The sequence below is a fragment of the Serratia sp. NGAS9 genome, from assembly GCF_009905295.1.
Classification (GTDB): domain Bacteria; phylum Pseudomonadota; class Gammaproteobacteria; order Enterobacterales; family Enterobacteriaceae; genus Serratia; species Serratia bockelmannii.
This window is the reverse complement of sequence record NZ_CP047605.1, coordinates 344,067-400,764: the sequence shown is the minus strand read 5'-3', so window position 1 is coordinate 400,764 and position 56,698 is coordinate 344,067. Positions and strand designations below refer to the sequence as shown.

Here is a 56,698-nt window from a genome sequence, read left to right as displayed (position 1 = left end):
CTCGATGCCTTCCCAACCTTCAGCCGCCAGCGGAGTGGTGTCCACTTCGCGGCCGTCCGGCATGCGGTAGCCCACGCAGATCTTCACTTCTTTCAGGCCGTCCAGGACGTCCAGTTTGGTCAGGCAGAAGCCGGACAGGGAGTTGATCTGCACGGCACGACGCACCGCTACCGCGTCCAACCAGCCGGTACGACGACGACGGCCGGTGGTGGCGCCGAACTCGTTACCCTGCTTGCACAGGTACTCGCCGGTTTCATCGAACAGTTCGGTTGGGAACGGGCCGGCACCCACGCGAGTGGAGTAGGCTTTCACGATGCCCAGCACGTAGTCCACATAACGCGGGCCAATGCCGGAACCGGTAGCCACGCCGCCGGCGGTGGTGTTGGAAGAGGTCACGTACGGATAAGTACCGTGGTCGATATCCAGCAGGGTGCCCTGAGCGCCTTCGAACATGATCAGGTCGCCACGCTTGCGTGCGCCGTCCAGCAGTTCGGAAACGTCAACCACCATGGCGGTCAGGATGTCGGCGATAGACAGTACGTAGTCCAGCGTCGCCTGATAATCGACGGCTTCAACTTTGTAGTAGTTGACCAGCTGGAAGTTGTGGTAATCGACGATCTCTTTCAGCTTAACGGCGAAGGTTTCTTTATTGAACAGGTCGCTGACGCGCAGGCCGCGACGAGCCACTTTATCTTCGTAAGCCGGGCCAATGCCGCGACCGGTGGTGCCGATCGCTTTCGCGCCGCGCGCTTTCTCACGCGCGTTGTCCAACGCAACGTGGTAAGGCAGGATCAGCGGGCAAGCTTCAGAGAGTAACAGACGTTCGCGTACCGGGATGCCACGCGCTTCGAGTTCACCCATTTCTTTCATCAACGCGTCCGGCGCCAGAACAACACCGTTGCCGATGATGCTGGTGACGTTTTCACGCAGAATACCTGAAGGAATTAAATGAAGGACGGTTTTTTCACCGTTGATTACCAGAGTGTGGCCAGCGTTATGGCCACCTTGGTAGCGCACAACATATTGAGCCCGTTCAGTCAGCAGGTCTACAACCTTGCCTTTACCTTCGTCACCCCATTGGGTGCCCAGTACGACGACGTTCTTACCCATTTTTCAAAATCACCGATTGCTTAAAAATGGATTCTACCACCGTAATTTTCGATTTTCAGCACTTTTAGCATACGATTGCATAAATTTTGGGCTAGACTTTAAAGACCCGTGCGGCCGCTCAACATGTAGTAGATCACGCAGCCCGCAACCACTATTCCACCACCAAATCGCCGCAGCGTCGCGTCCGGCAGCTGCGACATCGCCACAATCATTTTGCGCCAGGCCTGCGGAAACAGCATCGGCCCTAACCCTTCCAGCACCAGGACCAGCCCGAGCGCCAGCCAAATCGTTGAGTTCATGCATCCCCCAAAAACGAGAAAGGGCCCGCGTAAACGGGCCCTCGGTCAGATTGCCTGCCGCGCTTATTTGCGCAGGGTATCAGGCGACTTCATGTAGCGGAAGAAATCGCTGTCCGGGCTCAGTACCAGCACGTCCTGGTTGTCCTTGAAGCTGGCTTCATAGGCACGCAGGCTGCGGATAAAGGCATAGAAGTCCGGATCCTGGCTGAACGCGTTGGCGAACAGTTTAGCCGCTTCGGCATCGCCTTCACCGCGGGTGATACGCGCCTGACGCTCGGCTTCCGCCAAGGTACGGGTCACTTCGTAGTCCGCGCTGGCGCGCAGTTTCTCAGCTTCTTCCTGGCCCTGCGAGCGCAGACGACGGGCTACCGCTTCACGCTCGGCGCGCATACGCTGGTAGATGGCGTCGGACACTTCGGCCGGCAGGTTGATCTGCTTGATACGTACGTCGATCACCTCGATGCCCAACGCCGCCATGCTGTTCGGGTTAACCTGCGGCTGTTTGCCGGTGGTTTCCCGTTCAACGCGCGCCGCCGCAGAGGCGATAGCGTCATCGGCTTCGGTGGTCGCCACTTCTTCGCCGTCACCCACGGTGCCGGTGTTCAGCGCGTCACGCACGTCAGACATCAGCTTGCCGCGCGAGTCGGTCACGATGTCTTTCACGTCCAGACGGCCGATTTCGGAACGCAGACGGTCGCTGAACTTGCGTTTCAGCAGCACTTCGGCCTGGGAGACGTCGCCGCCGCCGGTCGCCAGATAGTAGCGGCTGAAGTCGCTGATGCGCCACTTCAGATAGGAATCGACGATCAGGTCTTTCTTCTCGCTGGTCACGAAGCGATCGGCCTGGTTGTCCATGGTCTGAATACGCGCATCCAGGTTCTTCACGGTCTCGATGAACGGGATCTTGAGGTGCAGACCCGGCGCATACACCAGCGGCTTGTTTTCGCCGTCGCGCAGAACCTTGCCGAAGCGCAGCACGATGCCGCGCTGGCCTTCCTGCACCACGAACAGCGAAGCGTACAGCACCACCAGCACCGCGAGGACAATAACTACAAAAGACTTACGCATTGATTACTCTCTCCCTACGCGAGTGGTGTCGTCACGCTGCGCATTCGCCCGGCGCTGATCCATAATCGAACCGCCGCTGGTACGCGGAGCGCTGCTGTTGGCAGCCGGCGCAGGATTCGGATTGAGGCGAATCAGGCTGGTGTCTTTGTTGCCGCTCTCCGTTGCCGCACCTTGACCGCGCAGCATCTGATCCAGCGGCAGCACCATCAGGTTGTTGCCTTTGTCGCTCACCAACACCTTACGGGTATGGCCCAGCACTTTTTCCATGGTTTCGATATACAGACGCTCGCGAGTAATCTGCGGTGCGGACTTGTATTCCGGCAACAGCTTGGCAAAGCGCGCCACCTCACCCTGAGCTTCCAGGACGGTACGGTCTTTATAAGCCTTGGAGTCTTCCAGCAGACGCTGCGCCTGGCCGTTCGCACGCGGCTGAACTTCGTTGGCGTAAGCTTCCGCTTCACGGATGTATTGCTGCTCGTTCTCACGCGCAGCGATCGCATCGTCGAACGACGCCTTCACCTCTTCCGGTGGACGCGCCGCCTGGAAGTTGACGTCCAGCAACGTGATACCCATTTTGTAAGGACGAATAGTCTCTTCCAACATGCGCTGCGTATCGTTACGCACCACGGTACGGCCTTCGGTCAGGATGCGGTCCATCGAGTATTTGCCGATCACGCCGCGCAGGGCGCTGTCGGTCGCCTGGCTCAGGCTGTCGTCGGCATTGACGACGCTGAACAGGTACGCTTCCGGGTTGGTCACGCGGTACTGCACGTTCATTTCCACGCGCACCACGTTTTCATCGGAGGTCAGCATCACGCCGGACGCCGCCAGCTCGCGCACGGACTCCACGTTCACCGGACGCACGTCATCGATGAAGGTCGGCTTCCAGTTCAGGCCCGGCTGCACCAGGTGGCTGAACTTACCGAAACGCGTCACAACGCCACGTTCGGCTTCCTTGATGGTGTAGAAGCCGCTGGCGGCCCAGATCACCACCACGGCAACCGCCGCGATACCGATAATGCGGCCGCTGAAGCCCGGACCAGAGGTGCCGGTGCCGCCGCTATTGCTGTTGGAGCCTTTGCCCCCGCCGAAACCGCTCAATTTCTTGCTCAGTTTGCGGAAGATATCGTCCAAATCAGGTGGCCCTTGATCACGACCGCCTTTGTTGTTACCGCCAGAGTTGCCGCCATTATTATTGCTGCTCCCCCACGGGTCGCGGTCCTGTCCGTTATTACCGGGCTGATTCCACGCCATGTTTTAGCTCCATATTCTGTGATTGGGTACTTCAGGCTTTCGCGAAGCATAAATGTAACAGGATATGATCATACGATAAAGTCAATCAGGTCCTGTTCTTGCTTGCAGAGACGACGCCATTCGACGATCGGCATTCGCACCACCACGCCAATGCTGCCGTCCTCTTCGTTCCACTCTTTTTCAATCGCCTGAAGCTGGTAAAAACGGCTGCGAAGACGGCCTGCCCGTGGCGGTAAGCGCAATTCGTAATGCGCGATCTCCCCCGATAAGCGCTCCGTCAACGCCTGATACAGCAACGGAATACCCTCTCCGCTGGCGGCGGACAGCCACACCCGGATCGGCAGGTTTTCGTCGTTGCGGTCGATACGCGGCACAAAATCGTCCAGCATATCTATTTTGTTCATCACTAACAGTGTAGGAATTTCATCCGAGTCTATCTCCGCCAGCACGGTGTTCACCGCTTCGATGTTCTCATCGACGCGCGGATCTGCGGCATCGATGACGTGCAGTAGCAAAGACGCCTGGCGCGTTTCCTGCAGCGTCGCCTTGAAGGCGGCCACCAGATCGTGCGGCAGGTGCCGGATAAAGCCTACGGTATCCGCCAACACGGTATCCCCCACGTCCGGCACGTCAATGCGCCGCAACGTAGGATCCAGGGTGGCAAATAGCTGGTCCGCCGCATACACCTCGGCAGACGTTATTCGGTTAAACAGGGTGGATTTGCCGGCGTTGGTGTAGCCCACCAGCGATACGGTCGGCACATCGGCACGGGTCCGCGCGCGTCGGCCTTGTTCACGCTGCTTTTCTACCCGCTCCAGACGGCGCAGAATCAAGCTGATGCGATCGCGCAACAGGCGACGGTCGGTCTCAAGCTGGGTTTCCCCCGGCCCGCGCAGGCCAATCCCCCCTTTTTGCCGCTCCAGGTGCGTCCAACCGCGTACCAGACGCGTGGCGATGTGACGCAACTGCGCCAGCTCCACCTGCAGCTTACCTTCATGGGTGCGGGCACGCTGGGCGAAGATGTCTAAAATCAGCCCGGTGCGATCGATCACCCGGCATTCGCACAGGCGCTCGAGGTTTCTTTCCTGCGCCGGGGAAAGGGAATGATCAAACAGGACAACAGACGCGCCGCTGGCTTTCACCGCATCTGCAATTTCTTCGGCCTTTCCTTCGCCGACAAAGTACTTCGGATGCGGGGCTTTGCGGCTACCAGTCACCACTTGCAAAGCTTCGACACCGGCTGAGGAGACCAACGATTCGAACTCGTTGAGGTCTTCCGTATCTTTGTCTTGCGAGAAATAGATATGAACCAGTACGGCCTGCTCACCGGCTTCATAACGGTCAAACAAGCGTGCAACCTCTCAAACGGACACTCACCGTGAGTTTGGGGGACATAAACAGCCCGCGGCTGCTTATGCTCCCCGTCATGGTTGACTTGCAACGCGCTTTATTCAGCGTCATCGCTTTCCTGCTGCGGCTGTTGCTGCGCAGACGGATTGCTACCATGGTGATAGTTGCTTGAACCGCCGCTCGGGTTGTTGCTGTGATGCGAAACCGGGCGTGACGGGACAACGGTAGAGATAGCGTGCTTGTACACCATCTGGCTAACCGTGTTCTTCAACAGGATGACAAACTGGTCAAAAGACTCAATCTGGCCTTGCAGCTTAATACCATTCACCAAATAAATAGAAACCGGAACACGTTCACGACGCAATGCGTTCAGGAACGGATCTTGCAAAGATTGCCCCTTAGCCATTCTATCTTTTCCTTATTTGCTTGTTGTTTGTAACTAAGAACCTGTCGGCTCTAAAATAAACGACGTAAAAAATTTGCGCGCTGAATACTCAGCAATTGTACACAATCACCCAACCTATGCACTAACAACCTGTGTCACCGAGTCCAAAGCCTCTCCCGGCTTTTCACTGTCCAACCAATGGACCGACTCCCAACCCCGTAACCAGGTCATCTGACGTTTAGCCAACTGACGTGTTGCGCAAATACCACGATAAACCATCTCATCGTAACTAATTTCACCAGACAAGTATGACCACATCTGGCGGTAACCGACACAGCGAATGGAGGGCAAGTCCGTATGCAAATCACCCCGTGCGAAAAGTGCACGCGCTTCCGTCTCAAAACCCGCCGCCAACATTTGATGGTACCGCAGCTCGATGCGTTGATGGATCAACTCACGGCTGGTCGGCGCTATCGCAAATTGGTGAACTTGATACGGTAACGATTCACCCGAAATTTGAGTCAGTTCCGTTAAAGTTTTACCCGAAATAAAAAAAACTTCCAGTGCTCTGGACAGTCTCTGCGGATCATTCGGATGAATTCTCACTGCCGCGACCGGATCGATCGCCTGCAACTGACGGTGCAGCGCCTCCCAGCCCTGCTCCGCCGCTTGGCGTTCGATGCGCTCGCGCACCGCGGGATCGGCGGAGGGCAGCGGCGACAATCCTTCCAGCAACGCCTTGAAATACAACATGGTGCCGCCGACCAGCAGCGGAATGCGCCCGGCGGCGGTGATATCGGCCATCTCCTTCAGCGCGTCGGCGCGGAACTCCGCGGCCGAGTAAGCTTCGGCGGGATCGCGAATATCGATCAGCCGATGCGGCGCCTGCGCCAATTCTTCGGCGCTCGGCTTGGCGGTGCCGATATCCATGCCGCGGTAAATCAGCGCGGAATCGACGCTGATCAGTTCCACCGGCAGGCGTTCGCGCAGCGCGATCGCCAGCGCGGTCTTGCCTGAGGCGGTCGGCCCCATGATGAAAATAGCCGGGGGACGTGGTGTCATTTCAGTGTTAGTCATGCTTGAGGGCCGCCAGTGCGGCCTGTAAATCAACGGGTTGTAAAAGTCCGCTCGGTGGCGATTTGACCAGCTGCGGGCAAAGTCGTTCAACGTCGGTCAGCAATTGTATCGCTTGCGAGGTGTTCCACTGTTCATGTTCGCTGCCAAGACGGCGAGCGAGCCAGGTGGCCAGCACCGCGGGCGACATCTCCTGATGTTCGGCCAGATAGCCTAACAGTTCGGGTATCAGTTTTTGTAAATTTTGTTGGCGTAATGGTAAAGGCACTGCGCGCAGCGTCACACGGCCGTGATCCGTCTGCAGATCCAGCCCCATCATCGTCAGCAGCGCCTGATGCCGTGCAATGGCCGCTGCTTCGTTCTTATCCAACGTCAGCTTGATCGGTATCAGCAGCGGTTGCGGCCGCAGCCCTTCCGTCGGCGGATTGAGCTGCGCCTGGCGCAGCCAGCGTTCGGCCACCGTCAGATTGAGCAACGCAGGCTGCTGGCGCTGTTCAATCAGCGCGTAGCACGGCGGATGGATCATCAGCACCCGGCCAAAGCTGTGTTGTCCGCTCGCCAACGGCGTTTCCACGGCGGCTTTCGCCGGCGGGAACAGCGGCGGCTTGCTCGAAACTTCCGGCGCCGCATCGGCCGGTGGCTCGGTGGCGGGCTGCATCAGTTTGCCATACAGCTCGCCTTCGCGTTTCTGGTAACCGCCCGCCGTTTGCCAACCGGGCTGCGGCGCGCGCTCGCGGACGGCGCCGGCCGATGACGGCGTTTCGCGACGCGGCGCCGGCTGAGAAAAATGGTTGCCGCCGGCGGCGACGCGGTTTTCCTGCTGCCAGACCGGCGCGGGCGCTTCGTCGGGCGTTTCCGCCAGCGGCAGCGACGGTGTCTGACTGGCCTGTTGCAGCACGGTGGTCACCGCCTGGTAGATAAAATCGTGTACCAGCCGCGCCTGATGGAAACGCACCTCGTGCTTGGCGGGATGAACGTTGACGTCCACCTGGTGCGGGTCGACTTCCAGATACAGCACGTAAGCGGGCTGCTGATCGTCTTTTAACTGATCCTGATAGGCCTGACGAATCGCGTGATTGATCAAGCGATCGCGCATCATGCGGCAATTGACGTAGCAGTATTGCATCTCACCCAGCTGGCGCGCCCCCGCCGGATCCGCCACCCAGCCGCGGATACTCAGATCGCCGTGTTGCCAGTCGATGTTCAGCGCATGCTGTAAAAACGCCGGGCCGCAGATGCTGCCCAAACGGCGTTCGTGCTGGCTCTCTTCTTTCGCCGCCCGGTATTGGCGGATCAGTTTGCCGTTGTGGCTGAGGTTGATCGCCACATCGAAACGCGCCAGCGCGATGCGCCGCACCACTTCATCGATATGGCCGAATTCGGTTTTCTCGGTACGCATGAACTTGCGGCGCGCCGGCGTGTTGTAAAACAGATCCAGCACCTCCAGCGTGCTGCCGACCGGGTGCGCGGCGGGTTTGACCGTCACCGCCTGCTCGCGCCCTTCGGCATAGGCTTGCCACGCCTCGCTTTGTTCGGCGGTGCGCGACGTCAGGGTCAAACGGGAAACCGAGCTGATACTGGCCAGCGCTTCGCCGCGAAAACCGAGGCTGACGATCGCTTCCAGGTCATCGAGCGTGCTGATTTTACTGGTAGCGTGCCGCGCCAGCGCCAGCGCCAAATCGTCCTTGCCGATGCCGCAGCCGTTATCGCGAATGCGGATCAGCTTGGCACCGCCGCGTTCGATATCGATATCGATGCGCGTCGCACCGGCGTCCAGACTGTTTTCCACCAGCTCTTTGACGACCGACGCGGGGCGTTCAACCACCTCTCCGGCGGCGATCTGGTTGGCGAGCTGTGGCGGTAACACCTGGATAGGCATGCTGACTCCTGTAGCGGTGGCGCTAGGCCTGCGGAATGGTCAGCGTCCGGTCCAGCGGCGCGACGTCCGACTTCAGATTATTGACCCGTTTCAGATCGCCGACGCTGACCCCATAACGAGAGGCGATAGAGGACAGCGTGTCCCCGCGGGCCACTTTATGTTTAGACGGCTTCTTCGCCGGCGTTTTCGCCTTGGCGACGGCGGTGACGGCGGCGGTTTTCCCCGCCGGCACCTTCAGACGTTGCCCGACCCACACGCCGTCTTTTTTCAGTTTGTTCAGATCCCGCAGCGCCGCCATGGTCGTGCCGTAGCTGTCGGCGATGCCAGACAGCGTCTCCGCTCGTTTCACCACGTGGATCTGAGTCTTGCCGCTTTCGCTGCGGCTCGCGCCAGCCGAGCTCACGATAGGCTCAGGCTGGCGCACGTCTGGTGTTGAGGTGTTAACCGCCGCTGCGACGTCCAGCGGTCGGTTTTCCACCTTTGGGTCGGCTTGCAGCGGATGCGTCAGGAAGTAGCTGCGCAGGCCGTTATGAATGGCCTTGGCAATCTTCTCCTGATACGCGCTACTGCCCAGCAGCCGCTCCTCCGTGCTATTACTGATAAATCCGGTTTCCACCAGCAGCGAGGGAATATCCGGCGAACGCAGCACGCCCAGGCTGGCGTGTTCCGGCCGGCGTTTATGCAACGATCCGACGCTCTGCAGCTGCTGCAGCACCTTCACCGCCACATCGTAACCAACGCGCTGCGAGTGGCCGAACTGCAGATCCAGCACCGCCTGGCTCAGATAAGGGTCGGCCTGGCTGTTGGCCAGCAAGTCGCCGGCGCCGCCGAGCAGCTCGGACTGCTTCTCATGCTGTTCGAGCCAACCGGCCATTTCGCTGTTGGCGCGGCGATTGGACAGCACCCATACGGAAGCCCCGCTGGCGCTGCGGTTTGGCGCGGCGTCGGCGTGGATGGAGACCAGTACGTTGGCGCCCTGTTTACGCGCAACGTCGGAACGTCCCATCACCGAAATAAAATAGTCACCGTTACGCGTCAGCACCGGCTTGAACTGCGGGTCGGCGTCCAGCATCGCCTGCAGGCGACGCGCGATGGCGATGGTGACGTTCTTTTCTTTCAGTCCGCTCGGGCCAATGGCGCCCGGATCCTGGCCGCCGTGGCCGGCGTCGATCGCTACCACCACCCGATCGCCGGAACCGGCGGAAACGCGGCTACTGCGCGGCGTCACCTCGGTGGCGGTGCCTGCAACCACGGTCTGTTTATTGGTAAACGGATTCGATCCCGTCGGCGCTTTGCGCAGCGGCGGCTCCGGCGCTTCACGCACCGCCACCGGCGCCTGGCGCGGTGGCTGGCTGACCGTGACGGGCGCCTGACGCGGCGGTGGATTGACCGCAACCGGCGCTTTACGCACTACGGTATTGGCACTGCCTTCGGCCGTGATAGTGAACACTACGGTGTGCACGCCGCCGTTCTGGCGGGTGGCGACGCGGGTTTTGGCGCGCTGCGTCAGGTCAAACACCAAACGCACGCTCTGAGCGTCTTTCGGCGCGCTGGAGCGAATGCTCTTCACCAGGTTTTGGCCGCTGAAATTGAGCGGCAGGCCGCCGACCTTGCCTTTCTGGTTGACGTCAAGCACCACGCGCTCCGGGCCGTGAAGCGGGAAAAACGCGTAGTCCGGCGGACCATTGAAGCTCACCGACACCGTCGCTTCGCGTTGGGCGTTGGACACTTTGATATCGGACAGCGAGGACGCCGCCAGCGCGTTCAACGCGCCGAGCGGCCCCAGCACGGCGATCAGCATGATGACCGCAAATTTTTTCAACACATGCGTCATTGCAGCATCATCCCTGTGATCCATGAATGCGGTCTAACAGCTGGCTGCCGTATGCGGAAATCGCCTCGATCTTCGCCTCTCGCCCCTCGCCCTGATAGCTGAGGTACAGCGCCAGATCCGGCTCCGGCAGCACGCCAGTGCCCTGCTGCGGCCATTCGACCAGGCAGATGGCGTCTTGCGCGAAGTAATCGCGAATGCCCATAAATTCAAGCTCTTCCGGATCGGCCAGGCGATACAGATCGAAGTGATACACCGCCAGCGGCTGCAAGGCATAGGGTTCCACCAGCGTGTAGGTTGGGCTTTTGACGTTGCCCTGATGCCCCAACGCCTGCAGGAAACCACGGCTGAAGGTGGTTTTACCGGCGCCCAGGTCGCCGTAGAGATAGATGACGCTGGCGCGATCGCAGGCCTTGGCCAAAGTGGTGCCCAAAGCGACAGTCGCTGCCTCGTCCGGCAGAGGTAAAACGAGTTCTTTCATTCGATAAAGTCTATTTTGCCCACTCAGGGTTAACGAAATGAAGGATGTCCGGCAGTAAATCGGTCGCCAACATGCCTCTTGTTCCTTGTCTTTCCGCTACGCGATCGCCGGCCGCGCCGTGTACGACGCAGCCCGCACAGGCGGCATCATACAGCGAGAGCTTTTGCGCCAGCAAACCGCCGATGATGCCCGACAGCACATCGCCCATGCCGCCGGAGGCCATGCCGGCGTTGCCGACGTCGGCGATCGCCATCTGCCCCTGCTCATCGGCGATCAGCGTACCGGCGCCTTTTAGCACCGCCACGCCGCCGTAGCGTGCCGTCAGCTTGCGCACGGCAAGTAAGCGATCACTCTCGATGTCGACAGTGCTGCAGCTCAACAGCCGCGCAGCCTCTCCAGGATGCGGAGTCATCACGCGATTCTGCCGTTTCTCGGGATTTAATGCCAGCAAGTTCAGCGCATCGGCGTCCCACAAGGCCGGTTTATCGCTGGTTTGCAGCACGTTCAAGGCATTTTTGCCCCACTCAGCCTGGCCAAGCCCCGGACCGATCACCAGCACATCCGCCCATTGCATCGCCTGCCGAAGCGTCGCCTCGTCCAGCGCCTGCGCCATCAGCTCCGGCCGGGCCGCCAGCAGCGGCGCGACGTGCTCAATGTGAGTAAGCACTCGCACCAACCCAGCCCCGCTGCGCAGCGCCGCTTCCGCCGCCATGCGAATGGCGCCACCGAACCCGCGATCGCCGCCCACCAACAGCAGACGGCCATGCTCGCCTTTATGGGCACAGGGACGACGCGGATGCAGCCAGCGCGGTAACACCTCGGCGGTAAGCCGCTGAATCTGCTCCGGTTGCTTCGCCAGCCAATCCGATAAGCCTAGCGTATTCTGATGAAGTTGCCCGACCCAGTCGCGCGCTTGCCCGGTCAGCAAACCCGGCTTGAGGCCAATGAACGTGATGGTGTGCGCGGCACGCACGACCGGGCCCGGCGTCGCGCCACTTTCCGCCAGCAGGCCGGACGGGATATCGAGCGCCACCACCGGCGCCGAATGGCGGTTGACGGCCTCGATCAGCGCGTCGTAGGGCGCACGCGGCGCGCTGCCCAGGCCGGTGCCTAGCAGGCCATCAATGATGAGCGAAACAGACGCCGGCCAGCGGCTGTTCGCCGGCAGAATGTCGCCGCCGGCAGCCAGCCAGGCCTCGCGGGCCGCTGCGGCCTCCGGCGGCAAAGGCCGCGCGCCTTCGCAGGCGATCAGCGTCACCTGCACGCCCGCCGCCTTCGCCAGGCGCGCCACCACATAGCCGTCGCCGCCGTTGTTGCCGTGGCCACAGAGCACCAGCCAGTGGTTGCAGGAGGGATAAGTGTCGCGCGCCAGAACGTAGGCCGCCTGACCGGCGCGCAGCATTAAATCGTAAAGAGAAAGACCGAGCGAGGCCGCCGCCGCGGGTTCCGAGCGACGGATCCAATCCGCAGGCCAGACAGAGTGTGGTAAACTGTCAGCGTATGCTTTTTCACTGTGGCCCGTCATGACGCACCCCCTCGATCTCCATCAACTCGCCCAACATATCAAGCAATGGGGGCAATCGCTAGGATTCCAGCAGGTTGGCATCTGCGATACCGATCTGAGCCTGGAAGAGCCGAAGCTGCAGGCCTGGCTCGACAAACAGTACCACGGCGAGATGGAATGGATGGCGCGCCACGGCATGCTGCGCGCACGCCCTCACGAGCTGTTGCCGGGCACGCTGCGGGTGATCAGCGTGCGCATGAACTACCTGCCGGCCAAGGCGGCGTTCGCCAGCACCCTGCAGAACCCGCAATTGGGCTACGTCAGCCGCTATGCGCTGGGGCGCGATTATCACAAGCTGTTGCGCCAGCGTCTGAAAAAGCTGGGCGATCAGATCCAGGAATACTGCGGCGAGTTGAATTTTCGCCCCTTTGTCGATTCTGCGCCGGTGATGGAGCGCGCGCTGGCCGCCAAAGCGGGCATTGGCTGGGTTGGTAAACACTCACTAATTCTCAACCGTGAAGCCGGGTCGTGGTTTTTCCTCGGCGAACTGCTGATCGACCTGCCATTGCCGGTGGATCAGCCGCAGGAAGAGCAGTGCGGCCGCTGCGTTGCCTGCATCACCACCTGCCCGACCGGCGCCATCGTCGCGCCCTACACCGTCGATGCCCGGCGCTGCATCTCCTACCTAACCATCGAGCTGGAAGGCGCGATCCCGGAAGAATTCCGTCCGCTGCTCGGCAACCGCATCTACGGCTGCGACGACTGCCAGCTGATTTGCCCGTGGAACCGCTTTTCTCAGCTCACCGACGAAGACGATTTCAGCCCCCGCGCCGCGCTGCATGCGCCGCAGCTGCTCGATCTGTTCAACTGGACGGAAGAAAAATTCCTGCGCATCACCGAAGGCTCGGCGATACGCCGCATCGGCCACCTGCGCTGGCTGCGCAATATCGCCGTGGCGCTGGGCAATGCGCCCTACGAAGACAGCATCGTGCTCGCACTGCGCACGCGTTTGGGCCAAGACGCCATGCTGGATGAACATATCCACTGGGCGCTGGCGCAACAGCTCGCTCGCCGCGAAGCGCAGGGTATCGAGGTGCAGACGGCGCAGAAAAAGCGGCTGATACGGGCTGTGGAAAAAGGTTTGCCAAGGGATGCCTGACGGCGTACGCCATTCAGGCGTATCGCCGGAAGACTCACTCTGTGGATTTGTGCATAAAAATAAAAACACGTTGTCTTTCAACTGCAACAAAAAGAGCAAGTGATCGGCATAACGTTTTGGGATAAATAAATAAGCATATAAATCAAATAGATAAATATTTAATTTGTATGACGTTGATTTTTCAGACAGGCGAGTTTATGTACAGAGGCTGTGGATAACTCTGTTTACAACATTTTTACCAGGCGTGTAAAACGGGACAAAAACCCGCGCCGGATAAGGCGTTGGATTTGAGTTTGAAACGAAGAGAAAATTGGAGCGGGAAACGAGACTCGAACTCGCGACCCCGACCTTGGCAAGGTCGTGCTCTACCAACTGAGCTATTCCCGCATTGAGATGCTTTTGGCATCCGGCCACCAAACACTGGCGTGACCTTTGAATTTTTGGAGCGGGAAACGAGGCTCGAACTCGCGACCTCAACCTTGGCAAGGTTGCGCTCTACCAACTGAGCTATTCCCGCGTCGCATAGGTACTGCTTGATACTGCTTTATTTATTCATCATGCCGCATCGCGACATTGTTGAATTTGGAGCGGGAAACGAGACTCGAACTCGCGACCCCGACCTTGGCAAGGTCGTGCTCTACCAACTGAGCTATTCCCGCCCGGCGTATCGATGGTGGAACGTTACGAAATTCTTCATCGGTACGGGGTGCGCATTATACGAGAAATCCTTTTTGTCGCAAGCCCCTGAAAGCAAAAAAACGCGATTTTTGTTTGATTGCCGATTAAAGCGCCAGATTGGCGAATTAAGCGGCTAAAAACGGCGTTTTTTCCCCGCAGGGGCCGTCGTCGCCTTAAAGCTGAATGAAATGTTCGCGGTAATAAGCCAGTTCGGCCACCGATTCGCGGATGTCATCCAGCGCCTGATGGGTGCCCTGCTTCTTAAAGCCGCCGAGAATTTCAGGCTTCCAACGGCGCGCCAGCTCCTTCAGCGTGCTGACGTCCAGATAGCGGTAATGGAAGTAGGCCTCCAGCTCCGGCATATAACGGAACAAGAAACGGCGATCCTGGCCCACGCTGTTGCCGCAGATCGGCGATTTGCCGGCCGGTACCCACTGCTGCAGGAAGGCTATCGTTTCCAGCTCAGCGGCGCGATCGTCCTGGCGGCTGGCTTTCACCCGCTCCACCAGCCCGCTGCCGGTATGGGTGCGCACGTTCCACTCGTCCATCAAGGCCAGCTGCTCGTCGGATTGGTGCACGGCGATCACCGGCCCTTCCGCCAGGATGTTCAGGTTGGCGTCGGTGACCAGCGTGGCGATCTCAATAATGCGGTCACGCTCGGGATCCAGCCCGGTCATCTCCAAATCGATCCAAATCAGGTTATTTTCGTTTCCTGTCATGATGTTTCCTGCCTAAAAGCCGAGAGAAAAACGCTGTGCGGACGAGACGACGGGCGCCGCCGGTGGCAACGCGCCGCAGCCGGCGGCTAACAACGGTTATTTAATATAAAATAGCGTGTATCATAGTCTTTTTGGTCGCCATCGGCGACATATACCCTGACGGGTTCAAGGCTGCGCCCGGGGCTAGTCCCTCGCCGCAGCTGTGCGTATACGTAAAGGTATAAAACCGATTCAAGTGAGGCGCAGTGAGTAAGAACAAACTGTCCAAAGGTCAGCAACGCCGCGTGCAGGCGAACCATCAGCGCCGTCTGAAACGCGCTGATAACAAACCGGAACCGGATGATTCCCAGCTGGGCGAGCCGCAGGAAGGCGTCGTCATCAGCCGTTTCGGCATGCACGCCGACGTTGAGGCGCCGGATGGCACTCAGCACCGCTGCAATATCCGCCGCACGCTGCGTTCGCTGGTCACCGGCGATCGCGTGGTGTGGCGCCCCGGCCTGGGCACCCATGAAGGGGTAAAAGGCATTGTGGAAGCGGTGCACGAGCGCACCTCGGTGCTGACGCGCCCGGACTTCTACGACGGCGTGAAACCGATCGCCGCCAATATCAATCAGATCGTCATCGTGTCAGCGATCCTGCCCGAGCTGTCGCTGAACATCATCGACCGCTATCTGGTGGCCTGCGAAACGCTCGAAGTCGAGCCGCTGATCGTGCTCAACAAAATTGACCTGCTGGACGCCGAAGCGCGCAAGCTGGTCGACGGCATGATGGATATCTATCGCAAGATTGGCTACCGGGTGCTGGAAGTCTCCAGCCAGACGCGGGAAGGCATGGCGGAATTCGAACAGGCGCTCGCCGGGCGCATCAGCATCTTCGCCGGCCAGTCGGGAGTCGGCAAGTCCAGCCTGCTGAACGCGCTGCTGCCGCCGTCTGAAGAGCAAATTCTGGTAAATCAGGTTTCCGACGTCTCGGGCCTCGGGCAACATACCACCACCGCCGCGCGGCTGTACCATTTCCAGCACGGTGGCGACGTGATCGACTCCCCGGGGGTGCGCGAGTTTGGCCTGTGGCACCTGGAGCCGGAACAAATCACCCGCGGCTTTGTCGAATTCCGTGATTATTTAGGCGGTTGCAAATTCCGCGACTGCCGCCACGATACCGATCCCGGCTGCGCCATCCGCGCGGCGATGGAGAAAGGCGATATCGCGGAAGAGCGTTTCGACAACTATCACCGCATTCTGGAAAGCATGGCTCAGGTGAAGGTTCGCAAGAACTTCACGGACGCCGCAGACTGACACTGACGGGCGAGCATTGACGACGGCGAGGCCCTCGTTACAATGCGCGCCCTTTACCCTGATTCACGAGGTTAACGTGCTGGATAGCATCAAGATTAAACTGCAATATTGGCTACCGAAGCTGGCGCTGACCCGCCTGGCGGGCTGGGGCGCCGACAAACAGGCAGGCTGGCTGACCCAACTGGTGGTCAAAACCTTCGCCCGCTACTACCGCGTGGACATGCAGGAAGCGCAAAACCCGGACCTGACGTCTTACGCCACCTTCAACGACTTCTTCGTGCGCCCGCTGCGCGATGGTGCGCGCCCGATCATCGCCGACGCCAACTGGCTGGCGCTGCCTGCCGATGGCGCCATCAGCCAGCTCGGCCCGATCCGCGAGGATCAAATCTTCCAGGCCAAAGGCCACCACTACAGCCTGGAAGCACTGCTGGCCGGCAACTACCTGTTGGCCGAGCCGTTCCGCAACGGCCTGTTCGCCACTACCTACCTGGCACCGCGCGACTATCACCGCGTACACATGCCGTGCGCCGGCGTACTGCGCGAAATGATCTATGTGCCGGGCGATCTGTTCTCGGTCAACCCGCTCACCGCCGCCAACGTGCCTAACCTGTTCGCTCGCAACGAGCGCGTGATCTGCGTATTCGACACTGACATCGGGCCGATGGTGCAAATCCTGGTCGGCGCCACCATCGTCGGCAGCATCGAAACCATCTGGGCCGGCACCGTCACGCCGCCGCGCGAAGGCATCATCAAACGCTGGACCTACCCGGCCGCCGGCGAAGAAGGCGCCATCGCGCTGGAAAAAGGCGCCGAGATGGGCCGTTTCAAACTCGGCTCCACGGTGATCAACCTGTTTACCGCAGGCAGCGTGCAGTTTGCGCCGCAACTGCATAACGGCACCGTCACCCGCATGGGTGAGGCCTTCGCCGAAATCCCGGCCGCCGCTGAAACACCACAGACCCCGCTCTAAAGGAATCGACGCCGTGCGCCTGATCATCACGCTTTTGCTCGGTTGCCTGCTGTGGCAACCGGCGCTGGCCGCCCCCGTGCCGACCGAGAACCAGCTCAAACAGGAGCTGAAGCAGGCGGAAAGCAGCAAAAACGCGCCGAATCAGGCGGAAACCACCGAGGCGCTGCAAAGCGCCCTCAACTGGCTGACGGAGCGTAAAGAGTCGCAGACTCGCTCCGAGCAGTATCAGAGGGTGATCGACGATTTCCCGAAGATGACGCAGGAGCTGCGCCGTCAGTTGGTGCTGGAAAGCAACAAGATCCTGCCGAACGGCGACGATCTGCCGGCCGCCGAGCTGGAACAGCAGATTCTGCAAACCAGCAGCCTGCTGCTGGAACAGGCGCGCCTGCTGCAGCAAGAGCAGGATCGCACGCGGGAAATCAGCGATTCGCTCGGCCAGCTGCCGCAGCAGCAGACCGACGCCCGCCGCGCGCTGACCGAAGTGCAGCGCCGTCTGCAGGCGCAGCCCGCCAACCCGACCACCCCGTACGCGCAGGCCGCCCTGGCCCTGCTGCAGACCGAAGCCGCGGCGCGCAAAGCCAAAGTGGACGAGCTGGAGCTGGCGCAGCTGTCGGCCAACAACCGTCAGGAGCTGGCGCGCATGCGCGCCGAGGTCTATAAAAAGCGCCACGAGAAAATAGACGTTCAGCTGCAGGCGCTGCGCAACAACCTCAACGCCCAGCGCCAACGCGAAGCGGAACTGGCGCTGGAAAAAACCGAGCAGCTGGCCGAGCAGAACGGCGATTTGCCAAAAAGCCTCAGCCAACAGCTGCAGATCAACCGCGAACTGTCCGCCGCGCTGAACAGCCAGGCGCAGCGCATGGATCTGATTTCATCGCAGCAGCGGCAGGCGGCGGCGCAGACGCTGCAGGTGCGCCAGGCGCTGAGCACCATTATCGAACAGGCCCAGTGGCTCGGCTCGTCGTCGGCGTTAGGGGAAACCCTGCGCGCTCAGGTGGCGACGCTGCCGGAAATGCCCAAGCCACAACAGCTGGACGGCGACATGGCCCAGCTGCGCGTGCAGCGCCTGCAGTTTGAAAATCAACTGGAAAAACTGTCGCAGCGCGAATTCAAACGCGACGACGGCAGCGCGCTGACCAACCAGGAGCAGCGCATCGTCGATGCTCAGCTGCGCACCCAGCGCGAACTGCTCAACTCGTTGCTGTCCGGTTGCGACACCCAAATCCTCGAGCTGACCAAGCTGAAGGTGGCCAACACCCAGCTGATCGAAGCGTTGAACGAGATCCGCGACGCCACCCACCGCTATCTGTTCTGGGTGCCGGACGTTAATCCGATCAACTTTTCCTACCCGCTCAACGTGGCGCACGATCTGACCCGCGTCCTGTCGCTGGACACGCTGTCGCAGCTCGGCGGCGCCTTCATGATGATGGTGACCAGCCGCGAAACGCTGATCCCGATCTTCGGCGCCCTGCTGTTGGTGATTTTCAGCATCAGTTCGCGCAAGCACTATCACGCCTTCCTCGAGCGCGCCAGCAGCCGCGTCGGCAAGGTGACGCAGGACGAATTCTTCCTGACGGTGCGCACCGTATTCTGGTCGATTCTGGTGGCGATGCCGCTGCCAGTGCTATGGGCCGCGCTCGGTTACGGTCTGCAGAGCGCCTGGAACTACCCGGTGGCGGAAGCGATCGGCAAAGGGGTGACCGCCACGCTGCCGATCCTGTGGATCTGCATGATCTGCGCCGCCTTCGCCCACCCTCAGGGGCTGTTCATCGTGCACTTCCGCTGGCCGGCGAAGCAGGTTTCGCGCGCCATGCGCTACTACAAGATGTCGATCTGGCTGATCGTGCCGCTGATCATGGCGCTGATCACTTTCGATAGCCTGAAAGAACGCGAGTTCGCCAACACGCTGGGACGGCTGTGCTTCATCCTGCTGTGTCTGGCGCTGGCGCTGGTCACCCACAGCCTGAAGCGCGCCGGTATCCCGCTGTATCTGGATAAAAACGGCTCCGGCGACAACATGCTCAACAGCGCCTTCTGGGGGCTGCTGCTGTCGGCGCCGCTATTGGCGGCACTGGCCTCGACCGTCGGTTACCTCACCACCGCGCAGGCGCTGTTGGCGCGCCTGGAAACCTCGGTGGCGATCTGGTTCCTGCTGCTGGTCATCTACCACATCATCCGCCGCTGGATGCTGATCCAACGGCGGCGCATCGCCTTCGATCGCGCCAAACAGCGCCGCGCCGACATCCTGGCCCAGCGCGCCCGCGGCGAAGACGAAACCTCGCACACCCCGAACAGCACTGAAGGCGCCATCGATCCGGACGATTCGGACTTCGATCTGGACACCATCAGCGCCCAGTCGCTGCGGCTGGTGCGCTCGATCCTGACGCTGATCGCGCTGGTGTCGGTGATCGTGCTGTGGTCGGAGATCCACTCCGCGTTCGCCTTCCTGGAAAACATCTCGCTGTGGGACGTGACCTCGACGGTGAACGGCGTGGAAACCGCCCATCCAATCACTCTCGGCGCGGTTCTGATCGCCATTCTGGTGTTGATCATCACCATGCAGCTGGTGCGCAACCTGCCGGCGCTGCTGGAGTTGGCAGTGCTGCAGCACCTGGATCTGACGCCGGGCACCGGCTACGCCATTACCACCATCACCAAGTACCTGTTGCTGGTGTTCGGCGCGGTGCTCAGCTTCGCCTGGATCGGCATCGAATGGTCGAAACTGCAGTGGGTGGTTACCGCGCTCAGTCTGGGGTTGGGCTTCGGCATGCAGGAGATCTTCTCCAACTTCATCTCCGGCCTGATCATCCTGTTCGAGAAACCGATCCGCATCGGCGACACCGTGACGATCCGCAACCTGACCGGTACCGTCACCAAGATCAACACCCGCGCCACCACCATCTCGGACTGGGACCGCAAAGAGATCATCGTGCCGAACAAAGCCTTCATCACCGAACAGTTCGTCAACTGGTCGCTGTCCGACACCCTGACCCGTGTGGTGCTGACCGTACCGGCGCCGGGCGAAGCCAACAGCGAAGAAGTGACCAAGATCCTGATGAACGCCGCCGAGCGCTGCTCGCTGGTGCTGGATAACCCGGCGCCGGAGGTTTACCTGGTCGATCTGCAACAGGGCATCCAGATCTTCGAGATGCGTATTTACGCCGCCGAGATGGGCCACCGTATGCCGCTGCGTCACGAGATCCACCAGTTGATCTTGGCGGGCTACCGCGAGCACGGCATCACGCTGCCGTACCCGCCGTTCCAGGTGCGCACCGAGACGCTGTCGCGGTTGACCAACAACGGCCGTACGCCGCCGTCCACGCCGGCGCCGAACACCAAGCGCGACGCCGGGGGGCTGTAAGCGTTTCTCGCGATAAAAAAAGGGCCGGCAAATGCCGGCCTTTTTTGCTTTTCTTACCGCCTGAAACTCAGGCGATCCCGACTGGGAAGGCTAAAACTTCGCTCAGGCTCTCGGCGCCCAGCGCCAGCATCACCAGGCGATCCACGCCCAGCGCCACGCCGGAGCATTCCGGCATGCCGTGCTGCAACGCCGCCAACAGGTTGTAGTCGATCGGCTGCTGCGGCAGGCCGCGCTCCGCACGTTTGCGGTTGTCCTGCTCGAAGCGCTGCTGTTGTTCACGGCCGTCGGTCAGCTCGCGGAAACCGTTCGCCAGCTCAATGCCCTTGAAATACACCTCGAAACGCTCCGCCACGCGGTGGTCTTCGGTGCTGATCTCCGCCAGCGCCGCCTGGCTGGCCGGGAAGTGGTACACGAACGCCGGTTTTTCACGGCCGATATGCGGCTCCACGCCCACGGTGAACAGCAGCTGCAACAACGTATCACGGTCTTCTTCGGTATCGGCGATGTTGCTCAGATCGAGTTTGGCTGCCGCTTCACGCAGCTGCGCCTTCTCCGCCGACAGCGGATCGATGTCCAGATGGCGCAGGAACGCCTGCTGATAGGACAGGGTCTCCGCGCTCTCGCAGTCCAGCACCTGTTGCAGCAGATCGTCCACCTCGTTCATCAGGCGGTACATGTCGTAGTGCGGACGGTACCACTCCAGCATGGTGAATTCCGGGTTGTGATGCCGCCCGGCTTCTTCATTGCGGAAGCTGCGCCCCATTTGGTAGATCGGGCCGCTGCCCGCCGCCAACAGGCGCTTCATGTGATATTCCGGGCTGGTCATCATGTATAGCGTCAGGCCCTCTGCCGCCCCCGGCCCGACGAAACGCGTCTCGAACGGGAACAGGTGAACGTCGGTGACCGTCGCCTGGCTCATGGTGGGCGTCTCAACTTCCAGCACGCCACGATCGGCGAAGAAACGCCGGATCTCAGCCAGAATCGCTGCGCGTTTCAACAAATTGGCGATGGGTGCACTAGGCTGCCAGCTTGCCGTTTCGCTCATGGTAATTAACTCCGAAATCAAACAGGGGATGCAGTCTACTCGCATCCTTGCAGCCAAACAAATTCTTCACGATGCACAACCGTCCATAACGCCAATTTCCGATAAATGGGCGGCAAAAGCGCGTTAAAAAGGGTAAAGCAGGCCAAACGCGCAAAAAAACAGGCAAGCCTGTTGGTCGAGCGTTAATCGACAAAACAATCGATCACATCAAATTTCGACTACTTAACTTTAGGTATAGTTAATTCCCCATTATTGGTGGGAGATATCTATCCTTAACCTTTAAGCAACATTAATCGGTTCAATTAGTTAGCACCCGAAGAGTTCGCTAAATTTTAAGCATAGATATTTAACTTGCCGTTCTTAACAAGAACATTGGAGGAATGCAGTGCAAACCTTTAACGCCGATCTTGCCATTATTGGGGCCGGGGGCGCTGGTTTACGTGCAGCAATAGCCGCAGCGGAAGCCAATCCCCAACTGAAAATCGCGCTGATCTCTAAGGTCTATCCGATGCGCAGCCACACGGTCGCCGCCGAGGGGGGCTCCGCCGCCGTCACCCAGGATCACGATACCTTCGACTACCACTTCAACGACACCGTCGCCGGCGGCGACTGGTTGTGCGAGCAGGACGTGGTCGATCACTTCGTGCATCAGTGCCCGCGCGAGATGACCCAGCTCGAGCAGTGGGGCTGCCCGTGGAGCCGCAAACCGGACGGGTCGGTCAACGTGCGGCGCTTCGGCGGCATGAAGATCGAACGCACCTGGTTCGCCGCCGACAAGACCGGCTTCCACATGCTGCACACCCTGTTCCAGACCTCGCTGAAATATCCGCAGATCCAACGCTTCGACGAGCACTTCGTGCTGGATATCCTGGTGGATGACGGCCAGGCGCGTGGTCTGGTGGCGCTCAACATGATGGAAGGCACCCGCGTGCAGATCCGCGCCAACGCGGTGGTGATGGCCACCGGCGGCGCCGGGCGCGTCTACCGCTACAACACCAACGGCGGCATCGTTACCGGCGACGGTATGGGCATGGCGTTCCACCACGGCGTACCGCTGCGCGACATGGAGTTCGTGCAGTATCATCCGACCGGCCTGCCCGGTTCCGGCATCCTGATGACCGAGGGCTGTCGCGGCGAAGGTGGCATCCTGGTGAACAAAGACGGCTACCGTTACCTGCAAGACTACGGCATGGGCCCGGAAACCCCGCTGGGCGAGCCGAAGAACAAATACATGGAGCTGGGCCCGCGCGATAAAGTGTCCCAGGCCTTCTGGCATGAATGGCGCGCCGGCCGCACCATCGCCACCCCGCGCGGCGACGTGGTCTACCTCGATCTGCGCCACCTGGGCGAGAAAAAGCTGCTGGAGCGGCTGCCGTTCATCTGCGAACTGGCCAAGGCCTACGTCGGCGTCGATCCGGTGAAAGATCCGATCCCGGTGCGCCCTACCGCGCACTACACTATGGGCGGCATTGAAACCGACCAGAACTGTGAAACCCGCATCAAGGGGCTGTTCGCGGTCGGCGAGTGCTCCTCCGTCGGCCTGCACGGCGCCAACCGCCTCGGCTCCAACTCGCTGGCGGAACTGGTAGTGTTCGGCCGCGTCGCCGGTGAACACGCCGCGCGCCGCGCGCTCGAGACCGCGCCGGCCAACGGCAGCGCGCTGGATGCGCAAACCCGCGACGTCGAAACCCGCCTGAGCAACCTGATGAAGCAGGAAGGCAACGAAAACTGGGCGAAGATCCGCGACGAAATGGGGCTGTCGATGGAAGAAGGCTGCGGCATCTACCGCACGCCGGAGCTGATGCAAAAAACCATCGATAAGCTGGCCGAGCTGAAAGAGCGTTTCAAGCGCGTCAACATCACCGACAACACCAGCGTCTTCAATACCGATCTGCTGTACACCATCGAGCTGGGCTATGGCCTGGACGTCGCCGAATGCATGGCGCACTCCGCGTTTAACCGCAAAGAGTCGCGCGGCGCCCACCAGCGCCTGGACGAAGGCTGCACCGAGCGTGACGACGTCAACTTCCTCAAGCATACGCTGGCGTTCCATAACCCGCAGGGCGCGCCGCGTCTCGAATACAGCGACGTGAAAATCACCAAGCTGCCGCCGGCCAAACGCGTCTACGGCGCAGAAGCCGAAGCGCAGGAGAAAAAGAATAAGGAGCAGGCAAATGGCTGAGATGCAAACCCTGAAGATCGACGTCATGCGCTATAACCCGGAAAGCGACGCCGAGCCGCATTTCGTCACTTACGCCGTGCCTTACGACGAACAGACCTCGTTGCTCGATGCGCTGGGCTACATCAAGGATAACCTGGCGCCGGACCTCTCCTACCGCTGGTCTTGCCGCATGGCGATCTGCGGCTCCTGCGGCATGATGGTCAACCGCGTGCCGAAGTTGGCGTGCAAAACCTTCCTGCGCGACTACGTCGGCGGCATGAAGGTTGAAGCGCTGGGCAACTTCCCGATCGAGCGCGATCTGGTGGTCGACATGACCCACTTCATCGAAAGCCTGGAGGCGATCAAACCGTACATCATCGGCAACGATCGCAAACCGGAGGATGGCCCAAACGTGCAGACTCCGGCGCAGATGGCCAAATACCACCAGTTCTCCGGCTGCATCAACTGCGGCCTGTGCTACGCGGCATGCCCGCAGTTCGGCCTCAACCCCGAGTTTATCGGCCCGGCGGCGATCACGCTGGCGCACCGCTATAACCTGGACAACCGCGACCACGGCAAGAAACAGCGCATGCCGCAGCTCAACGGCCAAAACGGCGTCTGGAGCTGCACCTTCGTCGGCTATTGCTCCGAAGTCTGTCCGAAACACGTCGATCCCGCCGCCGCTATCCAGCAAGGCAAGGTGGAGAGCGCCAAAGACTTCATGATCGCCATGCTGAAGCCGCAATAAGGGAGAAAATTGCCATGACAACTCAACGTAAGCCCTATGTGCGCACCATGACGCCCACCTGGTGGCAAAAGCTCGGCTTTTACCGTTTCTACATGCTGCGCGAAGGCACCTCGGTGCTAGCGGTCTGGTTCAGCATCGTGCTGCTCTACGGCGTGTTCGCGTTGAAGGGCGGCGCCGAGAGCTGGGCCGGCTTCGTCGGTTTCTTGCAGAATCCGCTGGTGCTGTTAATCAACGTCGTCGCATTGCTGGCGGCGGCGCTGCACACCAAAACCTGGTTCGATCTGGCGCCGAAGGCCGCCAATATCGTGGTCAACAGCGAGAAAATGGGACCGGGCCCCATCGTGAAAGGGCTGTGGGCCGTCACGATCGTCGTCAGCGTGGTCATCCTGGCCGTGGCCCTGTTCTAATCCGGAGGAAACATGATAAATCAAGCACCTAAACGCTCCGACGAGCCGGTTTTCTGGGGATTGTTCGGCGCCGGCGGCATGTGGGGCGCGATCGTCGCGCCGGCTATCGTGCTGCTGGTCGGCATTCTGCTGCCGCTGGGGCTGTTCCCCGGTGAAGCGCTGGGTTACGAGCGCGTGCTGGCGTTCTGCCAGAGCCTGATCGGCCGCCTGTTCCTGCTGCTGATGATCATTCTGCCGCTGTGGTGCGGCCTGCACCGCATCCACCATGCGATGCACGATCTGAAGATCCACGTGCCGGCCGGCAAGTGGGTGTTCTACGGTCTGGCGGCAATCCTCAGCGTCGTCACCGTCATCGGCGTCGTCACTCTGTAAACCGCTCGGGTGGCCAACGCCCGTTGGCCGCCCTTTTCTCATCGGCTACACTGTCTACTCGCCCCCGGTAAACAGGAGTCACCGATGCGTTTATGGTCAAAGCTTAGCGTCATGCTTTCCGCCCTGCTCTCCGTCGCCTGCAGCGTCTCCCCGCCTAAAGACATCAAGGTCGTGACCCCCTTTGACAGCCAGCGCTATCTCGGTACCTGGTATGAGATCGCTCGTCTGGATCATCGTTTTGAACGCGGTTTGCAGCAGGTGACCGCCCATTACAGCCCGCGCGCCGACGGCGGGCTGAAAGTCATCAATCGCGGCTTCAATGCGCAAAAACAGCAATGGCAAGAAAGCGAAGGCAAAGCCTACTTTATCGGTTCACCCCAGGTCGCGGCGCTGAAAGTGTCGTTCTTCGGCCCCTTCTACGGCGGCTATAACGTGATTGCCCTGGACCCGGCGTATCGCTACGCGCTGGTTTGCGGCCCTAACCGCGACTATCTGTGGATCCTGTCGCGCACGCCGACGCTTGACGCCAGCGTACGCGACAGCTTATTGCAGACGGCCAAAGGCTACGGTTTCGCCATCGACAAGCTGATCTGGGTGCAACAGTCCGCCGATCAGTGACTGCTGAACTTCAGCCCGAGTATGCCGACCACGATCAGGCACAGGCTGATGATGCGCGCAATATTGGTCGATTCACCCAACAGCACCATGCCCATGATGGCTGCACCCACCGCGCCGATGCCGGTCCACACCGCATAGGCGGTGCCGGCGGGCAGCGTTTTCATGGCGTTGGCCAACAGCAACATGCTGACCACCATCGCAGCGATGGTGATGATGCTCGGCGTCAGCCGGGTAAAACCGTGGGTGTATTTCAGACCGATAGCCCAAACCACTTCGAGCAAACCGGCGATAAGCAGAATAATCCAGGCCATGAGACGGCCTCCCTACCACTGGGGTCGTCCCCGATAAAATGACGCGTAAACGGGTCGTCCCGTTTAGCGAGGTGACGCATGACGGGTAACCTCACCCGCACTGCGGCAGGATAGCAGCAGCGTTAACGCTCAGGCAAGGGATAGAAATGTGGCGGCTCTCCGCAGCCGGAACGCCGCCGGGTAGAGAACGGATTATTCCGCGCTGCGCTGAATAGCCTTGCCGCCGGCCTGAATGTCTTCACCCACACCGCGGGTGGTATTGCAGGCGGTCAGCGAGCTCAAAATCATCAAAGAGAAGATCGCGATAATACTTTTCTTCAGCATAAGAAAGTCCTTATTTGTCGTTGATGAAAAAGTACGGCTTTCTAAGCGTAGTCAAAATTGACGGAGGGTGTGGGATCGTGACCGGCTTTGTGGCGCAAATACATCGGGTTAAAGGCGGGATCAGCTGGCCGTGCGGGAGATGGCGCCGCCGAGATGCTGAACGTCTTCGCCGAAACCGCGAAACGTATTGCAACTGCTGAGGGAGAAAAGGAACAACAGGGAGAGCACGGCCAACAACGTTTTCTTGAACATGCGGATTTTCTGCCAACGAACGGGGATAGGATAAAACAGAGGAACCGCGTGGGTTCCTCTGTTTTGAAACTTATTTAACGCGAGAGACGTATTCGCCAGAGCGAGTGTCAACCTTGATCACTTCGCCGATCTGGACGAACAACGGCACTTTCACCACGGCGCCGGTGCTCAGGGTAGCCGGCTTGCCGCCAGTCCCTGCGGTATCGCCTTTCAGGCCAGGATCGGTATCGGTGATTTCCGCTTCGATGAAGTTCGGCGGCTGAACGGCGATTGGACGGCCATCCCACAGGGTGATGATGCACTCTGCGTTATCCTGCAGCCATTTGGCCGCGTCGCCGACGGTTTTGCCGTCAACCTGATGCTGTTCGAAAGACTCAGGGTGCATGAAGTGGTAGAACTCACCGTCGCTGTACAGGTAGTTCATGTTGGTGTCCATCACGTCTGCGCCTTCGCAAGAATCGGTAGACTTGAAGGTTTTTTCCACGCGGGTGCCGGTCAGCAGACGACGCATTTTCACGCGCGCGAACGCCTGGCCTTTGCCCGGCTTAACGAACTCACTGGCTTCGACGGCGTAAGGTTCGCCCTCGAACATGATTTTAAGACCCGGACGGAAATCGTTGCTAGAATAAGTCGCCATGATGGCCCTCTGAATATTTGAACTGGTAGCTTAGCCAAAAAAATGGCACACATTATAACCCAAAGTACGGCACATAGAGAAGATTGGTTGCATCAACTCGCCGATGTTATTACCGATCCCGATGAATTACTGCAGCTTTTGTCACTGAATACGCACCCGGAACTGCCGCAGGGGCGCGATGCCCGTCGGCTGTTTGCCCTGCGCGTGCCGCGCGCCTTCGCTGCGCGCATGCGCCCCGGCGATGCCAACGACCCGCTGCTGCGCCAGGTGCTGACCGCCAGAGAGGAGTTCATCAACGCCCCAGGGTTCACCACCGATCCGCTGGATGAACAGCGCAGCGTGGTGCCGGGCCTGCTGCACAAATACCGCAATCGCGCGCTGCTGCTGGTCAAAGGCGGCTGTGCGGTCAACTGCCGTTACTGTTTCCGCCGTCACTTCCCCTATCAGGATAATCAGGGCAACAAGAACAACTGGCGGCAGGCGCTGGATTATATCCGCCAACACCCGGAACTGGACGAGATCATTTTTTCCGGCGGCGATCCGCTGATGGCCAAAGACAGCGAGCTGGAGTGGCTGGTCGGCGAGCTGGAGGCCATTCCGCACCTGAAACGCCTGCGCATTCACACCCGTCTGCCGGTGGTGATCCCGGCGCGCATTACGCCAGCGCTGTGCCGCCTGCTGTCGGCCTCGCGCCTGCAGGTGCTGATGGTCACGCACATCAACCACGCCAACGAAATTGACCGCGACCTGCAAAGCGCCATGGCGCAGCTGCGCCTCGCCGGCGTCACGCTGCTCAACCAGAGCGTGCTGCTGCGCGACGTCAACGACAATGCCGATACGCTGGCGGCACTCAGCAACGCGCTGTTCGACGCCGGCATCCTGCCCTATTACATCCACGTGCTGGACAAGGTGCAGGGCGCGGCGCATTTCATGGTCAGCGACGATGAAGCGCGCGTCATCATGCAGGCGCTGCTGAGCAAGGTGTCCGGTTATCTGGTGCCGCGCCTGACGCGTGAAGTGGGCGGCGAACCGAGCAAAACGCCGATCGACCTGCGCCTGATGCCGGAGTGACGCGCGCCACATGGCCCGATGGAACGAAAAGAGGAATGCCGTGGCATTCCTCTTTTTTTATCTCTGTGCGGCGTTTGGCCTCAGCGCCTTACGGGCACTTGTAAACCTGGCCGACCATTTTGCTGTCCAGCGGCGCGAAGCTGGAGAGCAGGTTCTGGCTTGGGCTGTTGGCGCCGTAGATCACGTTGCCGCCCATCGCCGCTGCCTTGTTGCGCAGATCGTTGGCCGCACCGCGCATGGAGCTGCCTTCACCGCCGTTGCCGGACAGCCAGTTGCTCTGGGTGCCGGTCACTTCCCCCAGCAGCTGGCATTCCGCCGCCGGCTTGCTGTCGGTGAACTTGATCTGCTGACCCGCAGCGGTCAGTTCATGAGTGGTGCTGCAACCCGCCAGCAGCATCGCTGCCGAAAGACCCAGTAAGGCTTTAATCCGCATCTTGTTCCCCATTCGATGTTGAGAATTACGCAAAATCTTCTACCCGTCGCCTTTCAAGCTGTAGCGTTGTTGACTGCACTCGCTCACCCCAGTTACTTACTCAAGTAAGCGCCTGGGGACTCACGAGCTGGCCGCCTAGCTACAACTTGAAATTCATAGGGTATATCAGAAAGCGATGCCATCTCTTAAGCATCCGTTGCCGCGCGAGCGGGCCAACGTCTTGAGCGACAGCTGATGACTTACCAGTTTACCAGCTAAATCGCCCCGGGCGGCAAAAATATCATCAAATACAGTGCGGCGGCGTTATACCCAACCGGCAACGGCCGCCGATGCCTGCGCCTCCACGTCGCCCTGGCGCGGTTCCCCCTCCGCCAGTTTGAATACCGCCACCGCCTGCGCCAGCAGGGCCGCCTGTTCCTCCACGCCGACGGCGGTGGTCGCCACCTCCTCCACCAGCGCGGCGTTCTGCTGGGTCACCTGATCCATCTGGGTCACCGCCACCCCGACCTGCTCGACGCCTTTGCTTTGCTCTTCCGACGCATAGGAGATGTTATCCATCAGCGACGTCACCTGGTTCACCGAGCCGACGATGGCATTCATCGTCTCGCCCGCCTGTTCCACCAGCCGCACGCCGGCGGCGATATCGCCGGTTACGCCGTCGACCAGACCGCTGATCTCCTTGGCCGAAGTCGCGCAGCGCTGCGCCAGATTGCGCACTTCGCCGGCTACCACCGCAAAACCCCGCCCCTGCTCCCCGGCGCGGGCGGCCTCGACGGCGGCGTTCAGCGCCAGAATGTTGGTCTGGAAGGCGATGCCGTCGATCACGCTGGTAATATCCCCCACCTGACGCGCGCTGTCGTTGATCGCCCGCATCTTGTCGATCGCGCTGGCCATCAGCGTTTCGCCGTTGCGGGCAATGCCGGCGGTCTGATTGACCATGCCGGCGGCCTGAGTGGCGTTATCGGCGTTTTGCCGCACCGTGGCGGTAATCTGCTCCATGCTGGCGGCGGTTTCCGTCAGCGCGCTGGCTTGTTCTTCGGTGCGGCTGGAGAGATCGGCGTTGCCGACGGCGATCTCGTGCGTACCGTGGTTGATCGACTCCACACCGTCACGCACCTGCTGCACGGTCGCACTCAGCTCCTGCTGCATCGTCCGTAGGCTGGCGAACAGCATGCCGATCTCATTGTTGTTGCGTACCGCGATCTCGCTGCGTAGATCGCCGCGCCCAACCTTTTGCAAGTGTTCGGCGATCTGGCGCAGCGGCAGAATCAAGCGCCGGCGGAAATCACGCTGCACGGCGACCAGCAGCAACAGGATCGCTGCCAGGGTGCCGCTCAGCAGGCGGGCGAAGACTTTTTGGGTCTGCTCCGCCTCTTCCACTGCCAGACGGTGGGCGGCCACCGTGGCCCGCATGTAGTCGGCAAACTGGTTATCCAGCCGCTGGCGCACCTGGCGCTTCTCTGCCGCCATGGCGTGCAGCCGCTCGATCAGCGCCGTCTGTGGCGTGTCGGCCAACAGCGTCAGTTCTTGCTTCAGCACCGCCTGCTGCGCCAGGTAAACCTTTTTCATCGCCTCGCCCAGATCCGGGCGCGATACCGTCAGGCCCGGCGTCTCCCAAAACAGGTTGAACGCGACGTCAGCGCTGCGCAGCTCACCTCGCGCCTCATCGATACCCTGCTGAATATCGGCTCTGCTGGTCTGCGCCCAGCGCTCGAACGCCATGTTGTCGATCAGCGTCTGCGTTTGCAGCAAAGCACGCCAACTGCGGTTCAGCGCCGCTTCCTCGTCGGAGAAGGTGCTCATCCTGTCGATACTGTGGCCGTTTTGCTGCATGAAATAGAAGGCAATGGCGCCGGTTCCCATGGGCATCAAGCCCAGCAGCAACAGCATCATCATCAGCCAGGTGGCTATTTTCATATTTTTCAGCATAAGTCGTCTCCGTTGACAGTCACACCGGCGAGGGGAAATTCCCCGCCTGGTAGGGGCTATATCGGTACTAAACGACAACGGTTTAGGGTAAAAACAAAATAATGCAATTATTCATTCACCAAACTAATAACAAGCTAACAAAACATCCTTTTAATTGATTTTTAAGCTAAAAAAAACCCCGGTCAGTTGACCGGGGTTCTCAGCACACAAGCGTGTGGGGGATGATTACATCATGCCGCCCATGCCGCCCATGCCACCCATGCCGCCTGCTGCGCCCAGATCCGGTGCGTCAGCCTTCGGCAGGTCGGTGACCATGCATTCGGTGGTGATCATCAGGCCAGCCACGGAAGCCGCGTACTGCAGAGCAGAACGGGTCACTTTGGTTGGATCCAGGATACCCATCGCAATCATGTCGCCGTATTCTTCAGAGTAAGCGTTGTAGCCGTAGCTGCCTTCGCCCGCTTTCACCTGGTTGGCGATAACGGAAGCTTCTTCACCGGCGTTGACCACGATCTGACGCAGAGGGGCTTCCATTGCGCGCAGCGCAACTTTGATACCCACGTTCTGGTCTTCGTTGTCGCCTTTCAGCGAGGCGATTTTGCCTGCAACGCGGATCAGCGCGACGCCGCCGCCGGCAACCACGCCTTCTTCCACTGCGGCGCGGGTTGCGTGCAGGGCGTCTTCAACGCGGGCTTTCTTCTCTTTCATTTCAACTTCAGTGGCTGCGCCAACCTTGATAACGGCAACGCCGCCGGCCAGTTTCGCTACGCGCTCCTGCAGTTTTTCACGATCGTAGTCAGAGGTCGCTTCTTCGATCTGCTGACGAATTTGAGCAACGCGGCCCTGGATGGTCGCTTCGTCGCCCACGCCATCGATGATGATGGTGGTGTCTTTGTTGATGACAACGCGTTTCGCCTGACCCAGATCTTCCAGGGTGGCTTTTTCCAGTTCCAGACCGATCTCTTCAGAGATAACGGTACCGGCAGTCAGGGTAGCGATGTCCTGCAGCATGGCTTTACGACGGTCGCCGAAGCCAGGCGCCTTAACGGCAGCCACTTTCACGATGCCGCGCATGGTGTTGACCACCAGGGTCGCCAGCGCTTCGCCTTCTACGTCTTCAGCGATGATCAGCAGCGGTTTGCCTGCTTTGGCAACGGCTTCCAGCACCGGCAGCATTTCGCGGATGTTGGAGATCTTCTTGTCGGCCAGCAGGATGAACGGGCTTTCCAGCTCAACAGAACCGGTTTCCGGCTTGTTGATGAAGTATGGAGACAGGTAACCGCGGTCGAACTGCATACCTTCAACCACGTCCAGCTCGTCTTGCAGGCCGGTGCCTTCTTCAACGGTGATAACGCCTTCTTTGCCCACTTTCTCCATCGCTTCCGCGATCAGTTTACCCACGGTTTCGTCGGAGTTGGCGGAGATGGTGCCGACCTGAGCGATAGCTTTGGAATCGGAGCAAGGTACGGACAGTTTTTTCAGTTCTTCAACCGCAGCGACAACCGCTTTGTCGATGCCGCGCTTCAGATCCATCGGGTTCATGCCTGCAGCAACCGCTTTCAGGCCTTCGGTGATGATGGATTGAGCCAGTACGGTTGCAGTGGTGGTGCCGTCGCCCGCCGCGTCGTTCGCTTTGGAGGCCACTTCTTTCACCATCTGTGCGCCCATGTTCTCGAACTTGTCTTCCAGTTCGATTTCACGCGCAACGGAAACGCCGTCTTTGGTGATGGTCGGTGCGCCGAAAGATTTATCCAGCACTACGTTGCGGCCTTTCGGGCCCAGGGTCACTTTTACTGCATCAGCGAGAACATTCACGCCGCGGAGCATTTTCACGCGAGCGTCATTGCCGAATTTTACGTCTTTAGCTGCCATTGGTATTTCCCTTCAACTCGTTCAGTTCAGAAGATAAAGCGCAATTACGCTTCAACAATTGCCAGAATGTCGCTTTCGGACATGATCAACACTTCTTCATTGTCGATCTTCTCTGCTTTCACGCCGTAGCCGTCGTTGAAAATCACGATATCGCCAACTTTCACATCCAGCGGTTGGATGTTGCCGTTTTCCAGCACACGCCCTTTACCCACTGCAACCACTTCACCGCGAGTGGATTTACCCGCAGCAGAGCCAGTCAGGACGATGCCGCCAGCAGATTTTGATTCAACTTCTTTGCGCTTGACGATAACGCGGTCATGCAATGGACGAATACTCATTGAACGCTCTCCTGTAAGAAGGTCTCTATCAGATTTAGGGTTGTACACCGGATGGTTGTTATTACCGGCCTCGTGGCATTTGAGATGGGGGCGTTCCAGCCCCCTTCAAGGGGGCGAACAAAAAAAATTTCGCATTTTCGGTTCGGCGAGTGCCGCAGAGATGAAAAACGCGGCCTGAGCCGCGTTTGCTTAACGATCGTGAGGTTTGCGATCCTCGTCCGGGCGGTGTTCCAGCACCGGGCGTTCGTCGTCCTTGCGCTGGAATTCGCCGTCGAAGGTATTGCCGTTGGCGGCGTCACCGCCCGTCCAACCGCCGGGGCGATACACCGACAGGTGCGGCATCAGCTTCAGCGTCAGCGATTTTTGCACCGGCGGCAGCAGCAGCAATAGGCCGAGGAAATCGGTGAAGAAGCCCGGTATCAGCAGCAGGAAGCCCGCCAGCACCAGCGAAACGCTTTTCACCATTTCCGCCGCCGGGCTTTCGCCGGCCGCCAGTTTTTGCTGCATCTGCACGAAGGTTTTCATGCCCTGATTGCGCACCAGCGAAATGCCGACGCAGGAGCTGAACACCACCAACAGCAGGGTGACAGCCACGCCGAGCACGGCGGCGACTTTGATAAAGATGGATATTTCTATGTAAGCCAGCAGAAATATCAGCAGTAGCGGTAACCAGCGCACCTGGTTCTCCTATCGGTAGGTAAGGCACGGCCGCCACGGGGCGACGGCGCGAAAAAAGAGGCCGTAAACGGCCGACACCATTACAATGAGGGCATCCCCCCACCATTTCAACCGAGAGCCGGTTTTTATTGCTAAAGTTCACAAACGTGAAAGAAGTCACAGAACCGGAAAAGGGCATATCCTTAAACACCATAAGGTGATCTGGATTCAGTCATTTCTTATCAACCAGCATATGATCTGGGCAGCAACGGGCGATTTGGTTAATCGTTTCACGCCCCAAGCCTTCGGCAACATTAATTTAGGCTGTGCCCTTACTAGCCTTGACCTGACAAATTATTAATTCGGCAGCAACACATAGAGAAGGTTCTCATGTCAAACAACATTCGTATCGAAGAAGACCTGTTAGGAACACGTGAAGTCCCCGCAGACGCTTACTACGGAGTTCACACTCTGCGTGCGATTGAAAACTTCTACATCAGCAACAGCAAAATCAGCGATGTCCCCGAGTTCGTTCGCGGCATGGTGATGGTGAAAAAGGCCGCGGCGATGGCCAACAAAGAACTCAAAACCATCCCGCGCAAAATCGCCGACGTGATCATCCAGGCCTGCGACGAGGTGCTGGATAAAGGCAAGTGCATGGATCAGTTCCCGGTGGACGTGTTCCAGGGCGGCGCAGGCACCTCGCTGAACATGAACACCAACGAAGTGCTGGCGAACATCGGCCTGGAGCTGATGGGCCATCAAAAAGGCGAATACCAGTACCTGAACCCGAACGATCACCTCAATAAGTGCCAGTCCACCAACGACGCCTACCCGACCGGGTTCCGCATCGCGGTGTACGCCTCCAACCAGAAACTGATCGACGCCATCAACCAGCTGCGTGAAGGCTTCGATCGCAAGGCGAAAGAGTTCGAAACCATCCTGAAAATGGGCCGCACCCAGCTGCAGGACGCAGTGCCGATGACCCTCGGCCAGGAATTCCACGCCTTCAGCGTGCTGCTGAACGAAGAGACCCGCAACCTGCACCGCACCGCGGAGCTGCTGCTGGAAGTTAACCTGGGCGCCACCGCCATCGGCACCGCACTCAACACCCCGGAAGGCTATCAGCCGCTGGCGGTGCAAAAACTGGCGGAAGTCAGCGGCCTGCCGGTGGTACCGGCGGAAGACCTGATCGAAGCCACCTCCGACTGCGGCGCCTACGTGATGGTGCACAGCGCACTCAAACGCCTGGCGGTGAAACTGTCCAAAATCTGTAACGACCTGCGCCTGCTCTCCTCCGGCCCGCGCGCCGGCCTGAACGAAATCAACCTGCCGGAGCTGCAGGCGGGGTCGTCCATCATGCCGGCCAAAGTGAACCCGGTGGTGCCGGAAGTGGTCAATCAGGTGTGTTTCAAGGTGATTGGCAACGACACTTGCGTTACCATGGCGGCCGAAGCGGGCCAGCTGCAGCTGAACGTGATGGAGCCGGTGATCGGCCAGGCGATGTTCGAGTCGATCCACATCCTGACCAACGCCTGCTACAACCTGCTGGAAAAATGCATTAACGGCATCACCGCGAATAAAGAAGTCTGCGAACACTACGTCTTCAACTCGATCGGTATCGTCACCTATCTGAACCCGTTCATTGGCCACCACAACGGTGACATCGTCGGGAAGATCTGCGCCGAAACCGGCAAGAGCGTGCGCGAAGTGGTGCTGGAACGCGGCCTGCTGACCGAAGCCGAGCTGGATGACATCTTCTCCGTGGAGAACCTGATGCACCCGGCCTATAAAGCCAAACGCTATACGGATGAAAATGAACAATAACAGACCTACCCGGTAGCCCTGAAAGGCACGCTAAATCCTCTGGATAGCGTGCCTTTTTACTTTCCGGCGCCCACAAAATTTTAACGTTTGATTTTCAATTTCTCTCATTTTAAGGAGTAAACACTATGCTAGCCGTAGAATTGGTTATCGTTCTGCTGGCCATCTTTTTAGGGGCCAGGTTGGGCGGTATCGGTATCGGGTTCGCGGGGGGGTTGGGCGTTCTGGTCCTGGCGCTGATCGGCGTCAAGCCAGGCAGCATTCCCTTCGACGTGATTTCCATCATCATGGCGGTGATCGCGGCGATCTCCGCGATGCAGGTCGCCGGGGGGATGGACTATCTGGTGCAGCAGACCGAAAAACTGCTGCGCAAGAACCCCAAACACATCACCATTCTCGCCCCTATCGTCACTTACTTCCTGACCATCTTCGCCGGCACCGGCAACATCTCGCTCTCGGCGCTGCCGGTGATCGCCGAGGTGGCGAAAGAGCAGGGCATCAAGCCTTGCCGCCCGCTGTCGACCGCCGTCGTCTCCGCCCAGATCGCCATCACCGCCTCGCCGATCTCCGCCGCGGTGGTGTACATGTCTTCGGTGATGGAAGGCCACGGCGTCAGCTACCTGCACCTGTTGATGGTGGTGATCCCATCCACCTTCTGCGCCGTGCTGGTGATGTCGCTGCTGGTGACCTGGCTGTTCGACTCCAAGCTGTCTAACGATCCGGTGTACCTGAAACGCCTGGAAGAAGGCCTGATCACCCTGCGCGGCAACAACGCGCTGGCGATCAAACCGCGCGCCAAAACCTCGGTGCTGCTGTTCCTGCTGGGCGTGCTGTGCGTGGTCGCCTACGCCATCATCAACAGCCCGGGCCTGGGCCTGGTGGCCAAGCCGCTGATGAACACCACCAACGCCATCCTGATCATCATGCTGAGCGTCGCCACGCTGACCACCCTGCTGTGCCGCGTCGACACCGACATGGTGCTGAACTCCAGCACCTTCAAGGCCGGCATGAGCGCCTGTATCTGTATCCTCGGCGTCGCCTGGCTGGGCGACACCTTCGTGCAAGCCAACATCGACTGGATCAAAGAGACGGCCGGCAGCGTCATTCAGGCGCACCCGTGGCTGCTGGCGGTGATCTTCTTCTTCTGCTCGGCGCTGCTGTACTCGCAGGCCGCCACCGCCAAGGCGCTGATGCCGATGGCGCTGGCGCTGAACGTGTCGCCGCTGACCGCCGTCGCCTCCTTCGCCGCCGTTTCCGGCCTGTTCATCCTGCCGACCTACCCGACGCTGGTCGCCGCGGTGCAGATGGACGATACCGGCACCACGCGCATCGGCCGCTTCGTGTTCAACCATCCGTTCTTCATTCCCGGCACCATGGGCGTGATCTTCGCGGTGGTATTCGGCTTCCTGCTCGGCAGCGTCATGCTGTAAGGCATCGACCGGGGCTGCGGCCCCGGTTTTCTTTCTGGCGATAAACTCGCCTTCTAGCCAATCCGCCTTCAGGGTATAGTGCCCATTCAAACCGATGAGAGGGCTGAAGATGTCTGATTGCGAAGCTGTCGTCATACTCTGTACCGCACCCGATGAAGCCAGCGCCCAGGAACTGGCGGCGCGGGTCTTGGGCGATAAGCTGGCGGCCTGCGCCACGCTGCTGCCCGGCGCCACCTCGCTGTATTACTGGGAAGGGAAACTGGAACAGGAATACGAAGTGCAGATGCTGTTCAAAAGCGATCGCCGCCGTCAGCAAGCCCTGCTCGACACCCTGAAACAACATCACCCTTACCAGACGCCCGAGCTGCTGGTCTTGCCGGTGATGGCCGGAGATAAAGACTACCTGTTATGGATCAACGCTTCCTTAAATTGATTTTGCTGCTGTGCAGCCTGTGCTTCCTGCCGCAGGCGGCGCAGGCTTCGCTGTTCGCGCCGAAGGGCGGCAGCCAGTTCGTGCCTGTCGATCAGGCCTTCGCTTTCGATTTCAAACAGCAAGGCAACCAGGTAACGCTGAACTGGCAGATCCGCCCCGGCTACTACCTGTATCGTCAGCAGATCAAACTGGTGCCGCAGCAGGCGACGCTCGGCGCGTTTACCCTGCCCGAAGGGCTGAGCCACAAGGATGAATTCTTCGGCGAAGTGGCGATTTTCAAACAGCAGCTGAATCTGCAGGTGCCGCTGCAACAGGCGGCGGCCAACGCCAGCCTCAGCGTCACCTATCAGGGCTGCGCCGAGGCCGGCTTCTGCTATCCGCCGGAAACCCGAACCATCCCGCTGGACGCGGTCAGCGCAGCCGCGCCGCTCTCGGCCTCTGCGCCGGCTGAAGCCCCCGCCGCACCGGCCAGCCTGCCGTTCTCGCCGCTGTGGGCATTGCTGATCGGCATCGGTATCGCCTTCACCCCGTGCGTACTGCCGATGTACCCGCTGATCTCCGGCATCATCCTCGGCCGCGACCGGCCGCAAAGCAGCGGCCGCATTCTGGCGCTGGCGGTGGTTTACGTGCAGGGCATGGCGCTCACCTACACCCTGCTGGGCTTGGTGGTGGCCGCCGCCGGATTGCAGTTCCAGGCGGCGCTGCAGCATCCTTACGTCCTGATTGGCCTGTCGGTACTGTTCATCGCGCTGGCGCTGTCGATGTTCGGCCTCTATTCCCTGCAGTTGCCCTCGGCGCTGCAAACCCGGCTGGCAAACTGGAGCAACACCCAGCGCGGCGGCTCACTGACCGGCGTGTTCCTGATGGGCGCCCTGGCCGGGCTGATTTGTTCCCCCTGCACCACCGCGCCGCTCAGCGCCATCCTGCTGTATATCGCCCAGAGCGGTAATCTGTGGGCCGGCGGCGGTACGCTGTACCTGTACGCGCTGGGAATGGGTATTCCGCTGGTGATCGTCACCCTGTTCGGCAACCGCCTGCTGCCGCGCAGCGGCCCGTGGATGCAGTACGTGAAAGAGGCCTTCGGCTTCGTCATTCTGGCGCTGCCGGTGTTCCTGCTGGAGCGAGTGATCGGCGACCTGTGGGGCATGCGCTTGTGGAGCCTGCTCGGCCTGGCGTTCTTCGGCTGGGCCTTCGCCCTGAGCCTGAGAAGCACACGCGGCTGGACGCGCGCTCTGCAACTGCTGCTGCTGGCGGCGGCGGTGATCGCCGCGCGGCCGCTGCAGGACTGGGCTTTCGGCACCGACCAGGCGCAGCAGGCGGCTCAACCGCATCTGGCCTTTACCCGCATCAACAACGTCGAACAGCTCGATCTCGCGCTGCAACAGGCGCGGGGCAAACCGGTGATGCTGGACCTGTACGCCGACTGGTGTGTAGCTTGCAAAGAGTTCGAGAAATACACCTTCAGCGACGCCGCGGTACAGGCGAGCCTGGCCAACGCGGTGCTGCTGCAGGCGGATGTGACCGCTAACAGCGTGGAACAGGCGGCGCTGCTGAAGCACCTGCAGGTGCTGGGGCTGCCGACGATCCTGTTCTTCGATCCGGCGGGCCAGGAACTGACAGCACAGCGGGTCACCGGTTTTATGAAGGCGGAAGCCTTCAACGCGCATTTGCAGAAAGTGATGTGATAAATAACACTGAGGTTCTGAACCGAAGAGGAGGAAGCACAAGTGCAACGTGAACACGTCCTTGATACCGCGCTGGGCCTGTTGGAACAACAGGGCCTGGCGACCGCCACATTAGAGATGCTGGCGGAAAAACTCGACGTTCAGCCCGGCGATCTCAAGCGGTTCTGGCCAGATCGCGAAGCGCTGCTGTACGACTGCCTGCGCTACCACGGCCAACAGATCGACACCTGGCGCCGCCAGCTGCTGCTGGACGAGAGCCTGAGCCCGCAGCAAAAGCTGCTGGCGCGCTATGACGTGCTGGCGGAATACGTGCAGCAAGACCGCTACCCCGGCTGCCTGTTTATCGCCGCCTGCAGCTTCTTCCCGGAAACGGATCATCCGATCCACCAACTGGCGGAGCAGCAAAAGCTGACCTCGCTGGAGCTAACCCGCGAACTGCTGCGCGACATGGACGCCGACGACGCCGACATGGTGGCGCAGCAAATGGAATTGATTCAGGAAGGCTGCCTGAGCAAACTGCTGGTAAAACGCCAGCTCCAGGACGTATCGGTCGCCAAACGGCTGGCGGAAGACATCTTGCAGGTGGCGCAGTGCCGCCGCAACGGGGCGTTAAGCTGAATCGGCAGGGTTGGCGGCACAGCCAACCCAAGGTGATAGCCAGAACAGGCGCATTTTTTGCGCCCTTTGCCTGAAAAGCCAGCAACCGGAGGCATTTTAACGTCTTTCACGCATAAAGCCGTTGACGGCTTTCGGCCAATACGGTTTAATGCTGCCCGTTGCCCGGATAGCTCAGTCGGTAGAGCAGGGGATTGAAAATCCCCGTGTCCTTGGTTCGATTCCGAGTCCGGGCACCACTATTTAGAGAACCCAGCCTATGGCTGGGTTTTTGCTTTTCAGGAACAGGACTCTCCATCGAACTGCGTTCGATTATTCGGCCAAAGGAGCTTACACTGCGGGCCAGCGGCATAGGCGAATGCTCCCTTCTCTACTTGCATCCCCCAAAAACGTTGGCGCCAAGGGTAAGCGAATTGCCGCATTCTCGGCATTAGGTGTGAAAGTGGCGACGCTAGACGAGCAATGCCCAATTTCGTTGAGGCGGATACTTACTCTCTGGTAAAAAACGCTACGTCATACAATGCGTAGCAGCGTCAATGATGACGTCGCAATGCCAACCAACGGGAAGAATGGCCGAGTTCTTGAATAGATAGCTGCCTTTTTTTCATCCGCTGCGCATGTTTGTAGAATGAATAGATGCTTAAACACAACAAGAATATCGCGAAATAAAACAAATCCACTTAACCTTTCCCTTGGTGTAGATAATACCCCACGTAAATTACGTACAGCTACCATCACTGCCAACGATAATAATTCACCGAACTTATATTTTTAGTCGGAACAACAGGATATTTAATCAACAGTCACAAAAAAAGCAGGGAGGATAACCCTGCTTGTCATTTAAAAATCAATATTACTGGCATAGCGGCGAGTATTTTTTCATAAACGGCGATTCACAAATCGCATTCATGACTTCGCCTTTATCTTTTTCTTTAGGCTTGGCGCCTGTGTTGGTGTTGCCCGCACATTGCCCGCCATTTTTCCCTTGACCATTGATGCATTGGCCAAAATCGCTATTGCCGGCACCGCTGGCGTTGCCATTATTGCCCTGCACGTTATGATTGCCGTTAAAACCGGCATGTGCATAAGATGCCATCATGATGCAAGCGCCAATAAGTAAAGCCGCTGTCTTTTTCATATTTTTCCCTTTTTGTTATTTAATAAATGAATAAATCGAGAATTAACATTTCCCTGATGGATTTTAATCAGAATCAACTATCCTTTAGCGTTCTAAAGATAACAGACGAGAATAATTATAATCATTCCCCATCACGGTTAGGAATACTCTGCCTCTGGTGATAGTAACCAATACATAAAATCATGGCTGCGATTTAACATCAGCTTACCCATTACCGAACGTTTATGGCTGTGCACCGTTTTAACGCTCACCCCCATTATTCTGGCGGTTTGCGATTGATCCAACCCACGCCGCATATAGCCGATAACCTGCCGCTCACGAGGGGTCAGCATTAGACCGGAAAAATGGCATACCGGGCCGGGATTGGCCAGGGCATCGGTCAACAGCGTAAACAGCCGTTGTTGATCGTCGGTTCGGTAAAGCACTCGCTTCGCTCGCCTGGCTGCAACGGTCTGCCTTTCTTTAATGGTGACGACGTGTGCCCTTGAATAGGCAGTCCAACACCGGGCGCGCCGGATTTGTGAGGTCAACACGATGTCAGGCCGCTCATCGCTGCCTGGCGGCAGGAAATGCGCGACTTTATTATACTGCTGCGCATATTTCGCAATACTTAACCGCAAGCCGGTAGCGAAATAGCGATTTTCGTCATCAATCACAATATTGATCGATTTCATTCCCTGAGCCTCCTGTAGGCATAGTATTAATTCGCGCCAGCGATAACCGTTCGATGGATTTTTACTCAAGCTCTCACGATATATGTTTAAACAATAGCGAATCTTTCAGGCCCAACCCGTTACATCGCCAGGAAAACATCACATGCGTTCTTCCTACAAAATAAGCGGTTATGCTGCGATAAACTTACTGATAACGACTTAGTTAATACGCTCGATAGCAGATTATTTTATGCAACCTCCACAATGGCCACTACCGAAGTAGAAAAGGGTCCCGTGTGTGAGGTGTTCGCATTTTTGAGATCGCCGTCGATAAATATCTCTTGCGTACCAGCAACCACCGTAACAAAGCTCTCCAGAGCGTTAACGCCGGGCTTCGCGTTTCGCACTTTCAAGCTGACACTAAGCCTGCCATCTTGACTTAACTTCATATCCGTTACACTGGAGGCAAACTTAACTCGTATATCCGTATCATTCGAGCAATTAACTTTAAATGAACCGCTGGCCTGCCGGCTGGCAACATCGCTTCTGATTGGACCAAAATCGACTACGGCATCAGTGTCAAGAATATCGCAGCTTGCTGTCAGAGGAATAAGCTCGCTGCAGTCAAACAGGCTGCCACTGACATTCCCGACAGCAGAAGCTCGCCAATTATAGATACAGGTTTTAAACCCCGGCCTTTTCCCCTCGGCCCCCGGACGGTACAATGCCGACTTGGTTACTCCGAATCCGCCACGGAGCTTCATCAGCGGCACCAATTCCCCAATGGTTTGGGCAGTCCCTAAACTGGTATTACAGTTACTCGTATTACACTGGTTAGGGGGGGTTCGATCAACCAAAGGTATAGAGATCATGGCTCCACCGGGATAGACATTGCCATCCCAATGAGCAGAGTAGAGCCCAAAGACGTAGCCACATGAATATCCGGTATTAGATGTGGTGTAGTGACATATATTCCAACTGGGTATCGGTGCTATATCATTCAGCGTAGTGGTGATCAGATAAGTCCCCGGTTCCTCTCCTTTTCTGACGCTGGTGGGCGCGTCGTGATATGCCGCATTCGCCCAGTTGGTCCATCCCAGCAATATGCCCAGAAATAATAAAAACCCTTTCATCGTGTGCCCTTGACGTAGAAACATTATCCCTCCTTAGACATCATAAAAATTTCATACCGATTGCCACAATAAACAAACAATCTGCATGCCAGCCCCTAGTTAAATAGGTAAAACCGCCCTCAATCTTCTTATGCCTTATAAAAACGGCGCAATCGCACGCACTATAACCCGTAGCGTATTAAGCTAGATTCATCCTTCATATCGCTTCTAACACGCGATCTTTTACATTAACTCAACAATAGCCACCACAGGCACAGAAAACGGGCCGGTATGCGAGGTATTGTTATTCCTGAGATCACCATCGATAAAGATTTCTCTATTGCCGCCTGGCACTTTGACATAATTCTCGCCCTCGCCAGCGATCAGATCTCTAAACTTCAGGCTGGCGGTCATTCGCCCGTCCTGGCTTAACGGCATATTGGTGACATTGGAATTAAACTTAACGCGCAAGTAAGCCTCGCTGGCACAATTTATCTTGATGGTTCCCGTGGCCTGCCGGGCCGTGACATCGCTGCTGAATGTGCCAAAGTCAACGATGGCGTTAGTGTCAAGAATATCGCAACTGTTCGTCTTGGGTATTTCGGGGCCACAGCCGAAAGCGCCACTCCATCTACCGTTAATTGCCACACCGAAGCAGAGTCGAAGAGGCCAGCTGCCAACCTGGTTTATATCTCTCGTCGAGTTCGTCCCATTGCGCCCTAAATACCTGACTAACGGCGCGAGCTCCCCCATGGTTTTGGCCGTGCTCGTGCTGGTCTTGCAATCCGCCGTGTTACAGCTGCTGTTGGCCTCAGCCAACGCCACAGAGGCACGTGGGGAGCTCGATAAGGTCATCACCACAGATAACATGCAGTCTCTTTGTCCATAACATGGGTTGGGTTCCTGCGACTCCGGTAAAATACGGAGAAACGTAAAAGAGAGGAAAGCATAGGATCCACTTGTAGGCTCTATACGAGGAATGGCCTCAAAATTAGCGGCGCGGGCCGCATTCATGCCGCCGAAAAATACGATTAGCAATAATAAAAAAATCTTTTTCATCTGGTTACCCTGCCGGAAAAATAGCTTATCCGACCATCGCCAATGGCGAAAATATTCCGCCGGTTAAGTGCCGTCGGTGCGCCTCTTTCCACCGCGTTTATAACGCGGCGGCTTTAATTGCTGCCGCAGCCCGGCACCGGAGCAGTGCAGCTTCGGTGCCGGTCTAACGTTTTACTCATATATGGCGGTCATGGTTGCCGACGCGGTGAAACTTCCCACAGGTAAACCCGCGTTCTCTTTGCCGATCGGTACGGCGTAGAACTTAGGCGGATTATTCTGATCGGCAACCACCACCTTGGTGTTAGGCACATAGGTTTTATCCGCGTCCCCTTCGATGATACGCAACCCGAAATTAGCAAATTGCTGGAGGGGTTGGGCCTGGATCGAGCTGTAATCGCCCCATGGGACAGTCGTATAGCCCAGCATCACCTTAAGCTGGCCGCTGCCTGGTGAACCGCCGCTACAGCTGACGGTGTAGGGGATCTGCATTTTCTTGTAGGTTTTACCATCAACCTTGGTGCCCACCACTTCCTGAAAATCAACGCTGATATCTTTACCCGTGTTGAGGACGCAGTCGGGCGCCGCCACCAGCTTACCGGTAAAGTTCACATTTATCGCCTGCGCCGCGCCGCTGGCCAGCAACCCCATACAGGCCAAGGCGGCCAGCCCTGGAATATATTTCATCTTCATCTCCTTATTGAACCTCGACTAATAATGTGGCTGAACTGGAAAAGTTCCCGCCACTCAACTTGGCGCCGCCGCGCTTGACCGGTACGGCATAGAGCAGTGGATAATTGGGATAAAAAAAGTTATGCCACTCGTTCAGCTTTAGCTGCTGGCCATTTTCGAACAGCAGCTTGATCGCCAAATCTTCCTTCTCGCGGGTGCGCAGCAAACCGACGCCAAAATTTGAGTTCTCGCCCTGCAATGACACTTTCATATTTCCGTTCGAGCCGGAGGTATCGCCGCTGCAGCTCACGCTATAGGGGATCTTTTTCTTGCCGTAGTTGACGCCGTCAATGTCTGCGATATTCAGTTCGCCGAAGGGCACATCGATGTCATTGCCGCCGTTGATTTCACACTTTGGTTTCGCGAGCACTTCACCTTTCACCGTGACATTCACCGTGGCGGCCTGCGCCAGCTGGCCAAAACTCAGCACCGCCAGCAGGGTGAGCGCCGAAGCGGCAGCGGTGCTGGCCGCCAGCGCACAGCCCAGAAGGAGATATTCGCCGCCGATGGCCAGCGTGCGTCGCCCTGTATCGCCCATACCGTCCACCTCAGTCATAGTTCAGCCGGAAATCGATCGCCGCGCGGTAGGCGCCCGCCAACAGCGGCGCACGCGTGCGCTCCGCCATCACATAAAACTGCAGCCCGTTATCGCCCAGCGCCAGCAGCTGCGGCCGGCTGCGGCTGCCCAGCCGCACATCGCGGTTATCCGCATCCAACAGCCGCAGCCCCAGGCCTTCGGCGCCCTGCACCTGCACCAGCTGCGGGTTATCCGCATCGGCCGGGGCGGTGAAGCTCACCGTTACTGCCGGCTGGTAGGCATCCCACAGCCGGTAACCCAGGCGAGTGTCTCTGATGGCCGCCCCCATGCGCGTGCAGTCACGCAAGCGCAGTTGGAAGGCCACCGGCTGCGTGCGGTTGCCGGGCGCCGCCAGGCTGCTCGTGGTGGTTTCGCCCAGCCAGATATCCTGGTAGGCCGAAGACATCTCCAGCCGGCAGGCGCCTTCGGTCAGCGCGCCATGCACAAACAGCATGCCGTGGTTACCTGACTCTGCCCGATTCGTCAGCAAAACCAGCGCCAATAACGCCGCCTGGCCTGCCCGTCGCGTTAAAGCACCTCTCTCCTGGCTGTTGCAGCCGCTATCGATTATTTGCATTAGTTTCCCTGCCGCTTCAACTGATGGAACGCCGCTGCCGGCGCCGATTATCCTTGCTTCTCAGGCACCACCTGACAATCACCGGTGCCACACTTGAAGGTCAGATCCGGGCGGCCGCCATAGTCATTGACATAAGTCAGCACCGGTGCATTGCCCAGGCCAGTGGCGCCTAACGCCACGCTGCCTTTCGGCGGCACCATCAGCGGTTCAAAACCGGCGGCGGTTTTACCGCTCTTGCTGCTGCGGGCATCGACCAGCGTGATGTAATACGGGGTCGGGTTATTGGCCCTAAAGCCCGCGCCCTGGCGGGTCAGCGTCAACTGCTCTTGCCACGGGCTGTACGCGGCATTTTTGTTCGGCACGATCGCCGCCGGGCGGTAGAACAGCTTGATGCGGGTCTGCAGCGCGATCTGCAGCGTGTTGGCCTTGTTGCTCTTCGGCGGGATCTCGCGCAGGTTGAAGTAGAACAGGCTCTCGCGATCCTGCGGCAGCGCCTTGGCGGCCGGCAGCGCCTGCACCTTGACCTGGCTTTGCGCGCCCGGCTCCACCCGCTGCACCGGCGGCAACACGATCAGCGGGCTGTTGATTTTTTCACCCTGCTCATTCTCCAGCCAGCCCTGAGCCAGATAAGGCAGTTGGGTGTTTTTATTGGTGATGCTCATACTGGCCGAGTTATCGCCGCCGTTTAAAATCACGCGGGTGCGATCCAGCGCGATAGCGGCCTGCGCCTGGCCGCTCAGCAAGGTGGTGGTTAGCAGGCCGGCTACCGACAGCGTTTTTACAGTGTTGTTTCGCATAATAAGCTTCCATTTGGTCAAAAATTGCATTTACGGGTTTTCCGGGGCATCTGCCTGGCCTTCACTGCCTGCGGCCACGCGCCGGCACGGCAGCAGCAGATCGCTCAGAGCAACATCCGTGCGCAACGCCGGCAGATCGATTTCGCATTGCGCCTTCCCTTCCCAATGCACCGTCATTTGTTCACCGGCGCGGATACCGCTGAGGTAAACGCTGCCGCCGTCATTCACAATCCCGGTCTGCTGCCTGCGGCGGTTGAACACCTCGGCGCCAAACGGCGGCGTGCTGCCGTCCGCCAGGCGGATCACCGCCATCGCTTTCTGGCCGGAAATCACGTTGAAGCGCCGGTAGCCAATGGCCCCTTCGGTGAGCGTCGCCTGCACCACCGACTGCGTCGCTTCAGCCTCGTCCGATAAGTTGGTCAGATCGATGCTCGCCCGGCTGCGGTAAAAGTTGCCGACGTCCGTCACCACCGCTTTGCCAAACATGTTGGTGCGGCTCGTGGCGCCATAGCCACGTACCGGCACCCCGGCCACGCCATCGGTGTCCAGCATCAGGCGGGTACCACCGAAGCTTCCGCTACGGTGCAGCGCCGCCCCCTGGGCGGTAAGCGTGGCCCCGCCCAGCAGGCTCATGCCGAACGCGGAGTACTGGCCCCCCTGATAACTCGCGTTGGCGTCGATACGCGCCGCGTCGCCGTCGTGGCTGTAAAACGCGCTGGCGGAGCCGCCGTTGCGCGAGCTGCCGGCGGTCAGCTGATAGTTGTTGTGTTCATCCAACCGTTGGTAGTAGCCCACCCGCTGGTTGTTATTGTTACGGTTCCACGAACTGCTGTAGCTGAGGTTGGTATCTTCTCCCCACGGCACCGTCAGGCTCAGATACATGCCGTCGTCGTTGGTCCCTCTGGACTTGTTGCGATAAGCCGAGAGTGAGGCGCTCAGGTTTTTCCACGATCCCAGGTTGAAATAGCGCGACAGCGCCAGGCTGTAGCGTTCGTCGGTCGGCTTATCCCAGTAAGTCTGGTGGTCGTAGTTGAGATAGGTACTGACCCCCAGATCGCGGAACTGCTTGTTAAAGGTGATGGTGTACATTTCTCGGCTTTTGCCGTTCCGCAAGCCGTGATAACGCGCGTCCAGGTATTCGCTCATGGTCATAAAATTTTCTTCCGAGAAGCGATAACCGGCGAAGGTGATCTGACTGTCGTATTCATCAAAGCTTTTCGAATAGCTCAAACGGTACGAGCCGCCTTTTTTGGTGCCGTCGTCAATCGGCAATCTGGCCCGCGAATATGTGGTATCAAACGACAGCGCGCCGAGCACCAGCAGATCGCGCCCCAGCCCCAGCGACAGCGCGTTATAATCGCCACCGGCGATAGCCCCGCCGTACAGCGACCAACCGTTGCTGACCCCCCAGGAGAATTCACCGGTGGCAAAGGTTGGCCCCTGCACCTGGTGCTCCCAGTTCGACGGCCGACCACCGGCGAACTTGAAGCGCACCATGCCAGGGCGCGTCAGATAAGGAATGCTGGCTGTGTCCACCTGAAACTGCTGCACGCTGCCGTCTTGTTCCTCAACCTTGACGTCCAGCTTGCCCATCACCGAATCGCTCAGATCCTGGATGCGGAACGGCCCGGCGGCGACCTGCGCCTCATACAGCACGCGCCCCTGCTGGCTGATGGTGACTTTGGCGTTGGTTTTGGCGATGCCGGTCACCTCCGGCGCATAGCCGCGCAGGTTGGGCGGCAGCATGTTGTCGTCCGACATCAGGCTGAAGCCGGTAAAGCGGAAGCTGTCGAAGAGGTTGCTCTGCAGCGAATCCTCTCCCAACGCCAGGCGCGCGCCCCACTGCGGCAACGCGCGGAAAGCGTAATAGCGGCTCCAGTCAAACGTTCTCTGGCTCGATTCCCCCGAGCCGGTCTGGTGATTGAGACTGGTCTGCCAATCGGCCCGCAGCCGCCAGGCGCCCAGGTTGGCGCCCACCGCACCATTACCGCCCAGGCGCTGCGTCTGGCCGCCGCCGTTGCTATTCTGCTGCACCTGGCCGTTCAGGTTGTAGTCCAGCAGCAGGCCGGGAATGCCGTTATCCCAGCGCGCCGGCGGATCCCAATCCGGCGAGGAGTACTCTAAATAGGCCTGGGGAATGTTCAGATACAGCGCCGACACCGCCAGATCGCCCCTGGCCTCGATGCCCTTGAGGCTGCTCAGATCTAGGCACTGCTCGTTATGCCACCAGCGCAGCTGCTTGAGAAACTCGGTTTTAAGGCCCAGTTTTTCAACCAGCTCCGGCGAGACGCAGGCCGCACTGCCATCGGGATCGTTTTCCGGCGGATAGAAAACCACCGGCTGCTCATCCAATGGCTGCTTGTTCACCACTACCGTCATGCTGTACTTGCCCGGCATAATAAAGGCGCCTTTGGCAAAGCGGCCGAGATCGATATTTTTACGATCGTTGATATCCAGGATGTCAGTGTTGAACTGAATTGCATCATCCGCCCGTCCCGGCAACGCCAGGCCGCAGAGAGCCAGAGAAATACATATCCCTAATAAACTTAACGGGAGCGCCCCCGATTTAAATTTTCTCGCATCCATGATCCCGCCAACCTTTAACTTATTTATAATCAGTAGTAATCCAATTTAAAACGAATGGCGGAGCGGTAATCCCCTGCGCGCAATACCTGGCTGTTAGCCACCAGCTGCATTGAATAATTCAATCGATAATCTTTTGTTAGGGTATTTTCTATTGACATCGGCACCCCAGGGTAAATATCTGTGCCGATGCTATCGACAATGCGTAACGCCACGCCACGGGCATCGCCGATGACGCCGAAGTTTTTTCCTTCCGCATTACCGTCAAATATCATGCGGAAATGCTGGCGCCCGGTATTGGTACTGTTTTCCCCTGCCAGCCCGCAGTTCACCAGCTTCAGCGTAAAGGGGCGGGTCAGCCCGTGCCCATCACGGGTAATTTGTTCCACCGGCAAAATTTTCATATCGATGGTTTGATCACGGCTGGCCGCTTCAAGGGCGCAGGCCGCGTTGACAATAGCGCCTTCCATATTGACTCTTCCCCAGCCAATAACCGAAGCCGTTGCCGGCATCGTCTGGGCCGTAAAAATCGCGACCAATAGGGAAGGCGCCACTACATTTTTGCCAATAAGGGCCATAGAGATTATCCCTTGCAAACAGGAATCCATTCGGGGAAAAAGCATACGGGCTAGTCCCGCATGCTATAATTATTCAACCTGTCGTAAATCGATTAGTTATAATTTACAATGAAGTTAGCAGTACTGAAGAAGGTACCGGCTTGAATTGGTTTATTTTTATCGTCTCCATTACCACGCAGGTGAGAGGTGAAATTCAGAGTATATTCAGTATCTGCGCCCGCTTTCAGTACACCAATGTTAATTGGCGTACCCAGCTTAACAGTGTCCGCGCCATGAGAGATAACGACACCGGCGTTTTTAGCGGTGCTCATTGGACCGAATTGCAGCATATCGTCTTTAACACCTTTAAGACCGTTGAAAGTGATCGTCATCGCCGTCTCAGTAGGAGCGTCAGGCAAAATACAGTCTCTCAGCACAATATCGAACGGAGTCTTAACAGCGGAATCACGGCCATTCAGCAGGCTGGAGTCGCCGATTTGGCCCATTTTTACAGTTTGCTCAACGCTCTTCTGATCCATTGAACATGCAGCTTTCGCAATAGAACCTTCAAAGTGAACCTTACCGGTGTTAGCTGCCTGGGCCATCATAGAAGAAGCGCCGAAGGCCAATACCGCTGCAATCATAATTTTGTTCAGTTTCATAGAGATTCCTTACATTCCTTAGTAAGTAGTGGAGAAGAATTAAATCCTTAAAGTCACGCATGCAATGCAGCAGCTTTATTCCTGAGATTCCTGCGCATTGTCTCCGTGGCTAATACGCTGCGTTTCCGCGCCCCGTATCAGTGGAAACAAATTTACACTTAGCGCCTTCCATTTGAAACGTTATGTCGCAAAAATACAAAAACACAGGATTATTATCGATAAAATAATAATTAAATAGATTAAAATCACGATAAATAGGATTTAATTATCAGTATTTATATTAAAAAACTTGTAAGCAGATAAACATTTCATTTCAATTACACGAATAAAGAGAAAAATCCTATTGCCCTGCAACTCAAGGGATTGAAAAAAGTACACAGAGGTCTCAGAATAATCTCTCGACAGGAAAGTTGACGGGTAAATAAAATGATTTTCATTATAAATGAGAGCATCCTCTATAACGAGGAGGAAGGCACATTGATGCATGTCGATAATGCCAGCAATAAAATAGCTTTACTGAAGCCGACCAGCAGACTGCTTTCGTTGTTCATCAAGAATAATAACAAGCTGTTGTTGCGAGAGAGGTTGCTTAATGATGTTTGGGTCGATTATGGGCTGAAAGCCTCCAACAATAACTTAAACAATTACGTTTCCGGGTTACGTAAATCACTGGCGCAGTTTGGCGCCGAGGAGATTATCGTCACCTATCCACGTCAGGGGTTTAAATTTATTGCTCGAAACATTCATGAAGCGAATGAAAATAAGGTGGAAATATATAGAGAAGAAAAGCACCGTGAAACGGAAATAGCGTCTACGCCGCCCCCCGGGACTTCTCCCCCCGGCATCCGACGAGCATTACAACGCTTAATAATGATTGCCGCTGCCTGCCTGGTGCCTTTTGCCATCATTGTGCTGTATCAAAACAGCACGCGCATCAGCGTTTATCCCCTTGGGAATTACCAAAGCTGCCAGGTGTACAGCATGACTTTAGGTGGAGGCAGCCTGGAGAACATCAAGCAGGTGATACAACAGGCGGGCTTCAATTGCCGTACGCGGGCCGACGTCTATTATTACGCTAACATTCTTAATGAGAGCACTAACCAGGATGAACAGCAGGTCACCTACTGCCCGCGTACCGGCAACAGCCCTTGCATCAATATAACTATATAGCTGGCAATCCACCTTAATCTTTTCGCTCTTGACACCCAGGGTCAGAGACAACATCGGCCCCCCCAGTAATTCTGGGGGTGACCGTTATGCGCCAGTCACGCAGACAAAAAGCGGCGAATGGTTATCAGTAAACAGATAGTGATGCCGATCGATACGCTCGATGCGCATATGCAGCTGCTGCCCGGCGATAGGTAACCGGCGATTCATATCCTCGCGAATAACAGAGTCCTGCGGCTTGCGGGTATTTTTCGTTACCCACATGGTGTAGTTGCTGCCGCGACGCTGGTAACTCATTTCCACGGAGCGATCGACCACATAACGTGTATCACCATCAAAAAAACTGCCGCTCATCAACATAGTGAGCTGTCGCGCGCCCTCAGGCACGATGCTCACCAGCAGCACACGCTCCATCGCCGCATCTTTATCCTGATTATGCACCCGCATCGACGCCCGGCATTCCGGCACCTGCGGCATAGCGAACAGCACATAGGCGGCGGCGCAACAGCAGGCCAGCGCCGCAAAGGCTAACAGCGCGTAACGGTAATGCCATATCCGGTTATTTTTCCAGACTTTCATAGTAGTTCTCGCATTGCGCTTTGCCCGCTGCCATCGCCGTCTGCGGACAATAAAAGAAGTAAGAAGATCGCACGCGTTCTGCGCTGCCTGGTACCACCGACTGGCTGTCGTAATAGAGCAGCGTCGCCGGTTCACTACAGTGAATATGATTTCGTTTATCCAGCAACGTTTGTAAGTGCGCCAAATCCGCCTTGCCGGAACCGGTCTTATGATAAGAAGCGATAAACTTCACCTCACAGCTGCCGATGTTGCCTACACTTACCGTGCTGATCGGCGCATAGCCGGCGTCCTGCCAGGCCCACAGACCGCTCCCCGCCGCCAACAGCAGCAACGCGGCCAACCCGAGGCGCTTAAATCGCTGCGCTCGCAGCGGCTTGGTCGGCAAGGCGCTTTCTGCAGCCGCCGGGATCGGCGTCTCCGGCGAACTCTCCGCCAAGCTGTCTGTCGTCTTCAACGAAGTGGCGGTAAACATAAATCCCTGGCGCGGCAGCGTGACGATAATATCGTCCTCGCCCAGGGCGGCGAACATCTTGCGCAGGATGGAAATGGTGTTATTGAGGTTATTGCCGGAGGCCACCTGGCCGTGCGCTTCCCATACCTGCGTCAGCAGGGTATCGCGGGAGAGCACCAGTTTATTGTTTCTGACCAATGCGGACAGCAGGCGGTTCAGGGTGGCGGTGAGCGGTTGAGGCGGCAGCTCAGCATTGATATCCACCAACTCTGATCTATCTTCATGATATTTAATCTTATTATTAATTATGTATCTCATTATTCCCCGCTCAAAAAACTAATTAATAATAATTAGCCCTTGTTAAACATGAGAATAGTAGCACACGGCGCGAGTTAAGAAAATTCCTAGAAAAACGCATAAAAAGCTAAATAATCATAAATATAAGAAATAACATTGTGCTGTCTCACAGGGTGCCAAACATTTAACTGATGATTATCTATTTCTTATCATGTCGACATTAAAATGCCGCCCGGAAAATACTGGGCGGCACGAGAAGTCGCTATTTTCACTAGGCTTAACGCAACAAGGCTTACTCTTTTAAACGCCGCAGTTGCCTACCCTGCCAGCCACCGAACAGCCACTGGCCGGCTATCGCGCCGAGCAACGCGCAGAACATATCGGACTGCGTGTCCCACGGGTCGCCCTGGGTGCCGAGAAACTCGTCGGCGCCCTGGCCCAGCGCCAGTGCCGCCCACCACTCGATCAACTCATACACCGCGCTGATCGCCAGCGCGATGCAGCACACCACGAAGCCCAGCACCTTGCGGCCCTGCACATAACCGCCGCGCAGCAGGATCTCGCGCGCCGCCAGCGCCGGCACCAATCCCTGGAAGAAATGCCCCAGTTTGTCGTACGGGTTGCGGCCAAGATCCAGCCACTGCTGCACCTCAAAGCCCAGCGGCACGCGAGCATAGCTGTACATGCCGCCGAAAATCAGGATCAGCGCATGGAAGAAAATCAGCGTGTAGAGCAGCGGCGTCAGCGGATAACGGCGATGGGTCAGCCACAGCAACGGCAAAACAATCAATACCGGCGCCACCTCCATCAACCAGGTGGTGCGATCGTAGGGGCTGATGCCGCTGTGGATCAGCGCGGCCAGCAGCAGCAGGGTGATAACGGACAACAACAGCGGTGTGCGTGAGGCAGGCATAACCCACGTTCCTTCGGATCAATAAGGCAATCCACACTTTATACCGCAGATCGCACGGCGAAAAAAAACAGGCTGAGCGTCGCCGCTTCGCCTGTTCGAGGGGGTTTACCCTGCGCGGGATTATTTCAGCGCTACGCGGATCACGTCGTCCGGCGCGGTCGCTTCTTTCTCGCGGCTGGAAGCCTGCTTGACGCTAACGTACAGCGTCTGGCCGTCCGGCGACAGCGCCAGGCTGTTCGGGTGGGTCGGCGTCTTGATGGTGTTCAGCACCTTGTAGCTCTTGGCGTCGATCACGCTCACTTCACCCGCCTGGCGATGGGTCACGTAAACTTCATTGCGCGCCGGGTTGAACAGCACCGCCAGCGATTCCGGCACGTCGATCTTGCTCAGGATGTTGCCGCTGCGGGTATCCACCACCAGCACCTGTGGCTGCTTGGAATCGGTGATGAACGCGCGATGGGTGGCGGTATCCAGGCTGATGTTCAGGAAGAAGTGCTCTTTAGCCTCATCCAGCTTCTTGCGCGACAGCACCTTATTGCTCTGGGTATCGATGGTCACCAGCTCGCCGTCGGCGTTGGTGACGTACAGGCGCTTGGCGGCGGCGTCCAGCGCCAGGCCGGTGCCGTATTTGCCGGTGTCGGTCACGGTGGCACGCAGGGTCAGATCCTTGCCATCCACCACCCACACCACGCTGGATTCACCCAGCCCGGTAATGTACAGGGTATCGCTGTCGGCATCCGCCACCAGCTCGCGCGGCGCCAGCGGCTTGACGGTCTCAGAGCGCTGGCGCGCGTCCAGCACCAGGCGGCCTTTCACTTCGCCGGTCTTGGCGTCGATGGCGGTCACCGAGTTATTGACGGTGTTACCGAAGAACAGCGTGCCGGTTTTAGCGTTGACGGCGGCGCCAAACGGCTTGATGTCGTTATGAATAATCTGGGTCACGTCCAGCGTGGTCGGATCCAGACGGTAGACGATACCGCCCTTGTCCAGCTTGCGGCTCTGCGACGTCGCCAGGTAGAGCGCGTTCTCGCTCGGGCTGTAGGCCATTTCATAGGCGCCCTTGCCAACCGGCTTACGCAGCACTTCCGGCGCAGTCTGCGCCAGCAACGAGTTGGAGAACAGCAGCGTGGACAGCAGCATCAGCGGGAATGCCGCGCGTTTTCCCTTGGTGATCAAAGCATTCATCGAAATCTCCTTATAGAGCCAACGGGGCAGCCGAGCGGCCGCCCTCTCATCGTTATTAAAATCAGGCTTTCTCTTCGGAAAGCAGCGCCCACCAGCTGTCGATGGTCGGGTTGCGCGCCAGCGCGATAAAGTCGATGTCGCCGCGGATCTTGCGCCAGCGGGTCGCCAGCTCCATGATGCGCACCGAATCCAGGCCATAATCGATCAGGTTTTCATCGTTGCCCATGTCTTCGCTGTCTTCGTCCAGCAGCGGCAGGATCTGCTGACGCAGCGCATCGATGCTGGCAATGCCTGCCGCCGGCAACAGCGACGCGGTGGTCACCACCCGGCCGCAGCGGCCGGCGGTATAGCGCAGCGCCATCAGGTGTTCGTCGCGCGAGAAGTCCGCCAGGCCGTCGGCCACCATGAACGGCTGGATGTTGCGCATGAAGGCGTCAATGGCGGTGGTCAGGCAGCCGATGTGCGCATACACGCCGCAGATGATCAGCTGATCGCGGCCGGACTCCTGCAGGATCTCCTGCAGCGGCGAGCGGTGGAAGGCGCTGTAGCGCCATTTCACCAGCACCGTGTCGTCTTCGTCCGGCGCCAGCGCGGCGGTCACCGCCTGCTGCTCAGGGTGCTTGTTCAGGCCCGGCCCCCACATGTCGTTCAACAGCGCGCGGTCTTCATCGCTCTGCTGGTTCGGCTGTGCGGTATAGAACACCGGAATGCCCTGCTGTTTGCAGTAGCGGCGCAGGTTGGCGATGTTCTCCACCACCTGTTTGATCAGCGCGCTGTCTTCGCCCCAGAAATTGAGGAAATACTGCTGCATATCGTGGATCAGCAGCGCGGCGCGCTGCGGTTCTACCTGCCAGGTGACTTTATTTTGCGGCAGTTCGTCCGCCGTCGGCAACGCGTAGTCATTAAGTTTTGGAATGGCCATCGATTAATCTCCCTGAGCCTGAGTCTGTAGTTGCGCATCGAGCTGCTGGCGCAGCCGTTTTTTGTCCACTTTGCCGACCGGGGTCAGCGGCAGGCTGTCCACCTGAATAAAGCGATCCGGCAGTTTGAAGTCCGCCACGCCCTGTTCGCGCAGGTGGCGGCGCAGCACCACCGGCTTCAGCGGCGCGTTGGCGATGATATAAGCGCAGCTCTTCTCCCCCATCAGCGCGTCCGGCATCGACACCAGCGCGGCGTTGATCACGTCCGGATGACGCAGCAGCAGGTTCTCGATCTCCTCGGCGGCGATCTTCTCCCCGCCGCGGTTGATCTGGTCTTTTTGCCGCCCCTGCACGGTGATGTAACCGTCTTCGCTGATGCTGATCAGATCGCCGGAGCAGTAGAAACCGTCAGCGTCGAAGGCGTCGGCGTTGTGCGCCGGGCTCTGGTAGTAACCGCGGAAGGTATAAGGCCCGCGCGTCATCAACCGGCCGACCTCGCCCGCCGGCAACGGATTGCCGTCGTCATCCGCCACCCATACTTCGTCGTCCGGCGACATCGGCCGCCCTTGCGTCGTCAGAATGTGGCGTTCGTCGTCGTCCAGCCGGGTGTAGTTCACCAGCCCTTCCGCCATGCCGAACACCTGCTGCAGTTGGCAGCCGATTTCGTTCTGAATGCGCGCCGCCAGCGTTTCGCCTAGCTTGGCGCCCCCCACCTGCAGCAGTTTCAGGCTGGCGAGCTGGGCATTGCCGCCCCACTCTTCGATCGCCTGCAGCCACAGCGTGACCGCCGGCGGCACCAGCGCCGTCACGTTGATTTGGTGCTGTTCGATCAGGCGGAAGCACTGCGCGGCGTCCGGATCGGCGGCGAACACTACCCGCCCCGCGCCATAAAACACACCCAACACGCCCGGCGAGCTCATCGGGTAGTTGTGCGCCACCGGCAGCGCGCACAGATAGCGGGTCTGCGCGTCGAAACGGCAGATCTCCACGCTGCGGCGAATGCTGTAGTAGTAGTCATTGTGGGTACGCGGGATCAGCTTCGGCGTACCGGTGCTGCCGCCGGAAAGCTGGAAGAACGCCACCTGATCGGCCGCAGAAGGCTGCGCGACGAAACCGTCGCTGGCTTCGTCCAGCCAGGCGGCCAGCGCCAGCTCACCCTCAGG

55 protein-coding genes and 4 tRNA genes (2 of these 59 only partly in view) are annotated in these 56,698 nt (G+C 58.5%); 17 read left to right on the top strand and 42 right to left on the bottom strand.

Annotated elements, in window-relative coordinates; all coding sequences use genetic code 11:
* The 11 genes from GUC32_RS01805 to nnr all read right to left on the bottom strand — a co-directional run.
* Positions 1–1,110 carry the 5' portion of an adenylosuccinate synthase gene (locus GUC32_RS01805; protein ID WP_025305022.1) on the bottom strand. The gene continues 189 nt to the left of window position 1, outside the view, so only the first 1,110 of its 1,299 coding nucleotides appear in the window; the start codon lies at positions 1,108–1,110; its stop codon lies beyond the left edge, outside the window.
* A gap of 98 nt (positions 1,111–1,208) precedes the next feature.
* Positions 1,209–1,409: a DUF2065 domain-containing protein gene (locus GUC32_RS01800; RefSeq protein ID WP_004933666.1), complete on the bottom strand. Its 201-nt coding sequence runs from the start codon at positions 1,407–1,409 to the stop codon at positions 1,209–1,211.
* A 63-nt stretch (positions 1,410–1,472) separates the two neighbouring features.
* Positions 1,473–2,477, bottom strand: a complete 1,005-nt coding sequence (hflC, locus tag GUC32_RS01795; RefSeq protein WP_004933669.1) for a protease modulator HflC — start codon at positions 2,475–2,477, stop codon at positions 1,473–1,475.
* A gap of 3 nt (positions 2,478–2,480) precedes the next feature.
* Positions 2,481–3,731 carry an FtsH protease activity modulator HflK gene (hflK, locus tag GUC32_RS01790; RefSeq protein ID WP_369435518.1) on the bottom strand — a complete coding sequence of 417 codons (1,251 nt, stop codon included), beginning with the start codon at positions 3,729–3,731 and terminating at the stop codon, positions 2,481–2,483.
* A gap of 68 nt (positions 3,732–3,799) precedes the next feature.
* Entirely contained in the window at positions 3,800–5,080 is a 1,281-nt protein-coding gene (gene hflX, locus GUC32_RS01785; RefSeq protein ID WP_004933675.1) for a ribosome rescue GTPase HflX, read from the bottom strand.
* Between the two features lie 98 nt (positions 5,081–5,178).
* Entirely contained in the window at positions 5,179–5,487 is a 309-nt protein-coding gene (hfq, locus tag GUC32_RS01780; protein WP_089196439.1) for an RNA chaperone Hfq, read from the bottom strand.
* A gap of 114 nt (positions 5,488–5,601) precedes the next feature.
* Positions 5,602–6,543, bottom strand: a complete 942-nt coding sequence (gene miaA, locus GUC32_RS01775) for a tRNA (adenosine(37)-N6)-dimethylallyltransferase MiaA (protein ID WP_025305020.1) — start codon at positions 6,541–6,543, stop codon at positions 5,602–5,604.
* Positions 6,536–8,419 carry a DNA mismatch repair endonuclease MutL gene (gene mutL / locus GUC32_RS01770; protein WP_142591000.1) on the bottom strand — a complete coding sequence of 628 codons (1,884 nt, stop codon included), beginning with the start codon at positions 8,417–8,419 and terminating at the stop codon, positions 6,536–6,538. Before mutL ends, miaA begins: the two co-directional genes overlap by 8 nt.
* 22 nt (positions 8,420–8,441) lie before the next feature.
* Positions 8,442–10,253, bottom strand: coding sequence for an N-acetylmuramoyl-L-alanine amidase AmiB (gene amiB / locus GUC32_RS01765; RefSeq protein ID WP_369435517.1), 1,812 nt, complete (start codon positions 10,251–10,253; stop codon positions 8,442–8,444).
* Between the two features lie 7 nt (positions 10,254–10,260).
* A complete protein-coding gene (gene tsaE / locus GUC32_RS01760; RefSeq protein ID WP_028127566.1) occupies positions 10,261–10,731 on the bottom strand; it encodes a tRNA (adenosine(37)-N6)-threonylcarbamoyltransferase complex ATPase subunit type 1 TsaE in 471 nt (156 codons plus the stop codon).
* A 10-nt stretch (positions 10,732–10,741) separates the two neighbouring features.
* A complete protein-coding gene (nnr, locus tag GUC32_RS01755) occupies positions 10,742–12,256 on the bottom strand; it encodes a bifunctional ADP-dependent NAD(P)H-hydrate dehydratase/NAD(P)H-hydrate epimerase (RefSeq protein WP_049208611.1) in 1,515 nt (504 codons plus the stop codon).
* Between nnr and queG the strand changes: the two genes are divergently transcribed.
* Positions 12,255–13,394, top strand: coding sequence for a tRNA epoxyqueuosine(34) reductase QueG (queG, locus tag GUC32_RS01750; protein WP_025305015.1), 1,140 nt, complete (start codon positions 12,255–12,257; stop codon positions 13,392–13,394). The genes nnr and queG overlap by 2 nt on opposite strands.
* A 311-nt stretch (positions 13,395–13,705) precedes the next feature.
* On the opposite strand, the gene GUC32_RS01745 is transcribed toward queG, so the two are convergent.
* The 4 genes from GUC32_RS01745 to orn all read right to left on the bottom strand — a co-directional run bounded on the left by GUC32_RS01745 (position 13,706) and on the right by orn (position 14,791).
* A tRNA-Gly gene (locus GUC32_RS01745) sits at positions 13,706–13,781 on the bottom strand.
* Positions 13,782–13,835: 54 nt separating this feature from the next.
* A tRNA-Gly gene (locus GUC32_RS01740) sits at positions 13,836–13,911 on the bottom strand.
* Between the two features lie 66 nt (positions 13,912–13,977).
* Positions 13,978–14,053, bottom strand: a tRNA-Gly gene (locus GUC32_RS01735).
* A gap of 192 nt (positions 14,054–14,245) precedes the next feature.
* Complete coding sequence (gene orn, locus GUC32_RS01730; protein WP_004929689.1) at positions 14,246–14,791, bottom strand: oligoribonuclease; 546 nt, start codon at positions 14,789–14,791, stop codon at positions 14,246–14,248.
* Between the two features lie 245 nt (positions 14,792–15,036).
* Here orn and rsgA point away from each other — a divergent pair, with 245 nt between their 5' ends.
* The 3 genes from rsgA to mscM all read left to right on the top strand — a co-directional run bounded on the left by rsgA (position 15,037) and on the right by mscM (position 20,417).
* Positions 15,037–16,086 (top strand): small ribosomal subunit biogenesis GTPase RsgA, encoded by a 1,050-nt coding sequence (gene rsgA, locus GUC32_RS01725; protein WP_004929686.1) that lies wholly within the window; start codon positions 15,037–15,039, stop codon positions 16,084–16,086.
* Between the two features lie 76 nt (positions 16,087–16,162).
* Complete coding sequence (asd, locus tag GUC32_RS01720; protein ID WP_025305014.1) at positions 16,163–17,056, top strand: archaetidylserine decarboxylase; 894 nt, start codon at positions 16,163–16,165, stop codon at positions 17,054–17,056.
* A 13-nt stretch (positions 17,057–17,069) separates the two neighbouring features.
* Positions 17,070–20,417, top strand: coding sequence for a miniconductance mechanosensitive channel MscM (gene mscM, locus GUC32_RS01715; protein WP_049205242.1), 3,348 nt, complete (start codon positions 17,070–17,072; stop codon positions 20,415–20,417).
* A gap of 67 nt (positions 20,418–20,484) precedes the next feature.
* Here mscM and epmA read toward each other — a convergent pair whose 3' ends face one another.
* Complete coding sequence (gene epmA / locus GUC32_RS01710) at positions 20,485–21,462, bottom strand: elongation factor P--(R)-beta-lysine ligase (RefSeq protein ID WP_025305012.1); 978 nt, start codon at positions 21,460–21,462, stop codon at positions 20,485–20,487.
* A gap of 385 nt (positions 21,463–21,847) precedes the next feature.
* On the opposite strand from epmA, the gene frdA reads away from it, so the two are divergent.
* From frdA to blc, 5 genes are all read left to right on the top strand, one after another.
* The gene (gene frdA / locus GUC32_RS01705; RefSeq protein WP_049209616.1) at positions 21,848–23,644 is read left to right on the top strand and encodes a fumarate reductase (quinol) flavoprotein subunit; all 1,797 of its coding nucleotides are present in this window, start codon (positions 21,848–21,850) and stop codon (positions 23,642–23,644) included.
* Positions 23,637–24,371 (top strand): succinate dehydrogenase/fumarate reductase iron-sulfur subunit, encoded by a 735-nt coding sequence (locus tag GUC32_RS01700; protein WP_004929676.1) that lies wholly within the window; start codon positions 23,637–23,639, stop codon positions 24,369–24,371. Before frdA ends, GUC32_RS01700 begins: the two co-directional genes overlap by 8 nt.
* 14 nt (positions 24,372–24,385) lie before the next feature.
* Positions 24,386–24,778 carry a fumarate reductase subunit FrdC gene (frdC, locus tag GUC32_RS01695; protein WP_025305010.1) on the top strand — a complete coding sequence of 131 codons (393 nt, stop codon included), beginning with the start codon at positions 24,386–24,388 and terminating at the stop codon, positions 24,776–24,778.
* 12 nt (positions 24,779–24,790) lie between these two features.
* Positions 24,791–25,150, top strand: coding sequence for a fumarate reductase subunit FrdD (frdD, locus tag GUC32_RS01690; protein WP_004929672.1), 360 nt, complete (start codon positions 24,791–24,793; stop codon positions 25,148–25,150).
* 84 nt (positions 25,151–25,234) lie between these two features.
* Entirely contained in the window at positions 25,235–25,768 is a 534-nt protein-coding gene (gene blc, locus GUC32_RS01685) for an outer membrane lipoprotein Blc (RefSeq protein ID WP_369435516.1), read from the top strand.
* Here blc and sugE read toward each other — a convergent pair.
* The 4 genes from sugE to efp all read right to left on the bottom strand — a co-directional run bounded on the left by sugE (position 25,762) and on the right by efp (position 27,292).
* The gene (gene sugE / locus GUC32_RS01680) at positions 25,762–26,079 is read right to left on the bottom strand and encodes a quaternary ammonium compound efflux SMR transporter SugE (protein ID WP_004929669.1); all 318 of its coding nucleotides are present in this window, start codon (positions 26,077–26,079) and stop codon (positions 25,762–25,764) included. The two genes, blc and sugE, sit on opposite strands and share 7 nt — an antisense overlap.
* 192 nt (positions 26,080–26,271) lie before the next feature.
* Positions 26,272–26,403, bottom strand: coding sequence for an entericidin A/B family lipoprotein (locus GUC32_RS01675; protein WP_004929668.1), 132 nt, complete (start codon positions 26,401–26,403; stop codon positions 26,272–26,274).
* Positions 26,404–26,523: 120 nt separating this feature from the next.
* Positions 26,524–26,655, bottom strand: coding sequence for an entericidin A/B family lipoprotein (locus GUC32_RS01670; RefSeq protein ID WP_004929667.1), 132 nt, complete (start codon positions 26,653–26,655; stop codon positions 26,524–26,526).
* A gap of 70 nt (positions 26,656–26,725) precedes the next feature.
* The gene (gene efp / locus GUC32_RS01665; RefSeq protein ID WP_004929666.1) at positions 26,726–27,292 is read right to left on the bottom strand and encodes an elongation factor P; all 567 of its coding nucleotides are present in this window, start codon (positions 27,290–27,292) and stop codon (positions 26,726–26,728) included.
* 42 nt (positions 27,293–27,334) lie between these two features.
* Between efp and epmB the strand changes: the two genes are divergently transcribed.
* The gene (gene epmB / locus GUC32_RS01660) at positions 27,335–28,363 is read left to right on the top strand and encodes an EF-P beta-lysylation protein EpmB (RefSeq protein ID WP_060448256.1); all 1,029 of its coding nucleotides are present in this window, start codon (positions 27,335–27,337) and stop codon (positions 28,361–28,363) included.
* Between the two features lie 88 nt (positions 28,364–28,451).
* Here the strand turns inward: epmB and GUC32_RS01655 are convergent, their stop codons facing one another.
* The 5 genes from GUC32_RS01655 to GUC32_RS01635 all read right to left on the bottom strand — a co-directional run bounded on the left by GUC32_RS01655 (position 28,452) and on the right by GUC32_RS01635 (position 33,613).
* A complete protein-coding gene (locus tag GUC32_RS01655) occupies positions 28,452–28,796 on the bottom strand; it encodes a DUF4156 domain-containing protein (RefSeq protein ID WP_025305007.1) in 345 nt (114 codons plus the stop codon).
* A 303-nt stretch (positions 28,797–29,099) separates the two neighbouring features.
* Positions 29,100–30,725, bottom strand: coding sequence for a methyl-accepting chemotaxis protein (locus GUC32_RS01650; RefSeq protein WP_049295091.1), 1,626 nt, complete (start codon positions 30,723–30,725; stop codon positions 29,100–29,102).
* Between the two features lie 225 nt (positions 30,726–30,950).
* Positions 30,951–32,597: a chaperonin GroEL gene (groL, locus tag GUC32_RS01645; protein WP_025305005.1), complete on the bottom strand. Its 1,647-nt coding sequence runs from the start codon at positions 32,595–32,597 to the stop codon at positions 30,951–30,953.
* Between the two features lie 44 nt (positions 32,598–32,641).
* Positions 32,642–32,935, bottom strand: a complete 294-nt coding sequence (locus tag GUC32_RS01640; protein WP_004929661.1) for a co-chaperone GroES — start codon at positions 32,933–32,935, stop codon at positions 32,642–32,644.
* Positions 32,936–33,124: 189 nt separating this feature from the next.
* Entirely contained in the window at positions 33,125–33,613 is a 489-nt protein-coding gene (locus tag GUC32_RS01635; RefSeq protein ID WP_004929660.1) for an FxsA family protein, read from the bottom strand.
* 369 nt (positions 33,614–33,982) lie between these two features.
* On the opposite strand from GUC32_RS01635, the gene aspA reads away from it, so the two are divergent.
* The 6 genes from aspA to GUC32_RS01605 all read left to right on the top strand — a co-directional run bounded on the left by aspA (position 33,983) and on the right by GUC32_RS01605 (position 39,818).
* Positions 33,983–35,419, top strand: a complete 1,437-nt coding sequence (aspA, locus tag GUC32_RS01630) for an aspartate ammonia-lyase (protein ID WP_004929659.1) — start codon at positions 33,983–33,985, stop codon at positions 35,417–35,419.
* Positions 35,420–35,544: 125 nt separating this feature from the next.
* Positions 35,545–36,846, top strand: a complete 1,302-nt coding sequence (locus GUC32_RS01625; protein WP_016929379.1) for an anaerobic C4-dicarboxylate transporter — start codon at positions 35,545–35,547, stop codon at positions 36,844–36,846.
* 109 nt (positions 36,847–36,955) lie between these two features.
* Entirely contained in the window at positions 36,956–37,279 is a 324-nt protein-coding gene (gene cutA / locus GUC32_RS01620; protein ID WP_004929657.1) for a divalent cation tolerance protein CutA, read from the top strand.
* Positions 37,255–38,964 carry a protein-disulfide reductase DsbD gene (locus GUC32_RS01615; RefSeq protein WP_151428351.1) on the top strand — a complete coding sequence of 570 codons (1,710 nt, stop codon included), beginning with the start codon at positions 37,255–37,257 and terminating at the stop codon, positions 38,962–38,964. The genes cutA and GUC32_RS01615 overlap by 25 nt, the downstream gene beginning before the upstream one ends.
* A 42-nt stretch (positions 38,965–39,006) precedes the next feature.
* The gene (locus GUC32_RS01610) at positions 39,007–39,582 is read left to right on the top strand and encodes a transcriptional regulator (protein ID WP_004929655.1); all 576 of its coding nucleotides are present in this window, start codon (positions 39,007–39,009) and stop codon (positions 39,580–39,582) included.
* A 160-nt stretch (positions 39,583–39,742) separates the two neighbouring features.
* Positions 39,743–39,818 (top strand) — tRNA-Phe (locus tag GUC32_RS01605).
* Positions 39,819–40,432: 614 nt separating this feature from the next.
* Here the strand turns inward: GUC32_RS01605 and GUC32_RS01600 are convergent.
* From GUC32_RS01600 to GUC32_RS01550, 11 genes are all read right to left on the bottom strand, one after another.
* Complete coding sequence (locus GUC32_RS01600; protein WP_060433955.1) at positions 40,433–40,717, bottom strand: hypothetical protein; 285 nt, start codon at positions 40,715–40,717, stop codon at positions 40,433–40,435.
* Positions 40,718–40,854: 137 nt separating this feature from the next.
* Complete coding sequence (locus GUC32_RS01595) at positions 40,855–41,391, bottom strand: LuxR family transcriptional regulator (protein ID WP_043143787.1); 537 nt, start codon at positions 41,389–41,391, stop codon at positions 40,855–40,857.
* Positions 41,392–41,618: 227 nt separating this feature from the next.
* The gene (locus GUC32_RS01590; protein WP_369435515.1) at positions 41,619–42,527 is read right to left on the bottom strand and encodes a hypothetical protein; all 909 of its coding nucleotides are present in this window, start codon (positions 42,525–42,527) and stop codon (positions 41,619–41,621) included.
* A gap of 198 nt (positions 42,528–42,725) precedes the next feature.
* Entirely contained in the window at positions 42,726–43,541 is an 816-nt protein-coding gene (locus GUC32_RS01585; RefSeq protein ID WP_369435514.1) for a hypothetical protein, read from the bottom strand.
* 171 nt (positions 43,542–43,712) lie between these two features.
* Positions 43,713–44,225 carry a fimbrial protein gene (locus GUC32_RS01580; RefSeq protein ID WP_025304982.1) on the bottom strand — a complete coding sequence of 171 codons (513 nt, stop codon included), beginning with the start codon at positions 44,223–44,225 and terminating at the stop codon, positions 43,713–43,715.
* A 10-nt stretch (positions 44,226–44,235) separates the two neighbouring features.
* On the bottom strand, positions 44,236–44,808 hold the full coding sequence (locus GUC32_RS01575; RefSeq protein WP_197832095.1) for a fimbrial protein: 573 nt from the start codon (positions 44,806–44,808) through the stop codon (positions 44,236–44,238).
* Positions 44,809–44,818: 10 nt separating this feature from the next.
* On the bottom strand, positions 44,819–45,424 hold the full coding sequence (locus tag GUC32_RS01570) for a fimbrial protein (protein WP_025304980.1): 606 nt from the start codon (positions 45,422–45,424) through the stop codon (positions 44,819–44,821).
* Between the two features lie 47 nt (positions 45,425–45,471).
* Positions 45,472–46,221, bottom strand: a complete 750-nt coding sequence (locus GUC32_RS01565; RefSeq protein ID WP_025304979.1) for a fimbria/pilus periplasmic chaperone — start codon at positions 46,219–46,221, stop codon at positions 45,472–45,474.
* Between the two features lie 30 nt (positions 46,222–46,251).
* Positions 46,252–48,807: an outer membrane usher protein gene (locus tag GUC32_RS01560; RefSeq protein ID WP_025304978.1), complete on the bottom strand. Its 2,556-nt coding sequence runs from the start codon at positions 48,805–48,807 to the stop codon at positions 46,252–46,254.
* Positions 48,808–48,836: 29 nt separating this feature from the next.
* Positions 48,837–49,382, bottom strand: coding sequence for a fimbrial protein (locus GUC32_RS01555; RefSeq protein WP_025304977.1), 546 nt, complete (start codon positions 49,380–49,382; stop codon positions 48,837–48,839).
* A 92-nt stretch (positions 49,383–49,474) separates the two neighbouring features.
* Positions 49,475–50,023 (bottom strand): fimbrial protein, encoded by a 549-nt coding sequence (locus GUC32_RS01550; protein WP_025304976.1) that lies wholly within the window; start codon positions 50,021–50,023, stop codon positions 49,475–49,477.
* 426 nt (positions 50,024–50,449) lie between these two features.
* Here GUC32_RS01550 and GUC32_RS01545 point away from each other — a divergent pair, with 426 nt between their 5' ends.
* Positions 50,450–51,193, top strand: a complete 744-nt coding sequence (locus GUC32_RS01545) for a winged helix-turn-helix domain-containing protein (RefSeq protein ID WP_169540545.1) — start codon at positions 50,450–50,452, stop codon at positions 51,191–51,193.
* An 84-nt stretch (positions 51,194–51,277) separates the two neighbouring features.
* Here the strand turns inward: GUC32_RS01545 and GUC32_RS01540 are convergent, their stop codons facing one another.
* The 6 genes from GUC32_RS01540 to GUC32_RS01515 all read right to left on the bottom strand — a co-directional run.
* Entirely contained in the window at positions 51,278–51,769 is a 492-nt protein-coding gene (locus tag GUC32_RS01540) for a hypothetical protein (RefSeq protein WP_043142396.1), read from the bottom strand.
* On the bottom strand, positions 51,750–52,484 hold the full coding sequence (locus GUC32_RS01535; RefSeq protein WP_369435513.1) for a transcriptional regulator: 735 nt from the start codon (positions 52,482–52,484) through the stop codon (positions 51,750–51,752). Before GUC32_RS01535 ends, GUC32_RS01540 begins: the two co-directional genes overlap by 20 nt.
* 325 nt (positions 52,485–52,809) lie before the next feature.
* Complete coding sequence (locus tag GUC32_RS01530) at positions 52,810–53,430, bottom strand: DUF2238 domain-containing protein (RefSeq protein WP_142591013.1); 621 nt, start codon at positions 53,428–53,430, stop codon at positions 52,810–52,812.
* 120 nt (positions 53,431–53,550) lie between these two features.
* Positions 53,551–54,615, bottom strand: a complete 1,065-nt coding sequence (locus GUC32_RS01525; protein ID WP_043142387.1) for a YncE family protein — start codon at positions 54,613–54,615, stop codon at positions 53,551–53,553.
* Positions 54,616–54,676: 61 nt separating this feature from the next.
* Entirely contained in the window at positions 54,677–55,537 is an 861-nt protein-coding gene (locus GUC32_RS01520; RefSeq protein ID WP_004930014.1) for an isochorismatase, read from the bottom strand.
* A 3-nt stretch (positions 55,538–55,540) separates the two neighbouring features.
* Positions 55,541–56,698: the 3' portion of a (2,3-dihydroxybenzoyl)adenylate synthase gene (locus GUC32_RS01515; RefSeq protein ID WP_369435512.1), read on the bottom strand. It continues 471 nt past the right edge of the window; 1,158 of the gene's 1,629 nt are visible here — the last part of the coding sequence; its start codon lies off the right edge, out of view; it ends in the stop codon at positions 55,541–55,543.

What these genes read in the sequence shown, in the direction of transcription:
- GUC32_RS01800 (WP_004933666.1), bottom strand. Translation starts at nt 1,409, where the DNA reads ATGAACTCAACGATTTGGCTGGCGCTCGGGCTGGTCCTGGTGCTGGAA.
- hflC (WP_004933669.1), bottom strand. Translation starts at nt 2,477, where the DNA reads ATGCGTAAGTCTTTTGTAGTTATTGTCCTCGCGGTGCTGGTGGTGCTG.
- hflK (WP_369435518.1), bottom strand. Translation starts at nt 3,731, where the DNA reads ATGGCGTGGAATCAGCCCGGTAATAACGGACAGGACCGCGACCCGTGG.
- hfq (WP_089196439.1), bottom strand. Translation starts at nt 5,487, where the DNA reads ATGGCTAAGGGGCAATCTTTGCAAGATCCGTTCCTGAACGCATTGCGT.
- miaA (WP_025305020.1), bottom strand. Translation starts at nt 6,543, where the DNA reads ATGACTAACACTGAAATGACACCACGTCCCCCGGCTATTTTCATCATG.
- mutL (WP_142591000.1), bottom strand. Translation starts at nt 8,419, where the DNA reads ATGCCTATCCAGGTGTTACCGCCACAGCTCGCCAACCAGATCGCCGCC.
- amiB (WP_369435517.1), bottom strand. Translation starts at nt 10,253, where the DNA reads ATGACGCATGTGTTGAAAAAATTTGCGGTCATCATGCTGATCGCCGTG.
- tsaE (WP_028127566.1), bottom strand. Translation starts at nt 10,731, where the DNA reads ATGAAAGAACTCGTTTTACCTCTGCCGGACGAGGCAGCGACTGTCGCT.
- queG (WP_025305015.1), top strand. Translation starts at nt 12,255, where the DNA reads ATGACGCACCCCCTCGATCTCCATCAACTCGCCCAACATATCAAGCAA.
- nnr (WP_049208611.1), bottom strand. Translation starts at nt 12,256, where the DNA reads ATGACGGGCCACAGTGAAAAAGCATACGCTGACAGTTTACCACACTCT.
- orn (WP_004929689.1), bottom strand. Translation starts at nt 14,791, where the DNA reads ATGACAGGAAACGAAAATAACCTGATTTGGATCGATTTGGAGATGACC.
- epmA (WP_025305012.1), bottom strand. Translation starts at nt 21,462, where the DNA reads ATGAGCGAAACGGCAAGCTGGCAGCCTAGTGCACCCATCGCCAATTTG.
- GUC32_RS01700 (WP_004929676.1), top strand. Translation starts at nt 23,637, where the DNA reads ATGGCTGAGATGCAAACCCTGAAGATCGACGTCATGCGCTATAACCCG.
- frdC (WP_025305010.1), top strand. Translation starts at nt 24,386, where the DNA reads ATGACAACTCAACGTAAGCCCTATGTGCGCACCATGACGCCCACCTGG.
- frdD (WP_004929672.1), top strand. Translation starts at nt 24,791, where the DNA reads ATGATAAATCAAGCACCTAAACGCTCCGACGAGCCGGTTTTCTGGGGA.
- blc (WP_369435516.1), top strand. Translation starts at nt 25,235, where the DNA reads ATGCGTTTATGGTCAAAGCTTAGCGTCATGCTTTCCGCCCTGCTCTCC.
- sugE (WP_004929669.1), bottom strand. Translation starts at nt 26,079, where the DNA reads ATGGCCTGGATTATTCTGCTTATCGCCGGTTTGCTCGAAGTGGTTTGG.
- GUC32_RS01675 (WP_004929668.1), bottom strand. Translation starts at nt 26,403, where the DNA reads ATGCTGAAGAAAAGTATTATCGCGATCTTCTCTTTGATGATTTTGAGC.
- GUC32_RS01670 (WP_004929667.1), bottom strand. Translation starts at nt 26,655, where the DNA reads ATGTTCAAGAAAACGTTGTTGGCCGTGCTCTCCCTGTTGTTCCTTTTC.
- efp (WP_004929666.1), bottom strand. Translation starts at nt 27,292, where the DNA reads ATGGCGACTTATTCTAGCAACGATTTCCGTCCGGGTCTTAAAATCATG.
- epmB (WP_060448256.1), top strand. Translation starts at nt 27,335, where the DNA reads ATGGCACACATTATAACCCAAAGTACGGCACATAGAGAAGATTGGTTG.
- GUC32_RS01655 (WP_025305007.1), bottom strand. Translation starts at nt 28,796, where the DNA reads ATGCGGATTAAAGCCTTACTGGGTCTTTCGGCAGCGATGCTGCTGGCG.
- GUC32_RS01650 (WP_049295091.1), bottom strand. Translation starts at nt 30,725, where the DNA reads ATGCTGAAAAATATGAAAATAGCCACCTGGCTGATGATGATGCTGTTG.
- groL (WP_025305005.1), bottom strand. Translation starts at nt 32,597, where the DNA reads ATGGCAGCTAAAGACGTAAAATTCGGCAATGACGCTCGCGTGAAAATG.
- GUC32_RS01640 (WP_004929661.1), bottom strand. Translation starts at nt 32,935, where the DNA reads ATGAGTATTCGTCCATTGCATGACCGCGTTATCGTCAAGCGCAAAGAA.
- aspA (WP_004929659.1), top strand. Translation starts at nt 33,983, where the DNA reads ATGTCAAACAACATTCGTATCGAAGAAGACCTGTTAGGAACACGTGAA.
- GUC32_RS01625 (WP_016929379.1), top strand. Translation starts at nt 35,545, where the DNA reads ATGCTAGCCGTAGAATTGGTTATCGTTCTGCTGGCCATCTTTTTAGGG.
- cutA (WP_004929657.1), top strand. Translation starts at nt 36,956, where the DNA reads ATGTCTGATTGCGAAGCTGTCGTCATACTCTGTACCGCACCCGATGAA.
- GUC32_RS01615 (WP_151428351.1), top strand. Translation starts at nt 37,255, where the DNA reads ATGGATCAACGCTTCCTTAAATTGATTTTGCTGCTGTGCAGCCTGTGC.
- GUC32_RS01600 (WP_060433955.1), bottom strand. Translation starts at nt 40,717, where the DNA reads ATGAAAAAGACAGCGGCTTTACTTATTGGCGCTTGCATCATGATGGCA.
- GUC32_RS01595 (WP_043143787.1), bottom strand. Translation starts at nt 41,391, where the DNA reads ATGAAATCGATCAATATTGTGATTGATGACGAAAATCGCTATTTCGCT.
- GUC32_RS01590 (WP_369435515.1), bottom strand. Translation starts at nt 42,527, where the DNA reads ATGTTTCTACGTCAAGGGCACACGATGAAAGGGTTTTTATTATTTCTG.
- GUC32_RS01585 (WP_369435514.1), bottom strand. Translation starts at nt 43,541, where the DNA reads ATGAAAAAGATTTTTTTATTATTGCTAATCGTATTTTTCGGCGGCATG.
- GUC32_RS01580 (WP_025304982.1), bottom strand. Translation starts at nt 44,225, where the DNA reads ATGAAATATATTCCAGGGCTGGCCGCCTTGGCCTGTATGGGGTTGCTG.
- GUC32_RS01575 (WP_197832095.1), bottom strand. Translation starts at nt 44,808, where the DNA reads ATGGGCGATACAGGGCGACGCACGCTGGCCATCGGCGGCGAATATCTC.
- GUC32_RS01570 (WP_025304980.1), bottom strand. Translation starts at nt 45,424, where the DNA reads ATGCAAATAATCGATAGCGGCTGCAACAGCCAGGAGAGAGGTGCTTTA.
- GUC32_RS01565 (WP_025304979.1), bottom strand. Translation starts at nt 46,221, where the DNA reads ATGCGAAACAACACTGTAAAAACGCTGTCGGTAGCCGGCCTGCTAACC.
- GUC32_RS01560 (WP_025304978.1), bottom strand. Translation starts at nt 48,807, where the DNA reads ATGGATGCGAGAAAATTTAAATCGGGGGCGCTCCCGTTAAGTTTATTA.
- GUC32_RS01555 (WP_025304977.1), bottom strand. Translation starts at nt 49,382, where the DNA reads ATGGCCCTTATTGGCAAAAATGTAGTGGCGCCTTCCCTATTGGTCGCG.
- GUC32_RS01550 (WP_025304976.1), bottom strand. Translation starts at nt 50,023, where the DNA reads ATGAAACTGAACAAAATTATGATTGCAGCGGTATTGGCCTTCGGCGCT.
- GUC32_RS01545 (WP_169540545.1), top strand. Translation starts at nt 50,450, where the DNA reads ATGATTTTCATTATAAATGAGAGCATCCTCTATAACGAGGAGGAAGGC.
- GUC32_RS01540 (WP_043142396.1), bottom strand. Translation starts at nt 51,769, where the DNA reads ATGAAAGTCTGGAAAAATAACCGGATATGGCATTACCGTTACGCGCTG.
- GUC32_RS01530 (WP_142591013.1), bottom strand. Translation starts at nt 53,430, where the DNA reads ATGCCTGCCTCACGCACACCGCTGTTGTTGTCCGTTATCACCCTGCTG.
- GUC32_RS01525 (WP_043142387.1), bottom strand. Translation starts at nt 54,615, where the DNA reads ATGAATGCTTTGATCACCAAGGGAAAACGCGCGGCATTCCCGCTGATG.
- GUC32_RS01520 (WP_004930014.1), bottom strand. Translation starts at nt 55,537, where the DNA reads ATGGCCATTCCAAAACTTAATGACTACGCGTTGCCGACGGCGGACGAA.